The organism is Rhizobium sp. SG741, from assembly GCF_012275435.1.
Classification (GTDB): domain Bacteria; phylum Pseudomonadota; class Alphaproteobacteria; order Rhizobiales; family Rhizobiaceae; genus Rhizobium; species Rhizobium lusitanum.
Window position 1 is genome coordinate 113,769 of record NZ_JAAZQP010000002.1, and the last position, 56,669, is coordinate 170,437.

The following is a 56,669-nucleotide window of genomic DNA, read 5'->3' on the forward strand; positions in this document are numbered from 1 at the left end:
CTCGATGGGGTGACGGCCGGCGCAATCGTGTCGGTTTCAGTCATGGTGCAGGCGGCTTCGTGTCTTGTGGCTCCTCACATCGCCGTCAGGGGCAAGGACCAGCGGGCCATCAACGTCATTCTTTGTGCGGTCGCGGTCACGGCGCTGCTGGGCCTGCTCTTCGCGCCGCTCTGGACGGTATGGTTCTGGGCCGTGCTCCAGGGTATCGGGCAGGGAGGGCTGATCGCGGTGGCGCTGACCGTGATCGTGCTGCGCTCGCCCGACCCGCACGTCGCCGCGCATCTGTCCGGCATGGCGCAGTTCATAGGCTACCTGCTTGCCGCAATCGGGCCGCTCGTCGTCGGCATGATCCACGGTTGGACGGGAAGTTTCGCCTGGTGTTCGGTTCTGTTCGTCCTGCTTGGTCTCGGCGCCGCCATCAATGGCTGGTTTGCCGGCCGCGCCATCAACGTCAATGCCACGATGATAGAAACCGGCACGTAATTCGGACTACGTGCTGACCCGACTGGAACGAGGGGCGGTTTCGACGGCCGGCAGGTCTCATATGGAGCGGGTTAGTCCGCCATCGACCTTGAGGTTCTGGCCGGTGATGTAGCCTGCGCCATCGGATGCGAGGAACGCGATCGTGGCTGCAATCTCCGAACTCGTGCCGTAGCGCTTCATCGGCACGCCGTCGCGGCGCTCTTCGGTTGCCGGCAAGCTGTCGATCCAGCCCGGCAGTACATTGTTCATGCGGACATTATCGGCCGCATAGGTATCCGCGAAAATCTTGGTATAGGCGGCAAGGCCGGCACGGAAAACGGCTGATGTCGGAAACATCGCCGATGGTTCGAAGGCCCAGGCCGTGGAGATGTTGATGATCGCGCCCGACTTTTGCGCCTGCATGATCGGGGTGACCAGACGAACGGCGCGGACTACGTTCATCAGATAGACGTCAAGGCCTGTGTGCCATTGCTCGTCGGTGATCTCGATGATCTGTGCCCTGGGTCCGTGGCCGGCACTATTGACCAGCACGTCGATGCGACCCCACTTCTCCATCGTCGCGTCGGTCAGGCGTTTGAGATCGTCGTTCGACTGATTCGAACCGGTGATGCCGATGCCGCCGAGCGACGCCGCAAGGGCCTCTCCCTTGCCGGAGGATGAAAGGATCGCAACCCTGAATCCATCGGCGGCAAGGCGCTTGGCGGCTTCCGCACCCATGCCGCTGCCGCCCGCCGTGATGATTGCTACTTTTTCTATCGACATGCCGTGAGCCTCTCTCTGTTCGTTTGCGGGCAAGGAAAGATTGCCTGACTTTTATGAGTCAAATAGCATTTCAGGCGCGCTGGCACCAACCAGTTGCGTTTTTATTTGAGATGAAGATCCGTTTTGCGGGTGCTCATCCTGACCGCGGTCAAGGTTCCGCCCAACCACCAAAAGGGCGGCCGTGACGATCGTCCGTTACAATTGCTCATAGACGAACGGGCGGCTGTCGAAAGCGCTGCCGAAGCATCTTCCCATACCCGGCCGCGTCCGCAGCAAACTGATATGCGAAGCACCGATCGATATTTATCTCAGAAAAAATCCGGTTAGTTGAAATAAAAACTCATTCGTCATTACAATGGATCCGGTAATTTTCATGAGAATTGCCCATACAATTCTATGGAATCATGGACGCCATTCTCGTATGATTTTATTCTCCAAATAATATTCCTTGGCACTCCTATCAATCGAGTGCCAAGAATGTTATTTTATGGTTGCAGCCGCCCTATGCGCCGGCCGCAGAAAGATCTTTATGCTATTTCGCCCGCTGCACGACCGCGTCGTCATCCGACGCGCCGAAGGTGATATCAAATCCAAGGGCGGGATCATCATTCCCGATACCGCCAAGGAAAAGCCGCAGGAAGGTGAAGTGATCGCCGTCGGTCCCGGTTCCCGCGACGAAAATGGAAGGCTGATCCCGCTCGACGTCAAGACTGGCGATACGATCCTGTTCGGCAAATGGTCGGGAACCGAGGTCAAGATCAATGGTGAAGACCTTCTGATCATGAAGGAGGCCGACATTATGGGCATCATCGAGAACGCCGTCGACAAGGCTGCCTGATCCACCGAATTTAGCTCCTTTATCTCAAGACTGAACAGGGCAAAGACAATGTCTGCCAAGCAAATCATTTTTTCTACCGACGTCCGCGACCGATTGCTTCGTGGCGTGGAATTGCTGAACAATGCCGTTAAGGTGACGCTCGGTCCCAAGGGCCGCAACGTCGTCATCGACAGACCCTATGGCGCTCCGCGCATCACCAAGGATGGCGTATCGGTCGCCAAGGAAATCGAGCTTGAAGACAAGTTCGAGAACATGGGCGCGCAGCTGGTGCGCGAGGTGGCTTCAAAAACCAACGACCTTGCCGGCGACGGTACCACGACGGCGACCGTGCTCGCCGCGTCCATCTTTCGCGAGGGTGCCAAGCTGGTTGCCGCCGGGATGAACCCCATGGACCTCAAGCGCGGCATCGATCTCGGTGTTACCGCCGTGCTTGCGGAAATCAAGGCGCGCGCCACCAAGGTCAAGTCCTCAAGCGAGATCGCGCAGGTCGGCACGATCGCCGCCAATGGCGATGCCAGCGTTGGCGAGATGATCGCCAAGGCCATGGAAAAGGTCGGCAACGAGGGTGTCATCACTGTCGAGGAGGCCAAGACGGCTGAGAACGAACTCGATGTCGTCGAGGGCATGCAGTTCGACCGCGGCTATCTCTCGCCCTATTTCGTCACCAATGCCGAAAAGATGCGCGTGGAACTGGAGAACCCCTATATTCTCATTCACGAAAAGAAGCTCGGCAATCTGCAGGCGATGCTTCCGATCCTCGAGGGTGTGGTGCAGAGCGGCACACCGTTGCTGATCATCTCGGAAGATGTCGAAGGCGAAGCGCTGGCGACATTGGTCGTCAACAAGTTGCGGGGCGGCCTCAAGGTCGCTGCCGTCAAGGCGCCGGGTTTCGGCGACCGCCGCAAGGCCATGCTGGAAGACATCGCCGTCCTGACGGCCGGACAGATGATCTCCGAGGATCTCGGCATCAAACTGGAGAACGTCACACTCGATATGCTCGGCCGTGCCAGGCGCGTGCTGATCGAGAAGGATACCACGACGATCATCGATGGCTCTGGCGATAAAGCCGCCATCGAGGCACGTATCAAGCAGATCAAGGCGCAGATCGCGGAGACGACCTCAGACTACGACAAGGAAAAGCTGCAGGAGCGGCTGGCAAAGCTCACCGGCGGCGTTGCGGTGATCCGCGTCGGTGGCTCGACCGAGATCGAAGTCAAGGAAAAGAAGGACCGCATCGACGATGCCCTGAATGCCACCCGTGCGGCGGTCGAGGAAGGCATCGTGGCCGGCGGCGGCGTTGCGCTCTTGCGTGCGAAAGCGGTCCTCATTGGGCTCACCGGCGAAAACGCCGACGTGACGGCGGGCATCGCGATCGTGCGCAGAGCACTGGAAGCGCCGATCCGGCAGATCGCCGACAATGCCGGTGTCGAAGGTTCGATCGTCATCGGAAAACTTGACGACAGCAAGGATCCTAATGAGGGCTTCGACGCGCAGACGGAAACCTATGTCGATATGATCGAAGCCGGCATCATCGATCCGGCCAAGGTCGTGCGGACCGCGTTGCAGGACGCCGGCTCGATTGCGGCGCTTCTGATCACCGCCGAAGCCATGATCGCCGATATTCCCGCCAAAGAACTTGCCCAAAACACCGGAAATGGCGCCATGGGCAATATGGGATATTGAGAGCAGTGCCTGAAGCGCTCGGCCGGTTTGGCCGGGCGGTATTTTCGCCATTTTGAGTGGTAATATCACTCCGTTGAGCGAACAGGCATTATGTGGTTGCTCGCAATGCGGGCCTCCAAATACTCTGGGGTAGTCGTTCGAGGGCATCACATTCGAGCGGCTGCCGTTCCACTAGCTGATATCAACCTCAAGAAGGATCGCATCGATGGCCAAGGGACAAGTGAGAGGCAACCGCGAGGTTCGCAAACCGAAACAGGAAAAGCCTGCCGCAAAGGTAGAGAGTACGTTCGCAAGTCAGATCAAGGTCGCGACAAAGAACAATCCGCCGAGCGGTAAAGGCAAGAGCTGAGCTCGATCGGGAATGATGGTCAGGTGCCGGCAGCCAGGCACCACGTGAACGGCCATGCGAGGACGTGGTCGAGAAACTCAGGAGACACGACAACGATGAATGTTCTTCAGGCGATCTATCGCTTCGATTATTTGCTGCTCCCAATCGGGTCAGCTGCTGTGATAGCTCTTGCCTTGTTGGCATTCATTGCGGCTCGGGGAGTTGTCTTTTGAGTGAGGCCATCGACCACGACCCATCTGCGCCTCTTTTCGACGAAAAAGCATGGCTCAAAATCCTCGCCCGGTATCGCCAGCCACGTGCCAGACGCAGCCTTATCGAACTCGCGGTGACGGCCATCCCATTTGCGCTGTTGTGGGCCGGGACATGGGCAGCCGTTTACTTTGGCTTCTGGTTGGGCCTTATCCTCATCATTCCCGCGTCTGCGTTTCTTCTGCGTCTGTTCATGATCCAGCATGATTGTGGCCACGGTTCTTTCTTTGCGCGCCGGCGCATCGATGACTGGACCGGCCGCGCTATCGGCGTCCTGACGTTTACACCCTATGACTATTGGCGCAGGGCGCATGCGGAGCATCATGCCTCGGCGGGGAACCTCGACGAACGCGGCGTCGGCGACATAACCACGCTGACCGTTGAGGAATACAGTAGCCGGTCATGGCGCGGGCGGCTTGCCTACCGACTTTACAGGCACCCGGCGATCATGTTCGGCATAGGCCCGGCATGGCTGTTCCTGTTCAAGCAACGGTTGCCTTTCGGCATGATGCGATCCGGCCTTTTGCCCTGGGTATCCACCATGGCGACAAACCTGGCCATTGCAATCGCCTCCGCTTTGCTCATCTGGGCAATCGGCATCCTGCCCTTCCTCTTGGTGCATCTGCCGATCGTCCTGCTGGCGGGAGCCGCCGGCATATGGCTCTTCTATGTGCAGCATCAGTTCGAAGAAACCCATTGGTCGAAAGAGCCTGAATGGCGGTTTCAACACGCGGCGCTTCATGGCGCGTCGTACTATGATCTGCCGCTGATCCTGCGCTGGATCACCGGCAACATCGGCATTCATCACATTCATCATCTGTCGAGCAGGATACCCTACTACAGGCTTCCCGAAGTGCTCAAAGACCATCCGGAACTGGGTGATATAGGCCGGATCACCATGATGGAGAGCCTGCGCTGCGTAAAACTGGTTCTCTGGGATGAACAGAACCAGCGCCTCATTTCGTTTCGCGATGCGACAAAGCTGCGACGTTCCAAATAGGCGCGGGGCAGGTCCACACGAAGCTTGACGCAGTCTCAAACTGGCCAGCGTTACGCCTTGATTTCAGATTCAGTCATTCGGCAATCGATCCACACCAGCCCGGCAGGTAATCCGCCTCCCTGCCTTTGGCGAGCGCGAGCGACCTTTCCAGGGCGTGGTCGAAATCTCGGTCGACGTCCTTCCGCTTCAGGCGGCGGCGCAGGAAATCCGCCCAGAGAAATTCGCTGAAAGGGGTCGTGTCCTTGGCGTAGCCGCCATGCCGGCGCAGTTCGCCCGCCAGCGAACGATAAGGGTCATCGACCAGATCCTTGATGCTTTTCGGGATGGCTTCGTAGCCGCGTCGTTTGCCGTCTTCGTCGAACGGATGCATCCAGTCATGGCAATCCATCACGAACCAGAAGGAATCCTGATCAAGCCGTGAGAGATCGGCGACCGTCGTGACCAGAATGTCCCTCACGCCCTCCTCATGGAGCGCAAGCGACAGGTGATGATGGTCAATGACATAATATCGCCCGCGTGGCCCACGGATTGCCGGCACCATGTGGTTTCCCAGGAACTCTCCGGCCTTTTCATCTTCAGCCTCTGCTTTCGCGCGCCAAGCCTTTCGCTTGGCTTTCACCTCGCGCATGCCGACGGTGATCTGGGTAGGCCGCAGCTCCTCGATCGGAACTGGATGCAGGATCGGTTCACGCAGCATAACCATTTGGAAGTTCTCCGCGAAGGTGGCATCAGCGGAGCGTAGCATGAGCCGCGAGTTGGACAAATTGGTCCTGATAATAGCGATCAGAAGCTTGGGGGCGTGCACGCGCTGATGACGTCGCAGGGAACCGGGCCGACGCAGCGGAAGCGATGCGGCCGGCGGCTTTCGAAATAATAGGCGTCGCCCGGTCCAAGAACGCGCCGCTCGTCATCGACGGTCACCTCTAGGCGGCCTGATAGCACGATGCCGCCTTCTTCTCCGTCATGGACCAGCGGCACTTTGCCGGTGTCAGCTCCCGGCTGGTAGCACTCTTTCAGGATTTGGAGACTACGTCCGAACAGGTTTTCGCCGATCTGGCGATAGGAGATCGGGCCTTTGCCGATCTCGACCAGTTCCTCGGCGGCATAGAAAGCCTGCTTCGGCCTATCCGGCTCGAAGGCAAAGAACTCGGCAAGGCCGATCGGGATGCCATCCAGGATGCGCTTGAGGGCGCCGACCGAAGGGTTGGCCGAGTTGGACTCGATAAGCGAAATGGTCGAATTGGTCACGCCGGCGCGCTTGGCGAGCTCGCGCTGGGAAAGATTGCGTGCGAGACGCAGATGGCGAAGGCGGTTGCCGATGTCGACGGACATAGTTTCACCTTTTCAGATGTTCGAAATATCGCAAACTTTACTATCCGCTCCAATAAAATCAATGCGTTGTAGTCATAAAGAAAAGGGCTTGTTCGAAACAGGGAAATCGCTGATGTCAATGTCAGCGCAATGGAGGCGACGATGGATAAGATCACTCACCCCAATACTCCGGTTCTTGACAATTTCTGGATGCCGTTCACGGCGAACCGCCAGTTCAAGGCGGCACCTCGGCTGTTGGCCGCGGCAGACGGCATGTATTACACCGATGTCGACGGCAACAAGGTGCTTGACGGCACCGCCGGCCTCTGGTGCGTGAATGCGGGTCACGGCCGCAAGAAGATTGCCCATGCGGTGGAACGCCAGCTTGCCACCATGGACTTCGCACCGACCTTCCAGATGGGGCACCCGATCGCCTTCGACTTTGCCGCCAAACTGGCCCAGCATGCGCCGGGCGGCCCGGCCGCGAAGCTTGACCGCATCTTCTTTACCGGTTCCGGTTCAGAATCCGTCGATACTGCGCTCAAGATCGCCATCGCCTATCAACGCGCCATCGGTCAGGGGACGCGTACGCGCATTATCGGTCGCGAAAAAGGCTATCACGGCGTCGGCTTCGGCGGCATCTCGGTCGGCGGCCTAGTCAACAACCGCCGCGTCTTTCCTCAGATCCCCGCCGATCACATGCGCCACACGCTCGATACCGAGCGCAACGCCTTCAGCAAGGGTCTGCCGGCCCATGGCATCGAACTGGCCGAGGATCTGGAGCGGCTGGTCGCGCTGCATGGCGCTGAGACTATCGCCGCCGTCATCGTCGAGCCGATGTCCGGCTCGGCGGGTGTCATTCTGCCGCCGAAGGGCTATCTGGAGCGACTCCGGGCGATCGCCGACAAGCATGGCATCCTGCTGATCTTCGACGAGGTGATCACCGGCTTCGGTCGCCTGGGCACGCCCTTTGCGACCGACTATTTCGGCGTCGTTCCCGATCTTATCACGACAGCCAAGGGCATCACCAACGGCACGATACCGATGGGCGCGGTCTTTGCGAGCCGCAAGGTCCATGATGGTCTGATGATCGGTCCGGACAATCAGATCGAACTCTTCCACGGCTACACCTATTCGGGGCATCCAGTCGCCTGCGCGGCCGGTCTCGCAACCATGGAAATCTATGAGGAAGAGGGGCTGCTCACCCGCGCCAGCGAGTTGGCGGACGACTGGCAGAATGCGCTGCATTCGCTGAAGGGCCTGCCGCATGTCGTGGATATCCGCAATCTCGGCCTCGTCGGCGCAGTGGAGCTCGCATCGCGTGAAGGTGCGCCGGGCGCCCGTGCCTATGATGTCTTTGTCGACTGCTTCCAGAAGGGGCTTTTGATTCGAGTGACCGGCGACATCATCGCATTGTCTCCGCCGCTGATCATCGAACGCGGTGAGATCGGCACCATTGTCTCGATGCTCGGCGACGCGCTGAAGCGAGCCGCCTGACGTTCAATGGGCGGACCGCGGCCGGCCGCTTGATGTGGCCGGCTGCCTATTTGTGGCAGCGCAATCCGTCCATCAACAATCCGATCAGCCGGTGGGAGCGATCGCGCCAATCGGCTGCATCGGGGATGGAATAGATGCTGGAGAGTGCGTGCAGCACATCCATGGTTTCCATGTCCTTCCGGATCAGGCCCTGTTCGGCTGCCTTCTCCAGAAGGCTGCCCAAAGCGCCGCGCAGCAGGCCGGAGCTGTCCGCGAACAATGACGAATTCGACGTCATCAGGATGCGCAGGCTGTTCGACATCCCCCGCTTCGTGGCGATATAGTTCACGAACCGCTGCATCCATTCTTCCAGTGCCGCGTCCGGCGCATATTTTTGGGAAAGCTCGATGGCCGCAGCAGCAAGGCCTTCGAGTTCGCGTCGATAGACGACCTCAACCAGATGTTCCCGCGTCGGGAAATGCCGATAAAGCGTGCCGATGCCGACGCCGGCCTGCCGGGCTATATATTCCAGCGAGGCTTCCGCTCCTTTTTGCGCGAAGGCGTCGGCAGCGACTTCTATCAACCTGTCGCGGTTGCGGCGAGCATCCGCACGCAGCTTGGTCGGCGCCAACGATATTGTCCTCTGCTCGGCCAAGGCCAGGTGAAGCTCCCATCGCATCAGGGCTTGACGAAAACAAACAAGCCGCTAGTTTAATCGGAGGCGCCTCCGTTTATCTGGAGCGCCTTCCACTTCTTAATCTAGATGAGTGCCAGATGTCATGCCGAAATGCATCGGCGTCGTTTTCCATGAAAATGATGGAGTAGCTGGCCGACCGGACTCGTCTAGATTTCGAACGTCTCATTCTCGTGACGATGGCAGGAGCTTATCATGACACGATCCATTCATATTGCGCTCGATATTAACGGGCAGCGACACGAGCTCGACGTCGAGCCGCGCGTCACGCTGCTTGACGCGCTGCGTGAGCATCTGACGCTGACGGGCACCAAGAAGGGCTGCGACCAGGGCCAGTGCGGGGCCTGCACCTGCCATGTCGATGGCAGGCGTGTTCTCTCCTGTCTGACGCTTGCCGCACAGGTGGAGGGGCGCCAGATCACCACGATCGAGGGTCTGGCCGGTGAAGCCGGCGATCTGCATCCGATGCAGGCGGCATTCATCGAGCATGATGCCTTCCAGTGCGGCTACTGCACTCCGGGCCAGATCATGTCGGCAGTTGCCTGCATCCGCGAGGGTCATGCGGGTTCCGACGCCGAAATCCGCGAATACATGTCCGGCAATCTCTGTCGGTGCGGGGCCTACAACAGCATCGTCGCGGCGGTGCGCCAAGCAGCGGCGGAGGCAGCGTAATGCGGGATTTCTCCTATATTCGCGCCGCATCCGCCAGCCAGGCCGGCAGTGCCGCGCAGCAGTCGGGTGCCATGTTTCTGGCCGGCGGGACGACGTTGCTCGATCTTGCAAAATGCGGTGTGAGCGAGCCTGAAACGGTCATCGATATCACCCATCTTTCCGGCATGAGCGGCATCACCGTCGATACGGCCGGTGCCAGGATCGGCGCGCTCGCCAGAATGAGCGAAGTGGCCGACCACGGGGATATTCGGGCAGCATTCCCGGCGGTTTCGCAATCGCTTTCGCTTGCCGCCTCCGCCCAGCTCCGCAACATGGCGACGATCGGCGGCAACCTTTTGCAGCGGACCCGCTGTTCCTATTTCCGTGATCCCGGCGCCTTTCCGGCCTGCAACAAACGCAATCCCGGTTCCGGCTGCGCGGCGATCGGCGGTATCACGCGCAATCATGCCGTGCTCGGCGCGAGCGAGGCCTGCATCGCTTCCTATCCCGGCGATTTTGCGGTCGCTCTGGTTGCCTTCGATGCGGTTGTCGAGCTCGATGGCCGCAAGGTGGCCGTCGACGATTTCTTCCTTGCGCCCGGCAATACGCCGGATAGGGAGACGGTATTGCAACGCGGCGAAATGATCACCGCCATCAGCATTCCGGCCTCCGCTGCCGCCGTGAATTCGACCTACATCAAGGTCCGCGACCGCCAGTCTTATGAATTCGCCGCTGCGAGCGCTGCCGTCGGCCTCGAACTGGAGGCGGATGGCAAGACCGTCCGTGATATCCGCGTAGCACTCGGCGGCGTCGCTACCAAGCCGTGGCGCGCGCGCTCCGTGGAACAGGCGCTCATCGGCAAGGCTCTCGACGCTGATATCGTCGAAAAGGCAAGCCGGCTCGCCATGGAGGGCGCCGTCTCGCATGGCGGCAACCACTACAAGATCGAACTTGCGCCGCGCGTCGTTACCCGCGCCATTTTGAAAATGGGAGGTCTTGCATGACCATGATGGAACCTCGCAAACACGGCGATGCCTCAGATGGCACCGTCGGCGGCCGTCAGTCACGCTTCGAAGGCAGCATGAAGGTCACGGGTACTGCGACCTACGCGCTGGAATACCCGTTCGAGAACCTGGCCTATGCCGTTCTCATCCAGAGCACGATCCCGGCCGGTCGTGTCCTGAAGGTCGACATTGCGGATGCGCTTGCGATACCGGGCGTGCTCCTGGTGCTGACGCCGGAGGATGATCTGGGTCTCAAGCTCGGGGCAGACTGGGGCGGTAACAAGCCCGCGGAAGGACCATACTATCCGCTGCCGCGTGAGGTGCAGTTCAATGGCCAGTCGATTGCCGCCGTCGTGGCCGAGAGCCGTGAACAGGCAACGGAAGCAGCCAGGCTTGTGCGGGTCACCTACGAGGAAAGCAAATACGTCGCCAACCTCAACGACCCGAATGCCGGCGAGGGCAAGCTCATGGACGCGCTCTCCTCCGCCTGGGGCGATGCCGAGGCGGCGCTTGCCGCATCCCCGGTCCGGATCGAGGCCGAATATTCCACGCCGCGCGAATATCACGTCGCGATGGAGCCTCACGGCCTGACGGCGAAATGGGATGGCGATCAGCTGACCATCTGGGAGCCGAGCCAATGGTCGCACGGCATGGCGCGCATGTATTCCGAATGGTTCGACATGCCCTATGAAAATGTGCGGATCATCTCACCCTTCATCGGCGGCGGCTTCGGATCGAAGGGGCAGCCGCTTGCCTATGGCGCTGTCGCGGTCGCGGCTGCAAGAAAGCTCGGCCGGCCGGTGAAGCTCGCGGTTACGCGTCCGCAGAATTTCACCAGCTATGGCGGCCGTGCTGGGACGAAACAGAAGATCGCACTTGGCGCCACCGAAGATGGTATCCTGCAGGCGATCGTTCATCGCGGCACCAGCGAGACGTCCGTCTACGCGGACTGGCCGGAGCAGACGGGGGCGGCAACCTCGATCCTCTACAAGGTCGAGAATTTCTCCTCGCAGCATCGCATCGTGCCGGTCAACAGCGTGACGCCAGGCGCCCTGCGCGGGCCGGGCAAGAATCCGAGTGCCTACGGCATCGAATGCGCGATCGAGGAGCTCGCCTACAAGCTCGGTATGGACCCGCTTGAACTCCGGCTGAAGAACTATGCCGACCACGACTACCAGTCCGGCAAGCCGTGGTCGACTCGGCAGCTGCGCGAGGCATTGACCAAAGGAGCGGAGACCTTCGGCTGGTCGCGGCGCAGCCATGCGCCACGGTCCATGCGCGACGGCAAGACCCTGATCGGCTGGGGTATCGGCTGCGGAACCTTCCCCGTCATTCGGGCACCGAGCGAGGCGATGATCCGCATTCTTTCCAGCGGCAAGGTCGAGGTCATCAGCGGCGCCATCGACATGGGGCAGGGGACCTATACGATCCTTGCCCAGAGTGCGGCTGAAGTCTTCGGCATTCCGGTGGATCAGGTCGAAGTCCATCTCGGCGATTCACGGCTGCCGGGTTCGGCAATTGCCGGTGGCTCGATGCTGGCCGGCTCGATCATGGGGGCCGTCCATAAGGCCGCAGTTGCCGCGCGCGACGAGCTTATCGGCCTTGCGCTCAGCGATGCCAATTCGCCGTTCCGCGATACGGGGGCGAATACGCTGAACTTCGTCGAAGGTCGCATCGCCGCGCCGCGCGGCGAAGCTCCTTCACTCACGCTGGCGGAACTGATGTCCGCGCTCAAGCGCGAGGAGATCGAGGTTCGTCGCAATACCTTGCCTGAAGGCGCGAGCGCCCAGGAGCAGGTGCAGGCCTGGACGACCATGGCCAGAGTGCAGGGACCGACGATGGGCGATTATTCCATGCACAGCTGGTGCGCCCATTTTGCCGAGGTGCGGGTCGACGAGGATTTCGGCACGGTGCGGGTGTCCCGCATGGTATCGGCCTTCGATTGCGGCCGGCTCTACAATCCGCGGCTGGTCGAGAGCCAGTGGCGGGGCGGCATCATCATGGGCATCGGTCAGGCACTCCTCGAGGAGGGATTGGTCGACATGCGCAACGGGCGAACCGTCAACAACAATGTGGGCGATTACCTCGTGCCGACGAATTCGGACATACCGGATCTGCAGGTGATCTCGGTCGGTGTACCTGACCACAATGCCTCGGCGCTCGGCGGCAAGGGTGTGGGCGAAGTCGGCATTGTCGGCGTTGCGCCCGCTATCGCCAATGCGGTGTTCCATGCGACCGGCAAGCGGATCCGCGACCTGCCCATTACGCTGGAAAAACTTCTCTAGAGGCGGGTCAGTATGGAGTGGGAAGGGCGGAGCCTGGGCTCCGCCCGCTATACGGTATGATCGACGGATACCTTCAATATCTGCTCCTCAATGCCGAAATGCTTTTTCAGCCCTATCCATCCCATAGGCGTGACCTCGACGGCGCGGGACGACTTTGCGCGCCGTATCCACCCCTTGGTGCAAAGAAGATCGGTGAATCGAACGCCGAGCGGGCCGGCGAGATGGTATTGCCGCTCCGTCCAATCGAGGCATTGCCGGGCGAGACCGCGCCGGCCCGGCTTGACCGCCGCGACCTCGAGGCCAACGCATGCAAACCAATCCGCGCCGGCTTGCGTTACCTCGAATTGTTTATCGGATGCCGCAACGAGAAAGCCTCGCTCTTGCAGCCCGCAGGCGACCGCCACGCCGACGCGGCCGGCCAGATGGTCGTAGCAGCAGCGCGCAAACTGGAGTTTTTGTGCGTCATGCGTGAGCGCTCTTCGGCGAACAGGTTCCCTCGGTCCTATGGAGGCGAGGTTTTCGAGAACAAGGGCCACATGAGAGCCGGCCAGGCGATAGTAACGGTGACGCCCTTCCGTTTCGACCGTTAGCATGCCGCCCGCCAGCAGTTTGCTCAGATGCGAGCTGGCCGTCTGCGCGGTCACGCCGGCGCAATAGGCCAGCTCACCAGCCGGCCGCGCGCGTCCGTCGAGCAACGCGGTGAGCATGACGGCGCGAGCGGAATCAGCAATCAGAAAGGCTGCGGCGGCAATATTCGGCTGTTGGTTCATCATCGTGGCTCCTGAGGTCAGCCGCCATCTTAGCAGGAAAGATGTTCGCACGCTTCGACACGGGTCGAAGCATCGAGTTGGGTCGGCATCATAGGTTGCGGTGTTAGATCACGACTCTGAACACCACAACCATCTTCTCGAATTGAGGTCCGGCAATGACCAGAACTGTTATCGCTCACTTAACCGACGCTCACCTCGGCCAGAAACTGACGATGGGAGCCGAAATGGCCGGCACCAAAATGCGCTATCTCGACGAGCCTCGAGAGCATGAGGACCATCTTCGGTTAGTTCTCGACGATATCGCCTGCAAGGGCATCTCTGATGTCGTATTTGGTGGCGATATCGGGACGCAGGAATCGGTTGGGGGTTTTTTCGAGATTCTGGGCGGCTATGATTTCAAAGTGTCCATCATCCTCGGCAACCACGATACCTATCCCAACGTCGTGCAACATTGTCGCATGGACGATGGTGCCGTCGAAGGAAAGATGTGCTTTTCACACAATAGCGGACATCTGAAACGCATCTTTCTTGATTCGTCCGATAACGTGCTGGGCGACGATCAGCGCGCCTGGCTTGCCCGTGAACTCGATGGCGTAAGCAAGGCAGCGCTCTTTGTGCATCATCCGGTCCTTGCGATCGATACGCCCCTGGAGCAGTCTGGCGTCGCCTTGCGTGACCGGGATGAGGTCAAGACGCTGCTTCTTTCCCGCACCGATTGCGAGCTATCGGTATTTTGCGGTCATTACCACATGATAGACGAGGTCCGCCAAGCGAATATCAGCCAGTTCGCCACGCCGGCTGTTTCCTATCAAATCATTAAGCATTCCGACCCGCTTCGGGTGGATACCGGCGCGTTCGGCTATCGGATCGTGGAAATCGACGACGCCCGGATCAGAACGGAAGTCGTGATGCTCACGAGCGCATAGGCACCAAAACGGTGCCGTCTCAGACCGGGTCTTCGCGATGCAGGTCGTGGATCGCAACGGCGTCGTCGCCGAGGGGCGGCAGCAGCCATTCGGTATGGCGCAGTGTGCGCTTGGTGTCCTCGAGGCCCATGTCCCAATGTTCGCGCATCGAGGTGCCGGAGAATTCATAGTCCTTGGCGTGGCCCTCGTAGTTCTTGTGCTGATAGATCAGGTGGACGATGTTGACCACGCCGGCATCGGAATAGTCGATGATCAACTCTTCCTCTTCCGGGGTCAGCTGGTCCTTCGGGACGCGCTTCAGAGCGCCGAGCAGCTTCATCTTCAGCCCGTGGATACGCTTGAAATTGTCGGTGTTCTGCCGGGTGCGGCTTGAATACATGATATCCTTGTGGCGCGACAGCACGTCCGGCATGCTGCGCGGCAACACGCCGCGGGCGCTGAACAGATCGACCTGGAAAACCAGCGAGCTGCGATCCTCGTCCTGGTCGAGCAGATATTGCAGCGGAGTATTGGAGACGATGCCGCCGTTCCAATAATATTCACCTTCGATGCGGACGGCCGGCAAGGCGGGCGGCAGCGCGCCGCTCGCCATGATGTGTTCCGGTTCGATGCGCAGATTGTCGGTGTCGAAATAGACGAAGTTGCCCGTCCTGACATTGACCGCGCCGACGCTGAAGCGCTTCTTGCCGTCGTTCAGCACGTCGAAATCGATCAGCATCTCCAGCGTTTTCTTCAGTTCGGCGGAATCATAGAAGCTGGTAGCGCCCTCTGCGCCCGGCAGTTCGAGCCATGGATTGGGGAAGCGCGGCTTGAAGAAGCCGGGCTGCCCCATCGTCATGGTCATCCATGAGCTGGTGCGGTTGCGGATGTCGCGGAAGACGTCGCCTTCCGGCGTGTAGGCCCAGATCTTGCGGCCGGAAATGATCTGCCAGAACTGTTCGAGGCGCTGCAGGCGGTGGCGCGGCTCGTTGCCGGCGATGATGGCCGCGTTGACGGCGCCGATGGACACGCCGGAAAGCCATGTTGGCTCGCATCCCGCCTCCGCCAGAGCCTGATAGACGCCAGCCTGATAGGCACCGAGCGCGCCGCCGCCCTGAAATACCAGGGCGACACGATCATATTGCGTGGCAATTTCGGGGATCGTCGGCACTGCGGCTTTGGCGTTTCGTTCGAGCACGGTGCATCTCCAGCAAAGGGAAAGATAAGGCTCTGTTACCTGCGCTCGGCGAGATAGTCGTGAACGACTTCGCCGAGCCCGAGCGTCAGATCCGCGGTGAAATGGACGGCCGAGACCACTTCCAGAACCGGCAGCCGCGCCACGTCCGCCATCACATGCGGCCTGAGATCGAGGGCGGCGGGCGAAGTCCAGGCTTCCTTGATGGTGATATCGGTCAGGTAGTAGCGCACGAGCTCGCAGATGCGCGGCGTGGCGTCGACATGCGGCACGATCTTGATCAGGAAATTGGGCTCGGACAGAGCGGCAAGCAACGGTGCCTGCTCTACCGGCTTGTGCTTGTAGCCCATCGTTCCCGTCGCGCACAGCACGCTGCCGTAATGCAGCGTGCCGACGATGACCTCGCCTTCGTTGACGATCTTTGGATTGGCGAGTTTCTTCGGGAAGCCCCAGATCTCGCGGCCGCCGGTGATCGGCGCATCGTCGTCCAGATACATGGAATGGACGTAGCCGCCAGCCTGGCCCCGATATCTGACCGGGATGACCTGCCCGGTCTCCGTATAGTCGCCGAAGCCGGTGGAGTGGGGCATGCGGATGAATTCGTATTTCACCAGCGGCTCGTCGATTTCGAGCGGCTCCGGCACCACGGCCTGCAGTGCCTCGCGCGTGGTGCGATAGGTTATGATGATGTATTCGCGATTGAAAAACCGATAGGGTCCGGGAGGATAGGAAGGATTGGTCAACGGCATCGCATAGGCATGCTTGAGAATGTCTTCGACCTTCATCGCATTTTTCCACAGTTGGAGAAAACCGCCGGGCGTAGCGGCGAAAACTTGCATGGTTGCATGACAGTGAAATGTCAGTTGCCGGATAGTTGCCGCCGACTGGCCGTCGGATCTGTTATCAAAGCGACATATGACACTGGCAGTGTGCGCTCATCTCGGCATTTTCCATTTACTCAACCATGTCATAGAGATTGCGGGAGTTGCATTATGGGTTCGTTGACTTCGAAGAATGCGCTGGTCACTGGTTCGACGAGCGGCATCGGGCTTGCGATTGCGCGCGCCTTTGCCGCCGAAGGTGCGAACGTTACGATCAACGGTCTCGGCGATGCCGACGCGATCGAGAGGGAACGCGCAGCGATCGAAGCCGATTTCGGCGTGAAGTGCCGCTATTCCGGCGCCAACATGATGAACGGCGAGGAAGTGACCTCAATGGTGCGCGATGCCGAGAAAGCCTTCGGCAGCCTCGATGTTCTCGTCAACAATGCCGGCATCCAGTTTGTCGCCCCGATCGAGGAATTCCCGGATGACAAATGGGAAGCGATCATCCGCATCAATCTTCTCGCCGCCTTCTACGCGATCAAGGCCGCCATTCCCGGCATGAAGGCCCGCAAGTGGGGCCGCATCATCAACACGTCCTCGGCGCATGCGCTGGTCGCCTCGCCTTTCAAGTCGGCCTATGTCTCGGCCAAGCACGGGATCACCGGCCTGACCAAGACGATCGCTTTGGAAGCTGCGCGGGATGGCGTCACCGTCAATGCGATCGCGCCGGGTTACGTCTGGACGCCGCTGGTCGAAAAGCAGATCCCAGAGACGATGAAGGCACGCAACATGACGGAAGAGCAGGTCAAGCACGACGTGCTGCTCGCCGCCCAACCGACGAAGGAATTCGTCACCGTGGATGAAATTGCCGCTGTCGCCGTATTTCTGTGCAGCGACGCGGCCAAGCAGATCACCGGCACGACGCTTTCCGTCGATGGCGGCTGGACTGCCGAGTAATACCGCGACTTGAGTGAGCGCGAGCGCGCTGGCTCCTTCCGGTCGAATATTTCAACATCAATAGGAAAACAGAGCAGGAAGCGCGCAATGACCGAAGAGACCCAGGATCGGCTCAACCGCATCAAGGACGAGATTGTCGATAGCTTCGACGAAGAACTGGAGATGCAGCTCGAGGAAGATCGCCTGGACGAGCTGGTTGCCGAGGGGATGGGTGACGAGACCGGCCCCTCGCTCGACCGCAGGATCTATTTCCGCGAGCTCTTTCGCCTCCAGCACGAACTCGTGCGCCTGCAGGACTGGGTGCAATACAAGAAGCTCAAGGTTGTCGTGCTGTTCGAGGGCCGCGATTCCGCCGGTAAGGGCGGCGCCATCAAGCGGGTCACGCAGCGCCTCAATCCGCGCGTCTGCCGCGTGGTCGCGCTGCCGGCGCCGTCGGAGCGCGAGCGTCATCAATGGTATTTCCAGCGCTACACGGCCCATCTGCCGACCGCCGGCGAAATGGTGCTGTTCGACCGCAGCTGGTATAACCGCGCCGGCGTCGAGCGCGTCATGGGTTTCTGCACATCGGAGGAGCTCGAAGAATTTTTCCGCTCTGTTCCCGATTTCGAGCGCATGCTGGTACGCTCTGGCATCATTCTCATCAAATACTGGTTCTCGATCACCGACGAGGAGCAGGAATTCCGTTTCGGCATGCGCATTCAGGATCCGTTGAAACAATGGAAACTGTCACCGATGGACCTCCAGAGCCGCGTGCACTGGGAGGAATATACCAAGGCCAAGGAAGAGATGCTGGAACGTACTCACATTCCGGAAGCGCCGTGGTGGGTCGTGCACGCCGTCGACAAGAAGAAGGCGCGCCTCAACTGCATCGCGCATCTCCTCACCCAGATCCCCTATGAAAATGTGCCGAAGCCGGAAATCATCCTGCCCGAGCGCATGCGCAATGCCGACTATCATCGCACGCCGGTGCCGCTGGAAATGTACGTGCCGGAGATCTATTGATACGATGAAGCGATGACGGTCCCGTTTCGGCGGGTCCGCCATCGAAGCCCGCTGTGTGGTAAGCGAGACCGATCTCTGTCGATCGTCTTCCTCGAAGCATGCGCAATGACTGAAATCGTTTCCAGATTTGCCCCACAGGGGACAACTAAGAGACGAGGTTTAGCTTGACTTGCCAAGAGCCTGCCAAGTCCGCATCATCGCGCCCCATGAGTGGACAGAACCGATTTGCTCCCCCAACAAGCGGACAGCAAACCATCAAGCGCGGCGATCTGTTGCGGCAGCTTCAGCGCGCCGGACTGCGTCGGCTGACGACCATCGTGGCGCCTGCCGGTTACGGCAAGACCTCGCTTGCGGCGCAATGGTACAAGCTACTGAAGGAGGAAGGTGTCAGTCTCTGCTGGGCCTCGCTTGATGCCGAGCATATGGATCAGGCCACCTTTCTTCTTGCCCTCATCGATGCGCTGGAGCCGCTTCTGGCCGAGGACGGCGGCGACGCCGGCAATCTGCCGGCAAGCGCGCTTCTTTCCGTCCTTGCGACGCGCCTGCGCAAGCTCGAGGGCCCCGTCATCGTCTTCCTCGACGATTATCATTTCGCTCAGACGGATGCGACCGAGGCGCTGATGGCGAAGATCCTCGCCGATCCCTCGCTCAGCCACGTCAAACTGGTGCTGGTGACGCGCAGCCCGCCGCGCTTTCCCCTTTCTGCGTTGCGGCTCAGCGGCGAATTCAAGCAGTTTGGTATTGCCGAACTCGGCTTTTCCGATTCCGAGGCGCGGGAATTCTTTGCCTGCAAGGGTATCCATCTGACCGAAGAGCAGGTCGGCTCCTTCAATCGCCGGACCGAGGGCTGGGCCGTGGCGCTGCAGATGGTGAGCCTGCTGGTTTCGGAAGTGGACGAAGGGTATTCCATTCTGGCCTCGTTCGACGGCGGGAGTGCCGACATGGGCTCCTATCTCTCGGAGCAGGTGTTTGAACACTTGCCTGAGGACATCCGCCTGTTTCTGATCGAGACCGCCGCCTTGCCTGCCTTCAATCGTGGTCTGCTCGAGGCGGTGTTGGAAGGTGGAGCGCGCGCGGGCCTCATCGAACGGCTGAACCAGCACGCCCTTCCCGTCACCCTGCTTGCCGGACCCGGCAACTGGATGCGTTATCATCCGGTCTTCAACGCGTTCCTGAAGGAAACCGCCAGCCGGAGGGGTGTTGATGCCAAGCGCACGCTGAACCGGGCGGCGCGCTGGTTCGAAGCTCAGGGTGATATCGAGAGGGCGGTCCAGCACGCGCTTCTCGCGGATGACGCCAATCTCGCGGCGCGCATCGTCGAAACTGCCGGCGGCTGGCGGCGCATCTACGCCACCACACGCGGCGGCGCAACGCTCTTCCAGGCGCTGAGCGGGCGCGCTGCCGAGATCGATCTTGGTCGCTTTCCGCTTGCGACCCTCGGGCTTGCGATTTTCTGCGCCAAGGCGGCGCAGCTCGACGCCGCCAACCATTATATCGCCATAGCGGAGCGTGCTGTTGTCGCTGACGAGACGCTGGCGAAGGATCTCCGTGTCGTGCGCATTCTCATGGCGCTCTACATGGATCGTTGGGCAAGTGCGGCCGATCTTTCGGCGCTCGAGGACGACTTGCAGCGGCCGGACGGCGTGGAGCTTATCCATCGGGCGCTCGCGCTGAACATGCTCTCATACAATTTCCTGATCCGCAGCGAGCTCGACCGCGCATTGCACTATGGTCAGCTTGCCATCCGCGCCTTTCGCGACGGCGGTGCCGATTTCGGCGCGATGCATCTCTACACCCATGTCGGTCAGGCCTCCTTTCTCTCGGGAGATTGCGCGAGCGCGATTTCGGCCTATGACCAGCTGATCCGCGAAGCGCAGACCAATATCGGCCCCGGTAGCGACCTCGATGCCGTCGGCCAGGTGCTGAAGGCCGAGCTTCTTTCCATCCGCGGCGATACGGAAGCGGCAGCGGAAACGCTGGGCTGGGCGCTGCCGCATCTTGAACGTCACGACACCTGGTTTGATCTTCTTGCCGCCGGCTTCATGGCTGAACAGCGGATCCTGCGCATGCGCGGGGACCATCTTGCCGCCCACGCCGCCATGGATCGCGTTCGCGCGGTTGCACGCCGCCGTGGCTTCGATAGGCTCATCCGCTTGGTCGATGGCGAGCGGGCCCTGCTTTTGTTGGCGTCGGGCGATCTGGATCAGGCGATCCGCCATGCCGAGGCCAACGGCTTCGGCGCGCAGGCTGAGGCCTCGGATCGTGCCAATGCATTGTCAATCCATCTGCGTGGCGTGACCCCATCGCTCTTCTGGACACGCGCTTATCTGGCGCTCGGCGAACCTTCGAAGGCACGCGACGTTTTCAATCGGCTGATCACGCGCCAGGCTCAGCGCCCGCATACCCTGCGCGCCATTGAGCTCGAGCTCATCGAGATCGGGCTTCTCACAGCCGAGGGCCGTGCCGATCTGGCCGCGACCCACCTTTCCGATCTCGTGTTGACGATGCCGCTTGCTGATTACCGCACGCTCCTCCATCTCGAGCACGCGGTGCGGCTCGCCGATCTTCGTGTGCTCGCCGATCATCCGGCCGTCGCGGATATTACCCGCAAGCGGCTCGAATCCTTGCTTGTGGTCGCCGATGAGGCGCAGCACGCATCGGCCGGCGAGGATATGTCCGGCTTTACCAGCCGCGAGCGCAAGGTGATGGAACTGCTGAGCGCCGGACTTTCCAACAAGGAAATCGGCCGCGCCCTTAAGCTCTCCGACAACACGATCAAGTTCCATCTGCGCAATATCTTCGCCAAGCTCAATGTCTCGACCCGGACTGCGGCGGTGTCCGTGGCGCGTGACAAAGGTATCCTAAGTCGTTAACCCACCTGAATGGGTAGGATATGGATTGCGGCTCGCCCACCCATCAGGAAGGCTATCGAGGTGATCAATTCATCCCTAATCTATGTTTTAATAACATAGCGTTGAGGGGTGCTTCGTGACCACTGTCGATCCCGTGACCCAGGAGATCATCGAAGGCAAGCTGACTGCAACCGTCGATGAGATGGGCGTGGTGATGGCCAGAACTTCGATGAGCCCGGTAATCTACGAGGTGCTCGATTTCGCCTGCGGTCTCCTGACGCACACCGGGGAACTGGTCGCGCAGATGAACGGCATCACGCTGTTCACCGGTACTTTCGGCACGCAGGTCAAATCTCTGATCGCACTCTATGGCGAGGATCTCGAGGACGGGGACATCCTGCTCACGAACGATCCCTATTCCGGCGGCACGCATGCCTGCGATTTTGCCATCGTCAAGCCGATCTTCTTCGATGGTCGGATTTTGGCTTATGCCATCAATGTTGCCCATTATCTCGATGTCGGCGGCTCGGTTCCCGGCTCGCTTGCGCCCAATGCCGTCTCGGTCTTTCAGGAAGGGCTGAGATTGCCCGGCGTCAAGGTGGTGCGTGGCGACCGCTTCTCCGGCGAAATCCTCCGCATCATCCGTGAAAACGTCCGCCTGCCCGACATTGCCATCGGCGATCTGACGGCACAGGTGGCAACTGTTCGGGTCGCTGCGCGCCGGATGGAAGAACTTGCCCGGAAATATGGCGTCGATGTCGTCGAGGCCGCGTTCGATCATCTCCTGACGGTGAGCGAAAAGCAGGCGCGCGCCGCCATTGCCGCCTTGCCTGACGGGACCTATGAAGCCGAGGATATCATCGATGGGGATGGCGTGACCACCGATCCCATCGCAGTCAGGGTTGCGGTGACGATTGCGGGCGACCAACTGACCGCTGACTTCACCGGTTGCCCGCCGGCCGTTGCCGGTCCGATCAATTGTGCGGCGGGCGCGCTGCAATCGGCTGTGCGCACCATATTCAAGGCATTGGTGGCGCCGCAGGCCCCCTCCAACGAAGGCTGGTTTCGGCCTCTCACCGTCGTTGCGCCACGGGGGTCGGTTTTCACGGCGGAAAAGCCGTCGCCGACCGGCTGGTATTACGAAGGCTCGGTTCATGCCTCCGAACTTGTGTGGAAGGCCCTTGCCGGGCTCATGCCGGAACGGTTTTCGGCGGGGTCCTATACAAGCCTCTGCGTCGTCTATCTCGCCGGCAGGGATGCGGCGGGCCAACCCTTCATCCATATCGAGCCGCAGCATGGCGGCTGGGGCGCGAGCGAGGATGCGGATGGTGCAAATGCCTTGATCGCCCTCACCGACGGCGATACCTACAATTACTCGGTCGAGGTCATCGAGGCGCGTTTCCCGCTGCTCGTGCGCCGCTATGCCCTCAATGTCGAGGGTGGCTCAGGCGCGGGCCGCCGTCGCGGCGGCTTCGGAGTCATCCGCGACTATGAAGTGCTCGAAGACGGCGCATCTGCCTATTGCAGCTTCGGGCGGACACAAACTCCCCCCTGGGGAGTTGAAGGAGGCGCACCCGGCACTCCCAATCTCCTGCAGGTGGAGGATCGCGACGGCCTGACACGGAATTTTGGCCGCGAGCCGGATATCGCGCTCAAGCGTGGCGATCTCGTGCGCATCATTACCGGCGGCGGCGGCGGCTGGGGCGAGGCAGGCGCTCGTGAGGCCGAGAGCGTCCGGCGCGATGTCGAGAACGGCTACATCACGAAGGAGGAGGCGAAAAGCCGGTACGGATTTGAAGAGAGGGTGGCGGTATGATCAGATTGGCGACGGATGTGGGAGGTACCTTTACCGACCTCGTCGGCTACGACGAGCGCACCGGCGAGGTTTTCACCGCCAAGAGCCTGACAACCATTCCCGATCAGTCCGAAGGGGTGCTCTCGGCCATCGAGCTTGCCGAACAGAAGGACGGGCTTTCCACCCGCGACGTGATCTTCTTCGCCCATGGCGGGACGACGGTCATCAATGCGATCACTGAGCGCAAGGGCGTCAAGACGGCGCTTGTGACGACAGCCGGTTTTCGCGATGTGCTGGAAATCGGCCGTGGAAATCGGCCCGATCTCTATAATCTGCATTTCAAGAGCCCGGAGCCCTTCGTGCCGCGCAGCCTGCGCTTCGAAGTCCGTGAGCGCCTGGATGCCAAGGGCCGGGTATTGACCCCGATCGTGCTTGACGATCTCGAGCCCATCATCCGCGAATGCCGCGCCCGTAATGTGGAGGCGGTGGCGGTCGTCTTCCTGCATAGCTACGTCAATCCCGAACACGAGATCCTTTGTGCCAGGGCACTGGCCGACGCCCTGCCGGATGCGACCGTCTGCGCGAGCCATGAGGTTTCCCGTCAGTGGCGTGAGTATGAGCGCTCCAATACGACTGTGCTGAACGCCTATGTGCAGCCGATCATCAAACGCTACTTCGCGCGCCTCGAAAGCGCATTGACCGAGCGCGATCTCACCTGCCCCTATTACGCCATGCAATCCAACGGAGGCATCTCGACATTCGATCAGGCGCAGATGAGCCCGTTGACGCTCGTCGAATCCGGCCCGGCCGGCGGGGTGGCTGGAGCGGCGCGCATTGGCGCGGTGCTTGGCGAATCGGAAATACTTTCGCTCGATGTCGGCGGCACGACGGCAAAATGCTCATTGATCCATGACAGCCGCCCGACGCTCGATAGCGAATACAAGCTTGAGCATACCCGCATTGCACCCGGCTACCCCGTGCAGGTGCCGGTCGTCGATATCGTCGAAATCGGCGCAGGCGGTGGTTCCATCGCCCGTATCGACGAGCGCGGCGCGCTTTGCGTGGGGCCGGAAAGCGCAGGCTCGATGCCTGGGCCCGCCTGTTACGGTCGGGGCGGAGATAAGCCGACCCTCTCCGATGCCCTGCTCACGCTTGGCATTTTCGATCCGGCAAGCTTTGCGGATGGGCAGATGCAGCTCGACAAGGACAAGGCGGTCGCGGCAATCGCAACCGTGGCTGAGCCGCTTGGGTTATCCGTGGAGGATGCAGCGCTCGCCATCGTCGAGATCGCCCACGCTTCGATGATCAATGCGCTCAAACTCGTGACGGTCCAACGCGGACATGATCCGCGCGACGCTGCCTTTGTGATTTCCGGCGGCGCCGGACCCGCGCTTGCCTCCCGCCTCGGGCGCGATCTCGGGGTGAAAGTGACGGTGGTGCCGCCGCATCCCGGCATCTTCTCGGCCTGGGGAATGCTGGCGGCCGAACCGCGCGCCGATTTCCGCGGTACCTGGTTCTCGCCCCTTGAACCGGAGGCGATCAATGAGCTGAAGCGCCGTTTCGATGGATTGAAGCGTGAGGCGGTCACCTACTTCGCCAAGGGCGCTGCGGCCGACATACGGTACACCTGCCGCGTCGAAGCCCGCTATCGTGGCCAGGAGCACGGCGTCTTCGCCCTGTTCGAACCCGGCGATGACACTGAAAGTTTTGCCGAGCGGTATCATGCCGCTCATGAGCGCGCTTATGCCTTCCGCCTTCCGGCCTCGGCGATCGAGATCACCATGATCCATCTTGAGGCGGTGTTGCGCGGCCCGGTCATCGCCATTCCGAAATTGAAGCCTGACGGCCGCTCGCTGGACGCTGCCTTAAAGGGCCAGCGAGAGGTCTATTTCGGCGGAGCGATCGGATGGACGCCTTGCCCGGTCTACGAGCGCACAAAATTGCCGTATCTGGAGAAGATCTCAGGCCCGCTCCTCGTCGAGGAACCGACCTCGACGTCGCTGGTGGTCGCCGGGCAGGAGCTCGAGGTGAGCGAGGAGGGCCTGCTCCTCATTCGTGAACGCGATGGGGGAGGTATCTGACGTGGCGATAGCGATCGGTCTTGACCATATCGTCAGAAGCTACGGTCCGCTTCGCGCCGTCGATGACGTGACGCTCGACGTGAACGCAGGGGAGTTCTTCACCCTGCTTGGCTCGTCAGGCTGCGGCAAGAGTTCGCTGTTGAAACTGATCGGTGGCTTCGACGAGCCGACATCAGGCCGCGTCCTTTTCGATGGCAAGGACATGGCCGGCGTCCCGGCCAATCGCCGGCCGGTCAACACCGTCTTCCAGTCGCTTGGGCTGTTTCCGCATATGAACGTCGCGCAGAATATCGGCTACGGGCTGAAATTGCGGGGGCTGTCCGGTTCTGCGCTGAAGACCAAGGTCGAGGGGGCTCTGGACCTTGTTGAACTTTCCGGTTTCGCGGATCGCGACGTCAATCTCCTTTCCGGCGGTCAGCGTCAGCGCGTGGCGCTTGCCCGCGCGCTTGTCATGGAGCCCGGCATCCTGTTGCTCGACGAGCCCCTGACCGGGCTTGACGAACGCTTGCGCCAACAGATGCGGGACGAATTCGGGCGGCTCCACAAGCGCACCGGCGCGACATTCATTCTCGTCACCCACAATCAGGATGAGGCGCTCAGCCTCTCGGATCGCATGGCGGTGATGCACAGCGGCCGCATCGAACAGATCGACACGCCGGCACGCTTCTTCGAGGCTCCGGCCAATGCTTTCGTCGCACGTTTCGTCGGCATCGATACCTTGTTGAAGCCGGAGAGCATCTCGATTTCGGACAACCGGGCGGTGGTTGTCATCGCAGGTCAAAAACTGACCGCTACGTTTGCCGGGACCAAGCCCACCGATGCCCTCGTGGCGATTCGACCAGACCGAATAGAACTTCTCGCGAATGTTGAAAGCGAGCCCGATACAATTGAACTTAAAGTAGTAGAAAGCGTCTATCGCGGGCTCAGCCATGATGTTGCCCTTGCCTTCGCCGACAGCCAGCGCATGGTGGTGACGACACGTGCGGATACCACCCCCCCCATGCCGGGTGAGAGGGTGCGCGTGCGGCTGAAGCCGGGTGCAGCACTTCTGATTGACCGCTCCGGAATGCCGGCGCTGGCTGGAGGCGATGAGTAGAACCCAAATGGCTGAAATACTCGGAAAAAAGGGAAGGGAATAACACGATGAACAAAGGCAGTAATTCCGCCTCCTCCGCCTTGAGGAGCAATCTGCAACGCCGCGACATGCTGAAGCTCATGGGCGCGGGTGCGGCCGCGCTTTCCGTTGGTGGGCTCGGTGCCAACAGCGCCATGGCTGATGAGGCGTCGGTTGCATTCTGGGCCACCGCGACGCTCGATATCGGCGACAAATGGCAAGAATTTGCAAGCCAGAGTGGTGTTTTGCCCGAATTCACCGATAATGGCAACGATGTCGGTCCCGTCGTCGCCCGTCTTGCCGCCGGCAACGCCAACGATCTTTTCGATGTCGGTGGCTTTCAGGGCGGCGCCGAACGCGAGCTCGCCAAGCAGGGGCTGATCGCTCCGTGGGATCTCTCCAAGATCCCGAACTTTGCCGGCATCTGGCAGTGGGCAAAGGATATTCCGACACTGACCTACGAGGGAAAGCAATACGGCATTCCGACCGTGGTAAACGCCGACTCCATCATCTATCGCCCCGATAAGCTCGGCAAGGTCGACAGCTATGGCGTGATCTTCGATCCCAAGCTCAAGGGCCGGGTCGCCATGGAAGACGCCTGGATCAACAGCGCCATCTTCACCGCCATCTACCTCAAGGGTGCAGAAAACAAGCCGATCAAGGATCCCGGCAACCTTTCGGAATCCGAGCTCGGCCTCGTCATGGAATTCCTGATCAAGCACAAGAAGGACGGCCAGTTCCGCACCTTCTGGAACGGTTGGGAACAGGGCGTACAGCTGGTGGCCAACGAGGAAGTCGACGCGATGACCGGCTGGGAGCCGATCGTCTACGAGGGCCGCAAGCGCGGACTTCAGGTGGAATATGCCGCTCCGGTGGAAGGCTATGAAGGCTGGGGCAACAACACGGTGCTGCTCAAGGGTGCCGCGGGGCGCGGCAAGGCCGACGTTGCCCATAAGTTCGTCGATAGTCTGCTCGCCGGTCTCTACGGCTGCGAATTGGGCAAGGCGCGCGGCTACCTCGTGCCGACCGACAACAACCTTGCCTACGCCAAGGCCCATCCGGACGAATACAAGGCGGACGATGTGGCCAAGCTTGCCGACCATGTAAAGGCCAAGTTCTCCGGGAAGGTCTACTGGCAGAATTGCCGCCCCGACAACTTCCAACTCTACGAAGAATGGTGGCAGAAGCTGCGCAACGCCTGATGTGATGCGATGGACCGGGGCTGGCCTGTCTTTCCAAAGAGGACGACCGGCCCCGAGCCGACGGGGATCAACGCCGATGGATGCTCTTAGAAGCGGACCGAGGATATGAAGACACTGAGTCTATTGCTGGCAGCACCGCTCGCAGCCATCCTTGTGCTTGGCCTTGCGCCACTGATCCTGGTCGTGGTCTGGAGCTTCTGTGCCTGGGATTCCGCAACCTATTGGATCAAGCCGGAATTCAGCCTTGCCGCTTATGGCTCTATTCTGGAGGCGGGGCGCTGGAGTGTATTCCTCTCCACGCTCGGCAAGGCGTTTTTGACGGCCAGCATTTGCCTTGTGATCGCCTACCCCACTGCCTATGCGATGTATTTCCTCGCCGGGCGTAGACTGTCGATCGCGCTCGCGGCGCTTCTGACGATCCCGTTCTTCACCTCCTATCTCATTCGCTCCTTCTCCTGGCGGCTCCTGCTTGGCCGCACCGGCGTCATCAATACGCTCCTTCAGCAGGTTGGGATAACGGATGCGCCGCTCGACTGGCTGCTGTTCAGCGACTTCGCCGTGATTGTCGGGCTGATCGCGTCCTATCTGCCGTTTGCGGCCTTCCCCATCCTGCTCTCAATGCGCCGCGTCGATCCGGTTGCGATGGCGGCGGCGAGGGACCTCGGCGCCGGTTTCTGGACCATGGCGCGCACGGTGTTGCTGCCGCTGACCTATTCCGGCGTCTTTGCTGGATTTTTGTTTGTTTTTGTCATGGTCGCGGGCTCTTCGACCGAGGTGCAGATGCTCGGTGGCGCCGGTGCTTCCATCGTCTCGGTCATGATCAATGATGTGATGCGCGTCGCCAATTTCCCGCTCGCCTTCGCTATCTCGACACTCATGCTGGTCGTCGTCTTCGGGCTGGTCCTGATCGGGGACGCCATATTCGGCCTGGCGTCGCTGTTTGAGGATCGCGGCCAATGATCGTCAGGGAAGGAACGACTCCTCGCATCGTCATCTGGACGCTGACCGTGGTCGGCCTTGCGGTGATCTATGCCCCGCCGCTCTATCTGCTTGGCGTCTCGTTCAATCCGTCGCTGCAGCCGGGATTGCCGCGTCTCTCCGATGTAACCTTGAAGTGGTACGAAGCGCTCGGTTCGGAGCATGCGCTCATCGCCGCGCTCGGCCAATCGCTCATCATCGCACTTGCGACGGCGGTCATCGCGACGGCCCTGTCGCTGGCCGCAGCACTTGCTTACCGCCAGCTTCATCGCGGCCGCACCGCATGGTTTCTGACGGTGCTTTTGCCGATGTTCGTGCCGGGTGTCATACAGGGACTGGCGCTCTCGACGGTCCTCAGCCGGGCCGGCGTGAAAGCATCGGCATTGACTGTGATCGCCGGCCATCTGCTCTGGGCGATGCCGTTCGCCTTCATCGTCATTCTGACGAGCTTCGCCGCCGTCAAGCGCACCTATCTGATGGCGGCGGATGATCTCGGCGCAAGCCGTTTCCGGCAATTCTACGATATCACCCTGCCGCTTGTCCGGCCGGGTCTCATAAGCGCGTTCATCTTTTCGTTCCTGCTGTCGCTCAACGAGTTTACACGCGCCTTCTATCTCGCAGGCCGACAAAACACGCTGCCGGTTGTGCTGTTCGGCAAGATGAATGCTGGCGCCTCCCCGACGATTTACGCGATGTCGGGCGCCATTTTCCTGGTTTCAAGTGCTTGCGTGGTGGTTGTGGCACTGCGTTCGCTGTTCATGCAACGCCGTACTGGCTGATCAATATGTAGAGACAACTGACCGCCTAATTCGTCGGTCCCCAGTCCTCCATGAATAGGAGTATAAGGATGGAATACAAGTCAAAGCTGATGACGCTCATCGAAGCAGGTAAGCGGGAAGAGGCATTTGAGCTGGTCGAACGGCTGAAGGCGGCGGCCCAGCCGCTGCCAACCGCGATCAAGGTCGATCGGACGGGCGCCGTGACGTTCTACAAAGGAGATCGTCGCTTCGTGAAGAACGCCCAGGGCAAGTGGGAACTGGCACCGAAGAAGAAATAGGAAGAATGCGGTGCCGACGCATGTATGGAGGAGGCACACAGGGCCAATCAGCTATCCTCCAATATGGTCACCGGTCGGTCCCATTGGATGAGCACGACGCAGCCCGTATCGCTCCAAACCGAATGCTCGGTACCCGCAGCATTCACGATATAGCAGCCCCTGGCATAGTTGCCGGCTTCATCCGATTGTATGCCTTCGAGCACGAGAATGGTTTCAAGCCCTTCATGCCTGTGGCGGGGCACGGAAGCGCCGGCTTCGTATTTCAAAAGGGCAACGCCGGGCTGGTCTCCTTCGAAAGGCTGGATCCAATGAATGGTGACGTCCTTGCGAAAGGGACCAAAGGCCAGATCCTTCCAGCCACCCGTCGTCAGGGTTTCGCGCGTCGTCCTAGGCATGATTGATGGTCTCCAGAATGTCATCGACATGCGCTGTCCAGCCGACGATCGCGCCTTGTGCGCGGATCATCGCGATGGCGGCGGCCTTGAACTCAGGGAAATAGCTTTCGGTGGCCTCTTCGGCGAGCAGGCATTCATAGCCGCGGTCGTTCGCCTCGCGCATGGTGGTCTGGACGCAGACCTCTGTCGTCACTCCCGCAAAGACGAGCTGCCGTATGCCCCTATCCCCAAGGATATCGCCGAGTTCGGTCGCGTAGAAAGCACCCTTGCCCGGCTTTTCGATGACGGTCTCGCCGTCGATCGGTGCGAGCTCGGGCAGGATCGCGGTGCCGGGTTCGCCGACAATAAGAATGCGCCCCATCGGGCCTTCGTCACCGATCCTGAGCGTGGGATTGCCACGGTTTCGTTTGGCAGCGGGCAGATCCGAAAGGTCTGGCCTGTGGCATTCCATCGTGTGGATGACCGGCAGGCCGGCCTTGCGGAAGCCTTCGATCAGCCGCTTCACATCCGGGACGATCCTGGTGATGCGGCTGACATCATTGCCAAGACTTGCTCCGAAGCCGCCCGGCTCGGCGAAATCGCGCTGCATGTCGATGACTACAAGCGCGACAGCATCGCGTTGCAGGGGGAAGGCGAAGGGTTGGGCGGGGACCTCTCTCATCAGTGATGCCCCGCCATATGTGCGCCGATCACCGAAATATCGGCGCTTCGGGCCGCGGTCTCATAGACGAGCTTGCCCTCGGAGATCACCATGATCCGGTCGGACATTTCCATCAGCTCATCCAGATCCTCCGACAGCAGCAACACGGCAGCCCCCGCATTGCGGGCGCGCATGATACGGGCCCGGATTTCGGCGACGGCGGAAAAGTCGAGGCCGAAACAGGGGTTGGAGACGATCAGGAGATCGACCTCACCCGTCAGCTCCCGCGCCAGCACGGCGCGCTGGACATTGCCGCCGGACAGGGCCGCGATCGGCGAGGACTGCGAAGCCGCCTTGACCTTGAAATCGGCTATGAGCGCAGTTGCGCCCTTCCTGATCTTCTTCCTGTTGAGCCAGATCGCATCCGCACCGTTCTCCTTGAGATCGAAGGTCCGAAAGGCCAGATTTTCGCTGACGCTCATGCGCGGCGCGCAGGCATTCTGCAACGGCTCCTCGGGAATGAAGCGGACATTGTTGCGGCGCGTCTCCGGTCGCGTGGCACCATAGGCGGCCCCCTTGACGGTGACGGAGCCCGCTTGTGTCGGCCGCTGACCGGCAAGGATCTCGGTGAGCTCCTTCTGGCCATTGCCGGATATGCCCGCAATGCCGACGATCTCGCCGGCATGCACCGTCAGGCTGTCGATCTCTATGGTCTTCAGGCCGGAGCGGTCCGGGGCCTTGACCTGTTCGATGCGCAGCACCGGCTTCGCCGCTTCGGTCACGGGGATGCGGGTATCGAGTTCGGCGAGCTTGACGTCCCCGATCATCATCGCGGCCATCTCTGCTGTTGATAATTCCCCCACCTTGCCACCGCCGATCAACTTGCCGCGGCGCAGGATCGATACCGCGTCGGCGAACTTGGTCACCTCGTGGAATTTGTGGGAAATCATCAATACGGTAAGCTCGCCGCGCTCGGTCATGCCACGCACCAGACCGAGCATCTCGTCGGCTTCGGCCGGCGTCAGCACCGAGGTCGGCTCGTCGAGAACGAGGAAGCTGCGGCCGAGATAGAGCTGCTTGACGATCTCCAGCTTCTGCTTTTCGCCGGCGGCCAGTTGGCTGACAGGCCGGTCCAGCGGAATCTGAAAGGGCATGCGCTCCATGAACGCGGCGAGCGCCTTGCGCTCCCTGGGCCAGTTGATGACGGCGGGCACTTCCGTGCGGCTGATGACGAGGTTTTCAGCGCCCGTCAGCGACGGCACGAGCGTAAAATGCTGATAGACCATGCCGAGCCCATAGGCGGCGGCATTCTTCGGCGAGGTGATCGTCACTTCGCGACCATCGACCGACAGCGAGCCGGATGTCTGGTGGTAGAAGCCCATGATGCATTTGACCAGGGTAGATTTGCCCGCGCCGTTTTCGCCGAGCAGGGCGTGGAAGCTGCCGGCCGGAATGCTGACCGACACATGGTCGAGCGCGGTAAAGCTGCCGAAGCGCATGGCCATATCAAGCGTTTCGATGCCGACGGCTTTGCCCGCTTGAGGCAGGGACGTGTCGCGGATGACGCTCATGGCAGCTGGCTCACGAGGGACGTAGAATTGGAGACGGAGCCGAAGACGCCGCCCTGCATCTTCACCATCTTGATGGCGGCCAGATGATTGCCGTAGTCGGTCGCGCCGCAGCAGTCTTCGAGGAGCAGGCATTCGAAGCCGCGGTCGTTGGCCTCGCGCATGGTGGTATGGACGCAGACATCGGTGGTGATGCCAGTCAGGATGATGTTTTCGATGCGCTTCTGATTGAGGATGAGTTCCAGATCGGTGGCGCAGAACGAACCCTTGCCCGGCTTGTCGATGATCGTCTCGCCCTCGATCGGCTTCAGTTCATCGATGATATCCCAGCCCGGTTCGCCACGCACGAGGATGCGGCCGCAGGGGCCAGGATCGCCGATGCCGGCATTGATGCGCTGCGACCGCCACCGCTTGTTGGCCGGAAGGTCGGCCAGATCCGGGCGATGGCCCTCGCGGGTGTGAATGATGTGATAGCCCTTGGCGCGCATGGCGGCCAAAACTCTCTTGATCGGCTCGATCGGCGCGCGCACCAGCGACAGATCGTAGCCCATGTGGTCGACATAGCCGCCCGGCCCACAGAAATCCGTCTGCATGTCGATGATGATGAGGGCGGTATTGTCAGGTCGCAAGGCGCCGTTATAGGGCCACACATAGGGGTCGGCATCGATATAGGTCAGCGTCTGGTCTGCGGTGGCGGTCGCGGGATGGTTCATGGCTGATCTCCCTATTTGGTGAGCGAGAGTGCGCCGGGAGCGCCGGCAAGCGCGCGCGTGGGCGAGGAAGTGATGATCATGATGACGAGCGTGAGCACGTAGGGAGCGGCGTAGAAAAGATAATATCCCTGGGTCACGCCGACTGATTGCAGGGCCGGACCGAGTGCGCCGGCGCCACCGAACAGAAGTGCCGCGACGAAACAGCCGATCGGGTTCCAGCGGGCGAAGATCACCAGCGCCACGGCCATCAGGCCCTGGCCCGACGAGATGCGCTCGTTCCAGGAGCCCGGATAGTAGAGCGAGAGATAGGCGCCGCCGATTGCCGCCAGCGAACCGCCGACGGCCGTTGCCAGCAGCCGGACGCGGTCGGGATTGATGCCCATGGCGCGCGCCGCATCCGTGCTGTCGCCGACGACGCGCAGCACGAGGCCGATCCGGGTGTTCTTCAGCGCCCACCATAAGCCGACGGCAAGCACTGCCCCGAGGATGAAGAGGATATTGATGTTGAGCGCGGCCTCTACCGGCGGCAGGCTCGACCAGAAGCCGAAGGGGATTGCCGGCAGATGCGGCGCGACGGGCTGGATGAAGGGCTTGCCGAGAAAGAAGGCAAGGCCGAGACCGAACTGCATCATCGCGATGCCGATGGCGATGTCATTGACTTTCGGCCACTTGCATATCCAGCCGTGCACTGCGCCGAAGACCGCGCCGGTCGCCATGGCAGCCAGAACGCCGAGCCAGGCTGAACCGCTGAGGACCGCGATGGCATAGGCGGTCATGGCGCCGAAGACGAGCGTGCCTTCGAGCCCAAGATTGATGCGACCGGAGCGCTCGGTGATCGTCTCGCCGAGGCTGACGAAGATGAAGGGGGTCGACACGCGGATTGCGCCGGCGAAGATGGCAAGGGGCACGCCCCAAAGACCGATGGCAGTGTCGTCCATCATGCGCTCCTTTTCCAGAGGTCGGGATTGAAGATCTTGAAACGGCCGTAGAAGGTTTCGCAAAACAGAATGACGATGAAGAGCGTGCCCTGCAGGACCAGAACAGTCGCGTCGGGCAGGCCCATGCGGCGCTGGATGAGCCCGCCGGAGGCATCGATGCCGCCGAGCAAAATGGCGACCGGGATGATCGCCAGCGGATTGTGCCGGGCGAGGAAGGCGACGAGGATGCCGGTGTAGCCGTAGCCGGCGGCGAGCGACGCATTGGCGCTGCCCTGGACGGCGGCGACCTCGATCATGCCGGCCAGACCCGCGAAGCTGCCGGCGATCGCCGTGAAACCGGCGATGAGGCGGCCGACGGGCAAGCCCTGGATCTGCGCGGCCCGGACATTGCCGCCGGCGATGCGTGCGGCAAATCCATAGCTGGTCATCTCGATGAGGATCCAGGAGAGGATGCAGGCGACGATGCCGATGACGAGACCCCAATGCACATCCATGCCCGGAATGTTGCCGAGCATATAGTCGTGCGGCAGCGGTTTGGTGGAGGGTTTGTTGAGGCTTGCCGGATCGCGCAGGGTCCCTTCGACGAATTGGTTCATCAGGGCGATGGCGATATAGGCGAGCAGAAGCGACGAAATGGTTTCGTTGACGCCGCGATAGTGGCGCAGGAAGCCGGAAAGACCGATCCAGATGCCGCCGATCACCATGGCGGCCAGCGCCATGAGGAGGAGGGTGACGATTGGCGGCAGCAGGCCGACGATCGGCAGCGCGATCGCCGCCGCCGCCACGCCGCCGAGAACGACTGCACCCTCACCGCCGATGATGACGAGACCGAGCCTTGCCGGCAGTGCGACGCAAAGCGCCGTGAGCAGCAGGGGAGAGGCGCGGCTCAGGCTGTTCTGGATGGAAAACCAGCTGCCGAAACCGCCGGTATACATGAAGCGATAGAGGTCGGCCGGCGATTTGCCGACCGAAAGGATGAACAGGGAGAAGAGCGCCGTGCCTGCCAATATGGCGCCAAGCGTGATTGCCACCGGCTCTGCTTTTCGCGCGAGCCACTCGAGCGCCGGGCGCAGAAGAGCCTGCCTTTCGGCCGGAATGGACAGGGTGCGGTCGTCAATTTCTGCCGTCATGACGCTTCTCCCGTTGTGATCAGGCGGTCGATCCGACGACACCCTCGACCAGATAGCTCATGCTCTCGAGCTCGATCGCATCTTCGGCGTAGCTCTTGTCCGCGGTGATGACGACATTGCCCTTGTTGTCCTTGAGCGCACCCTTGAAGACCGAGAAGCTGCCGGCCATCATCTGAGCGAGCGTCGCCTCGAACTTCTTACGGGATTCATCGGAAACGCCCGGGCCGAGCGGGCTCATCTTGACGAAGCCGTCCTTCAGGCCGCCGCGCACGAAATTGCCGAGCTTTTCGCCGGCCTGCGCCTTCTTGACGAAATCCGAATAGACATTGCCCCAGGCCCATTCGGCGCCGGTCAGGTATTTCGCCGGCGCAAGCGGGCTCTGATTTGCATGATAGCCGCAGACGAAAGCGCCGCGTCCGGAGGCTGTCTCGACAACCACCTTCGGACTGTCGACGTGGCAGGTGATGACATCCGCGCCCTGGTCGATGAGCGCATTGGTGGCCTCGGCTTCCTTGACGGCCCGCGACCATTCGCCCGTGAAGATCACCTGGCAGGTGATGGCGGGATCGACCGAGCGGGCGCCGAGAAGGAACGCGTTGATGTTCTGCAGAACCTGCGGGATGGGTTTGGCGGCCACGAAGCCGATCTTCTTGCTTTTGGTTGCATAGCCGGCCGCGACGCCGTTCAGATACTGGCCCTGGAAGATGTAGCCGAAATAGGAGCCGGTATTCGCCGGATGCTTGCCGGCCTGCCAGAGGCCGCCGCAATGGCGGAACTGCACCTCTGGATATTTGGCGGCCATCGCGAGCATATGCGGATCGAAATAGCCGAAGGAGGTCGGAAACAGCAGCGCCGCTCCATCGAGATTGATCATCGATTCCATCGTTTTCTGCACGTCGACGGTCTCGGGAACGTTCTCCTCCTCGACAACAGTCACTCCGGCGAGCTTCTTGACGGCGGCCGCGCCCTCGGCATGGGACTGGTTGTAGCCATAGTCGTCCTTGGGGCCGACATAGATGAAGCCGACGGTGAGCGCGCTCTGGGCAAAGGCGCGGGAGGACAGGAGGCCCGGCACGGCGCCGACGAGAGCGCCGGCTGCGGAGGTGCGGAGAAAATTGCGGCGATTCATGGAAAGGAGGCTGGTCATGGGCATGCTCCTTGGGGCGGTAGCCGGTTCGTAAAAAGGGTTACGAAAAAGTGTATGCAATCATCATGCCAGATTTTAAAATATTGATTTTTATGACATAAATTCCTACAGCAAAAAGGCGTGCGAAAAGTGTATGCAGATTTCTGCTGCAAAATAGGCTTTCCGGAAAGTGATGCTCTTTTTTTAATCTTTAGAAAGAGAGACTAAGCCGATATCCCGCTTCTCTAGCGGCAGAAAGCGTATAAATACTATTTAAAAACATATGTTTAATTCAACAATTGACTTTGAGGACCGCTGGCATAAATCTGTATGCAAGAATTGGAAGGCAGATTCGTCCCCTTGAAGCAAGTCAAGCGCAGAGAAGTGATCAGAGCCGGAACGACCGTCGAGCAGATGGTGCGTTCCATTGCGGATATGATTGTAACGGGCGTGCTTCTGCCGGGGGAGAAGCTCGACGAAATATCGTTGGCAGGCCGTTTCGAGGTGTCGCGCACGCCGGTGCGGGAAGCCTTGCGGGAGCTTGGCGCCATGGGCCTGGTCGGACGGGAGCCGAACCGCAGCGCCGTGGTGACGAATGTCAGTGGCACCTATCTGCATTCGATGTTCGAGGCGATGGCGGAGCTTGAGGCGATCTGCGCGCGCCTGTCCGCCGAGCGGATGACGGTTGATGAGCGCCGCACACTGGAGCTCGATCACCGTGCGTCGGCGCGGCTCGTGCGTACCGGCGCCGAGGAGGACTACGCCACCTACAATACCGAGTTCCACAGCCAGCTCTATCGCGGCGCTCACAACGATCATATTTTCGAGCTGGTAACGCAGACCCGCGCCAGGCTGGCACCTTTCCGTCGTGCCCAGTTTCGTTTGCCGGGCCGCCTTGCCAAATCCTTCAGCGAGCATGACGTCATCGTGACCGCAATCATGCGTGCGGATGCTGCAGCTGCCAGCCAGGCCGCTTATTCGCATGTCGCCATCGTCAGCGACGCCAGCATCGTTTTTGCCGGAGACTGATAGTTTCTCCGTGACCGGCCGCTCTTGCGGTCACAGTCGTGCCGCTAGCTCTGCTTTCCCACACAATCGATATGGCCGGACCGCCGCCCGGTCGTCCCGCGCCTGGCGATCCGTCGCAACACCGCATCTTTGGGATTCCATGTTGACAGATCTCAACGACAGCGCGAGGAGATTCAGCATTGGGCCTACTGCAGGCAAGCGTGTATCGGGAGCGAAGCCGCCCGCGGTGTCAGCAAATCTCCCGGCCTTCGAACATGTTGTGACGAACGCGAACGAGACCTTCCTGTGGCGTGCGGACGATTATCCCTGGGAGCGAAATGTCTGGAGCCATCACCCCGAAATCGAAATTCATCTTTCTGGAATTGCTGTCCTCTTCCGCTGAGTTCGAAGTACGGCAACGAAGTCCGTACTTTCGTCAAGGCGGCAGGCAGCCCGAAGGCGGGGGATCTCGTTCGGTTTTCACTTACCGAGCCCCGGATCCACCTGCTTGAGGCAGGCACAGGGATGACGTCACGCCGGGACGAACAGGGTTCGGCTCGACCCGGTCTGCGACATGCAAAGAGACGACGCGAGCGGCCCTTCGCCGCCTATTGACCCTGCTTCAGCCGATGCCGATGGGCCGTCTGCTTGGCGCGATTGCCGCACATGGCCATGCTGCACCAACGCCTGCGGTGGCCGCGCGTATGGTCGGCGAAGAGCAGGGTGCAGGCATGCCCCTCGCAGGCCTTCACGTCTGAAAAATCCTCCGTGCAGACGAAGCGCCCGAGCGCTTCGCCGATCGGCAGAAGCAGCGCCTCCGGCGAGCGCCACTTGCGCATCGACTGAAAATCAAGGCCGCCGCCTTCGCCCGGCTGTTTTGCCGTGATCCGGCTGAAGCCTTCGTCACGCTCCAGCAAGCGGTTCAGCGGCTCCAGTTCGTCCAGCGCTGCGGCTGTCAGCGGCCGCCCCCTATGTGCGTGCACGAAGGTTCTGAACCACTCGCGCAGGCTCCTTGCCTGATCGGCGATCTTGTCGAGTTCGCCCGGCAGGGCTTGGCTGCGTATCACCTCCAGCGTCTCGCGCGGCACCAGCCCCGCCTGCTCCAGCCAGCGAAGCAGGCCTTCGCCGTCCTCGATCCAGTCGACCTGGACATCGAGGGGTGTCGCCACCGAATTCAGAAAATCCAGCCCCAGCGTGTCGCCGACGAAAATGGCGGGAGAGTGGTTGTCCATTGCGGCTCCTGTTTTGGTGGCCGGGCATGGACGCCAGGCTGCCTCTCGAAAACATGAATAGCATATAACCTGCTAAAAGGCTCTTGACAAGTTACGCACATCGAGCGTAACCCTATTGGCGCAGCTTAAGTGGTTACTCAATTTCAGGTCACAGGGAGAAGGCCGATGTCACCGCAGAAGATATCCTCGCAGAATGTCGATATTGTCCTCGTCCACGGTGCGTGGGGCGATGGTTCGGGTTGGGCAAAGGTCATTGCTCCGCTTTCGGCCAGCGGTTTTGCGGTGACTGCCGCCCCGCTGCCGCTGACCTCGTTTGCTGATGATATCGCCGCCCTGGAGCGCGCCTTGGAGCGTGTGACGGGTCCGGTCGTTCTGGTCGGCCACGCCTATGCCGGAGCGGTCATCGCCAGCGTGCGGAGCGAGAAGGTCAAGGCGCTGGTCTATGTTGCCGCGCTTGCACCGGAGGAGGGCGAGACTGTGGCCGATGTGTTTTATCGCGGCGAACCTCATCCGCAGACGCCGAAGCTGGCACCCGATAGCCACGGTTTCATCTACCTTCCCCATGAGGCCTTTGCAGCGGCCTATGCCCAGAATGCGAGGGGCGAGGAACTGGCCGTTCTCGCCGCCGCCCAGCGGCCGATATCGCCCGCCTGCATTACCGTTCCTGTGCCGCGCCCGCTCTGGAAGAGCCGTCCGGCCTGGTTCCTGATCGCCGAAGAGGATCGAATGATCAGCGCTGCCAATCAACACTTCATGGCCGAGCGCATGCAGGCCACGCAGCGCTCGTTTCCGGTCGATCATACGCCGATGACGACAGCACCAGCGGCTGTCGTCGAGGTCATCCGCGATGCTGCCGCCGCAGTGGTCGACGCGTGAACGCGGGAAAAGTAACCGGTAAAAATTGAATTAGAAGGTTAACGAAAGGACCTTGTCATGACCAACGTCAGCTATCGCACCATCAACGTCGACGGCGTCAAAGTCTTCTACCGCGAGGCGGGTTCGCCTGATGAGCCGAAGCTCCTGCTGCTGCACGGCTTCCCGAGTTCCGGCCACATGTTCCGCGATCTCATCCCCCTGCTCGCCGATCGCTATCACATCATCGCGCCGGACCTTCCAGGTTTCGGCCAGTCCGACCTGCCGGGACGTGGCCACAGCTTCGACAGCATCGCCGAAACGATCGATCGCTTTACCGAGATCGTCGGTTTCGATCGCTATGCCGTCTATGTCTTCGACTACGGCGCGCCGACCGGTTTCCGCTTGGCGGTAAAGCATCCGGAGCGGATTACGGCGATCATTTCGCAGAACGGCAATGCCTATGAAGAGGGCCTGAGCGAAGGCTGGAACCCGATCCAGGCCTATTGGCGGGATGCGTCGGAAGAAAATCGCAATGCGCTGAAGCCTTTCCTCGAACCGGAATCGATAGCGTGGCAGTACACGCATGGTGCCCCGGATATCGCCAAGGTCTCTCCTGACGGCTATTCACTCGACAGTTTCTATATGACGCGGCCGGGTGCGGTGGATGTGCAGTTCGATCTCTTCGGCGACTACAAGAGCAATGTGGCACTCTATCCCGCCTTTCAGACCTATTTCCGCACCCACAAGCCACGTTTCCTGGCGGTCTGGGGCCAGAACGATCCGTTCTTCCTGCCGCCTGGAGCGGAAGCCTTCCGCCGGGATATTCCGGACGCCACCGTCAAATTCTTCGACACCGGCCACTTCGCGCTCGAAACCCATGCGGTTGAGATTGCCGCCGCTATCCGCGATTTCCTCGGCTGAGATCTGAACGATCACCCGCCGGCGCGCTGCCGGCGGGTGATCGCGTGCGTCCAGCCTTCGTTTATAGGGAACGATGATATGTCTCATTCAGTCGCTATCATCACGGACGCCAGCCAGGGCATTGGCCAGGCAAGCGCCGTCCGTCTCGCGAGAGACTTTCCGCGCTGGTGCTTGTCGCGCAGACGGCCAAGGCCGTCATGACCGGCCGGCGCCGGTCCTATCTCGAGCATTGAGCGCCTTTGCACGCTATTACCCTTGAGGAGGCAACCACCAGGTTTCCGCAGGAGGCGGGCATCGCTCGTTATGGCGAACCAGAGGAGATTGCCGAACTGATGGCCTTTCTGGTCTCGCCGGCTGCGCGTTGGATGACCAGCTTGACCTTGCGCATGGATGGCGGCGAGGTGAAGTCCATCTGAAGACCGATCGCCGCCTGGCGTCAGCGCGCTTTGTAGCTGACCGAAATCTTTGCACTTGCCAAAGCGGTCTGGGCCAGTTGTGTGGCGTCAAGACCGAGCGAGCCGATTTGCAAGGGTTTGTCGAAGGCGAGATCGAGGGTAAAGAAGCCCGTCGGATGCGGTAGATCCTGCACGAAGCGAAGTAGGGCCTTTTTTGATTCCGCGTCGATCTGGTTGTCTGGAAGAATCTGTAGGGCTGCCACGGCGTTGCCGCGCAATTGGTTGATGCCCTGCTCGGGATCGTCCGCGCCCGTCAGCTGCTGTTGAAATGCAGCAAGTGACGGGACGGCCATTCCCTCGAACAGACCCTGATTATCGAGCCGGAAGCGCAGATGCGTCAGGCCGACAGAACCGCCTTGGGTCAATGCCTGGACATTCGTGTCTTTGGGCAGGGTGATCTCAGCCGATAGCGACGCTTTGCCGAGGCGTAGATTGGTGAGTTCCAACTCCTGAATGTCCAGATAGCCGTCCTTGGGGTCGAAGCGAAATGCGCCCGAAATATCCATCGGCCATTGCTGGGCCGTGGCGATGTAGTTGGCAAGCGCATTGTCCAACAGCGGTGTAAAGCGCACGCCTTCGACGGAGAATCGTCCCCAGGTGGGAACATGGTTGGGCTTGTTGGCGATGGTCTTGAGGAAGGCGACAAGGTCGTCGCCCTTCAATTCCGCGCGATCGAAAGTCCATCCCATTCTGTTGCCGGACTTGAAAAGTCCGTTTGTCACCGCACAGCCATCGTGCAGTTCGGAGACGGCAAAGCCATCCCTATGTTGGACGACTGCGCTGCTGTCGACAAGCTCGGCACATGGGGTTCCGGCCGCCGCTGCGGAAAGAGGGGCGAAAGAGAAGAGGAGAGGCAACAGCAGGAAGGAGCGCATCTTTACGGTTCTCTGATTGAGGAGATTAGCAAATACAAAGTCGCGCCATGTTCTCGGCCGTGCTGCTTATGTCAAGCGATGTAGCCTCCTCCTCATGGTATTCCTCCGGCCGGCAGCCGTGTCCTGAGGTTCCAGGACACGGGGTCTTTGCCTTGCCTATGCGGCGGCGCGGTCGGCCATAGACCTGCGGCGCAACGCCGCCTTCAAAATCGCCGGCGGATTGTAGTTCGCCTCAAGCGGCCCGATATCGGTGCCGGGTGGGACGATCGCGTCGATCTGATCAAGGATCTCGTCGGTCAATCGGACCTCGGAGGCCGCGAGCAGATCGTCGAAGTGCTCCATCTTGCGAGGACCGATTATTGCGGATGTGACGCCGGGATGTGCCATCACGAAACCCAAGGCCATATGCGCCAGCGGCAGCCCTGCTTCCTGCGCCAGCGGAATAAGCTGCTCGACCGCGTCCAGCCTGCGTTCGTCGGACATCTGCTTCGGAAAACGTCTGGCGCGTCCGCTATCGGGCTGCGGTTCGCCCTTGCGGTAGCGGCCGGTGAGCATGCCCATCGCCAGCGGGCTCCAGATCATCGCACCCATTCCGTAGCGCTCACAGGCAGGCAGTACCTCGCGTTCGATGCCGCGGTTCAGGATGGAATAGGGCGGCTGTTCGGTGCGGAAGCGCGCCAGCCCGCGCCGTTCCGCGATCCACTGCGCTTCGATGATCTCCGAGACCGGGAATGTCGAAGAGCCAATGGCGCGCACCTTCCCCGCCCGCATCAGGTCGGTGAGGGCGGAAAGGGTTTCCTCGATGTCGGTATCCGGCGCCGGCCGATGGATCTGGAAGAGGTCGATGTGGTCGGTCTGCAACCGGCGCAAGGAGTCCTCCACGGCGCGCATGAGCCAGCGCCGCGAATTGCCCTGTTGGTTAGGATCGTCACCCATCGGGAGATGCGCCTTCGTGGCCAGCACGACATTATCGCGCCTGCCCTTGAGCGCCTTGCCCACGATCTCTTCCGATTCACCTCGGCTATACGCATCGGCGGTGTCGATGAAGTTGATGCCTGCATCCAGGGCCTTGTGGATGATCCGGATGCCTTCGTCGTGATCGGGATTGCCGGCGGCGCCGAACATCATCGCGCCGAGGCAATAAGGGCTGACTTTGATGCCGGTTTTTCCCAGCGTGCGATATTGCATGGTCTATTCCTTCTTCTGTTCAGTGATCCGGGGCGGTGCCCACCTGCTGCGTCAAATTTCCCGCGCGCGCATCACCAAGGGAGCGGGCCGTCCGCGCTCGTAAACGTGCCCGTCGGGCCGTTCACGTCGAGGGCGACGCGCACGGGGTTGCGGGCACCCTGTTCGACCGTCTCGATGCCCTCGAAGTTGTTGAGGGCCGTTGCTGTGAAGCCCGGACCTGCGGCATTGACCTTGATGTTTGTCGATTCGAGTTCAATCGCGAAGGAAAGCGTGATCGCATTGAGGGCAGTCTTCGATGCGGCGTAGACGACGCCGAATCCCGAGCGATAGGGAAAGTTCGGGTCAGCGTTCAACGTCAGCGAGCCGACGCCGCTCGTTACATTGACGATGCGCCCTGCAGGTGCTTCACGCAGCAAAGGAAGCATCGCCTGTGTGACGGCAATGACCCCGAACACATTCGTCTCGAAAACAGCGCGCACCTCGTCGAGTGATGCAACACTGGCGCGGCTCGACTGCAGTATCTCGGCGAGCGATCTGCCCGGCCTTCCCGCATGCGAGATGGCCGCGTTGTTGACAAGCAGGTCGAGACGGCCAAGCTCGATCCGGATGCGCTCCGCTGCTGCGGCGATGGAGGCCTGATCGGTGACATCGAGCTGGAGGGCACGGGCATCCGCTCCGATGCTTTTGGCTGCCTCTCCACCACGCTCGAAGTTTCGCGATCCGACGAGCACAGTGTAGCCGTTAGCCGCGAGTTCCCTGGCGATTTGAAGACCGATCCCTTGGTTGGCCCCGGTGACGAGGGCGACGGGTTTGTCCTGCACAATCATTCTCCTTTGGCGCAGCGATCTGTGGCAAGCGCCACTGTCCTGTGTTAGAAAGATAAACGGAACGCTATTCCGGTTTATACGGAACAATGTTCCGTTTAGCAAATGGAAAAATGCATGAGCGATAAAATCGACGAGCGGGATGATGTCGGGGAGCCGGCGGGCTCGACAGATCGGCGCGTACGCGCTGACGCCCAGCGCAATCTCGACGGGCTGCTGCGGGCGGCCATGGCGGTGTTCGCAGCTTCCGGGGTGGACGCTCCCGTGCGTGAAATCGCAAAGACTGCCGGCGTCGGCGTCGGCACGGTCTATCGCCACTTTCCGCAGCGCTCCGACCTCATCAAGGCGGTCTTCCGTCGCGAGATCGATGCCTGTGCGGACGCGGCATCCGTTTTGGCCGGGGAGTACGATCCCGGCGAAGCGCTGGCGCGGTGGATGCAGCGTTTTGTCGACTTCATCTCGGCCAAGCGTGGATTGGCCGCTGCACTTCATTCCGGCGATCCGGCCTACGAAGCCTTGCCGGCCTATTTCGACAAGCGGCTGCGTCCAGCGCTGGAATCATTGCTGGATGCCGCCGCTGCGGCGGGCGAGATACGGGCCGGGGTCGAGCCGAACGACCTGCTGCATGCGGTCGCAAGGCTCTGCACGCCAGCCCATAATGTCGGGCCTGATCACGCGCGGCGGATGGTAGCGCTGCTCATCGATGGCCTGCGTTACGGAGCGGGCGCGAACAATCCTAGGTAACGTGCCGCATGTTTACTGTGCGTCATGTGTTGAGCAAGCGCCGCAGCGGTTCCTATGCTCTTCCGGGCAACGGCTTTGATGTCGAAAACATCAGAAGCGAGAAAAATATACGAAGTTCAAAAAACTGTTTCAATAATAAAACCAGTTGCGTTATTGTATCAGATATGCGACATCATAGTCAGTTGCGAAATGCAATCAGATGGAGGACGTCATGAGCAAGGTGCGAGTTGCAGCATTTTCCCTCTCCGTTGACGGTTTTGGTGCGGGACCCGAGCAGAGCCTCAATGATCCGCTGGGCAAGCGTGGAATGGAGCTTCACAGCTGGTTTTTCCGCACGCGCACGTTCCAGCAGATGTTCGGGAAGGAGGAGGGCTCGACCGATGTGGACGATGACTATGCCGCGCGGGGGATGGCCAATTTCGGCGCCTTCATTCTTGGCCGAAACATGTTTGGCCCGATCCGCGGCGAATGGCCGGATGATAGCTGGAAAGGATGGTGGGGAAATAATCCTCCATACCATACCCCAACCTACATACTGACGCATTATCCTCGCCCATCAATCGAGATGGAGGGCGGCACGACATTCCATTTCGTCACGGGCGGCATTGAGGCGGCGCTTGCGCAAGCAAAGGCTGCTGCCGGTGGCAGGGATGTGAAGATCGGCGGCGGCGTGAGCACAGTGCGCCAATATCTGAGTGCCGGTCTGATTGACGAGGTCCATTTTGCAATCTCGCCGGTCGTGCTTGGCAAGGGTGAGGCTATGTTCGAGGGAATTGACCTGCCCGCCCTTGGCTTCCGCGTCAGCGAGCATGTCGCAACCGCTCATGCGACCCATGTCGTTCTGACCAAATAGGCAGTCCAGGTTGACGCGGAAATCCGGATGCCAACCTGTCCAGTTCATTCGGAAGGAGTGAGCCCGATATTGAAGCGCCATGGTGTTATCCGGCGCTTCTCGATCGGTCACTCCATGCACTTAGGCCCTATCACTTTGACCGGTAGCGCTCGGCCTGAACAGCGCTTGAAAGATGCGGTAGCATAACCTGTCGTGTCGCTTCCCAGGCATCGTATTCTGCCGCGTCCATCAGTGAGGGTATCGTTGCAAACTCGGCCCGGTCGAGGCCCACGAGGGCCGCATCGACGAGATCCTCGGTTGACATGACCCACTCGCTCGGCAAGTTGCTGGACGGCAAGCCGGCAACATCCCAGAATTCAGTCGCCGTAGCGCCGGGCATCACGACCTGCACATGAACGCCGGTGTCTTTGAGTTCCTTGCGCAGCGAATGGCTGAAAGACAATACGAATGCCTTCGTCCCTCCGTAAACACCGTTCAGCAACTCCGGCGCAATGGCGACGATGGAGGAGATGTTGATGATGGTGCCTTTGCCACGCGCGACGAACCCTGGCACGGCGGCATAGGTCAATCGTGTGAGTGCCGTAACGTTGATGTCGATCATGCCTTGCATGTCGTCGACAGATGCCGAGACGAGCGGTGCGGCGCTGCCGAAGCCGGCATTGTTGACGAGATGGGTGATCGTATCGTCCGTTTTCAGGGTCGCTTCGACTTGGTCGCGCTGGGCGCCATCGGTCAGGTCGGCGACGATCGTGCGAACCTTCACTCCGTACCGGCCGGCAAGCCTGTTGGCGACGGCGTCGAGCTTTTGCCTATTGCGTGCGACGAGGATGAGATCGTGGCCGCGTGCTGCGAATCTGTCAGCATAGACGGCGCCGATGCCAGACGATGCGCCGGTGATGAGAACGGTTCCATGAGAGGTGGTCATTGTACTGTCCTTGTCCTGCTTCGAAGGGTTTTTGTTTTCAAGAATGACAGAATGGTAACGCTGGACGCCAATGTCTCAAATGTCATATAACCGGCAAAAACGGACAAACGTCTGGAGATGCGCATGAGACAGATCGGCTTCATCATGGAAGACGGGTTTCAAGTGATGGGGATGGCGGCGCTGACGGCGTTTGAATTTGCCAATGCCGATCTCGGCCATGAAGCCTATCGATTGAGCGTCATGTCGGAGAGGGGAGGCACGATCCGCTCTTCGCTCGGTATAGGTATCGAGACACAGGCGCTGGGCGACTTCCCCGATACGCTCATGGTGATCGGGGAAATGGTGCCTCGTCCCATCACTCCCGCCCTTCGGAATTACATTGCGGCTGCGGGCCTGGAGTCGCGTCGTGTCGCCGGCGTATGCACTGGCGCATTCCTTCTGGCGGAGGCCGGGCTTCTCGACGGCAGGACTGCCACCACGCACTGGATACATGCCCGCACTCTCCAGGAGCGCTTCCCCTCGATCAAGGTGGATGAAGACCGGATCTTCGTTGTCGATGGCAATATCTGGACCTCGGCCGGCATGAGCTCCGCCATCGATCTGACGCTGGCACTGATCGAAGACGACCATGGGGTAGAACTCGCCCGCGCGATCGCCCGTAAAATGGTTGTTTATCATCGGCGCCCCGGCGGGCAGTCGCAGTTCTCGGCCCTGCTGGAACTGGAGCCGCGTTCGGATAGGGTTCGTCGCGCCCTGGTCCATGCCAAGGAGCATCTCCGCAATCCCCTGACGGTCGAGGAACTGGCCGAGGCGGCAAGCCTTAGCGCGCGTCAATTCAGCCGCATCTTTCGCGAGGAAACCGGCCAGTCGCCCGCCAAGGCCGTCGAACGGCTGAGGCTGGAGGCGGCCAAGATCATGCTCGAAGAAGGCCGTCATTCCATGGATGTCGTGGCGCGCGATACTGGTTTTGCCGATCGCGACCGCATGCGTCGCGCATTCCTTCGCTTCTTTGGCCAACCGCCGCAGAGCTTGCGGCGCAGCCTCAGGCTGATCGAAGGCGAGGAGGAGGTATTACTTCCCGGGTCGATGAAAGATGAACTCATGCCTGTGGATTGAGCGGGCGCTTGCGTGGAAGCCTCCATTATCGGGGCAGGCTGCTGCAGGCGAGCAGAATGCCTGGTTCGTGCGTTTCGACGCGGAGGAAACACCTCCCGGCTGATTGCAGTCGAGGGGTTATGTCGTTGAAGTTGCAATTCGTTCTGAAACACAGCCGCGGTTGCCGTGCATTCCGTGGCCCATGCGAATCCACTGCTGAAGCTAATGTCATAAGGAAGTGAACGCGAAGCTTGACCACCGCGCCAGACGGGAAACATAGATAGCAAACAGGTCGGTTTTGGCTGGAAATCAATATTGTGGAAATCGAGTCGCATTTTGCCTCTTTCGTGCGTGTCCTGGGCCAAGTGGCTGTCATCGTCTACGCCTTTTCCTGGGTCATCCGGACGGTCGAACGCGGCGTTTTGAAATCCGTCGCTGTCGGGTTGCTGTTCGGCGTGGGCGGCATCCTGTCGATGAGCGATCCCATTCGTTGGATGCCTGGCGTCTTTCAGGACGGCCGCTCGGTTCTGCTCGTCCTTACGCCGATCTATGGCGGTCCGGTCGGAACTGTGGTGGCGGTGATCATGATGGCCTTGTTTCGTTTCGCAGCCGGCGGTATCGGGGCTGTCGGCGGCGTGGTGGGTATCATGGCCGTTGCGACCACCGGATATGTCTTGACGCTGCTGCCGCGCCAATGGATCGGGACTGGCTGGAAACGATCTGCCTTGTTTGGCCTGGCGACCGGCGCATCGCTTATTGTTCTCGCTTTCCTGCCTTCGCCGCTCGCGCATCAGCTCCTCGTTTCGGCGACGCTTCCGGCGATGGCGACCAATTTCCTCGGCGTCCTCCTGCTGTCGGATCTGCTTGAGCGGGAGTGGTATCGTATCGGCATTCAACGCGTGCTTGAGAACGAAGCCAGCGTCGATCCGCTGACAAGGCTGCCAAATCGCCGCGTGCTGCAGCGTGAAGGCGATCGCTGCAGTAAGGAAGCGGGAACCCGGCGTATCCCTTTTTCGATCATCATGCTCGATATCGATCACTTCAAGAAGATCAACGACAGCTACGGGCACTCCTTTGGCGATACGGTCCTTGCGCGGGTGGCGGACATAATACGGCAGACCGTGCGCAAGACCGATATCGCTGCCCGCTACGGCGGCGAGGAGATCGTCGTCCTCTTACCAAATACAGACACAAGGGCTGCTGCCATCGTTGCCGAAAAGATCCGCAAGGATATCGAAGCGACGGTGCTGACGTTCGATAACAATGCCATCAATGTTACCGTAAGCATCGGCGTTGCGTGTTCGGATGAACCCGCCACCGACTTCAAACATGTGCTGGAGGCTGCCGACAAGGCGCTCTATCGTGCGAAGGCCGGCGGGAGAAATCGTGTGGAGAAGGCGAATGCCGCCTGAAGACGATCGGTAGGAGACGACCGGACGCGGGTCGTTGCGGCCACGAGGCCGCATGAGATGATGTGCTCGCCCAGGCTCACGACCTCCTCGTGATCTATCTTCCCAATTGGTGTTGATCTGCTGTTCGTCAGAACAGCGCGCAGATCACGCTGTCCACGGGCACGATCATCAAACTGCCCGAAAACATCGAGGTTGAGACCTTCAAGGTCGGCGAGCGGGTTTCGGTGAAATACACCATACAGAAATCCGCCTCTCCCAGGCCGCGCGAAATATATTCGGCGGTCTTTTGATCGTCTTCCACGACGAGAATTTTCATGCTTCGGCAGCGCTCCCAGAGCCTGGCTGAACAAGGTGTCTGCGGCCTGAACGGCAGCTGCCATGGATGGTACATTGACGACGTGCGGATTTCTGGTTAGCTGTGATGTCATGAAGATCGCAATGGTTCTTGTCGTGGTAAGAGGGCGCATGGGCAGGATGGTGTAGCCATCCGGCGAAAGCACCCATGCGCGGTAAGCAGGCTCCTGACGGGGCCTTTTTTTATGCCCGCAATTCGGGCCGCGCCTCGTCAGATTTCACGCTCCCCCCACTGACAAGACGGACATAGCCATGACGCGCAATCATTCCATTGAGACTTCGCGCACGCAATCGACCGGAGAAACGGACAAAATTCCGGCTGCCGCTCCGCCGCGATTGACAACTCTCATATTGCTTTCGGCGCTTGCGGTACTGCCGGTAAACATGATCCTGCCGTCGCTGCCGAATATCGCTGCTGAGTTCCGGGCGGATCGCGCCCTCGTCAATCTTTCGGTCGCAGGATACGCGATCGTAACCGCCCTGATCGCGCTCATAGCAGGCGCGGCGTCGGATCGGTATGGGCGCAGACCGGTCGTATTGATCGCGGTCTCCATCTTCATAATCGCCTCTGCCGGCTGCGCTCTTGCCGGCAATATCGGCGTATTCCTTTTGTGTCGGGCGATGCAGGCATCCATCGATGCCTGCTTCTCCATTGCCCTCGTCATCATCCGGGAAACCTCGAGCGATCGCAAAGCCGCAAGCAGGTTCGGCTACCTTGCCATGGGCTGGGCAGTCGCGCCGATGCTTGGCCCGATGTTGGGTGGGTTGCTGGACGAACTGTTCGGATGGCGAGCGAATTTCTTTATTCTGGCTATCCTCGGCGCGGCTATTTTCGCATTGTCGATGCGAGATGTCAGGGAAACGGCCGTACGTTCCACAAGACCGCAGGGTAACTACCTTGCTGCCTATGGGACGCTGGCAAGCTCGGCGCGGTTCTGGGCCCATGCCGCGTGCATGGCCTGCTCCATGGGGACGTTCTATATCTTTCTCGGAGGTGCGCCGCTGGTTGTCGCCAAGTCGCTTGGGGCGTCCGGCGCGGAACTTGGCTTTTACATGGGCATGACGCCGGCCGGCTTTATCCTCGGCAGCTATTTGACCGGCCGCTACGCCGCTCGCTATGCGCTGAGCACGACGGTTATCGTCGCACGTCTCTTGACCTGCCTGGGATTGCTGATCGGCTTCGCCTTATCGATGTTGGGCACGACGCATATTCTTGCGTTCTTCGGCCCGTGCATGTTCATCGGCATAGGCAACGGCCTGACCATGCCCGCGGCCAACGCCAGCGTACTGTCCATACGTGCCGACCTTTCCGGCACGGCCATGGGGCTAGCCACCGCGATGAGGATTGCCGGTGGAGCGCTCATAGCCTCTGCTGCCGGCTTGTTGCTCGATCGCTCGGGCGCGACCTATGTGCTTCTCGGAACAATGCTGGCATCCGCGTCGCTCGCATTGTTGGCGGCACTTGGCGCAGCCGTGATCGAGAGACGCATAACCAAGCTCGTGTCAGCGTGATGGCGATCTCACATCGCGACTGTCATAAACCTGGCCGATCTGGCGTTGGCTGCATGTCGTCATCCGTTCGCTCACGTCGGGCTTGTCGCATCATGGCGTAAAGTCCGACGATAGCGGCGGCAAAGCCTGAAGCGGCGCCGATGCCGAGCGCCCAGCGAGGGCCGCAATGATCGGCCACCCAGCCGACGATCGGGGCGCCGATCGGCGTACCCCCGAGTGCAATGCTGACGCGCAGCGCCATTACTCTTCCGCGCATGGCCGGCGCTGTTGAAAGCTGCATGAGGCTGTTCGTGGTATTGGTGAAGGTGAGCGCCGCAATGCCGGTGACGATGAGAGCGGCGGCAAATGGCCAATAGCCGGGAGCAAACGCCGCCAGCGTGCAGCCGATCCCGAAAACGCCGGCGCCGACAGGAAGGCCCTGGAAGCGTACCTTTTCACGGCCGGCGTTCAGGAGGGCGCCGGTAATCGTTCCAATCGCCATCATCGATGACAGGAGGCCGTATCCCGCAGCGTCGGCGTGGAAGATGCCGACCGCCATCGCGGATATGAAGATCGGGAAATTCAGGCCGAAGGTTCCGATCAGAAACAGCATGAGCAACATCGCCCTGAGGTCCGCCCGGCTCCGGACGTAGCGGAGCCCTTCGACGAAGTTTCCCCTGGCGCGGATCACCCTGGCATTCGAGCGCAATTGGTCGACGCGCAGGAAGGCGAGCGAGACGAGCACCGCCACGAAGGACACGCCGTTGATGAGGAAGGCCCAGCCGGTGCCGATCGCTGCGATGACAACGCCGGAGACAGCCGGACCGACCATGCGCGCGACGTTGAAGGAGGTCGAATTGAGCGCAACCGCATTTGACAGGTTCTCGTCGCCGACGAGTTCGGCGACGAAGGTCTGGCGAACGGGAGCATCGAGGGCAGCCGCGCTGCCGAATAGGAAGGCGAAGATGTAGACGTGCCACAGCTGCACGATGCCGAGGACGGTTAGGGCGCCGAGCGCCAGGGAGAGGCCGCCCATCGTGGCCTGGGTGGCGATGAGGAGTTTGCGCTGGTTGAAACGGTCCGCCGCATATCCCGTCCAGGGCAACAGCAGCAGCTGCGGCGCGAATTGCAGCGCCATGACGGTGCCGACGGCCGAGGCATCATGATGGGTGAGCTCTGCAAAGACCAGCCAGTCCTGGGCCGTGCGCTGAACCCAGGTGCCGATATTGGAGACCAGCGAGCCCGCTGCCCAGACGCGATAGTTGAAATGCCGCATCGACCGGAAGGTGGCGGCGAGCGGGCTCTTCTTCATGGACGGCTGGGCGTATTGCCGCCGTTGAAGCGACCGAAATGCCACGCCATCATCACTGCGAGCAGGAAGGCGCCCACGCTGGCAACGGCGGCATCTCCCACATCATCGAGTGCGAAACCGCCGACATGTACGAGGAGCAGATAAGCAATGAAGAGATTGAAGAAGCCCCAGACCACGTTCGTCGTCGAGGACGAGTGTCCTTCACCCCGCGGCCTGGCGAAGGGGGTTTGGAACGGCTTGCCCATGACGCCGCTGACGACATGCGGCACAGCGTTCATCAGGAAAGCGCCGCCGAAAAAATAGGATATGAGATGAGAGATCGACATATTATTCGCTCCGGCTTGCAAGCAGTTGCATGACGTCGTGGGCAGTCCCGGTCTCGCCGAGCCGCGGGAAGATCTGGTTGATGCTGTATTCGTGCGCCTCGGTGCGCGCGTCCGTCATTGCATCGATGGCAAGCGTCACATTGAAGCCCTGTTCGTAGGCCTGTCGAGCTGTCGACTCGACGCCCGTGCCGGTCGCGACGCCGGTGATGACGACCTGTGTGACGCCTCGCGACTTCAACTGCCTATCCAGATCGGTGCTGGCAAAAGCGCCCCAAGTTCGCTTTGTCACGACGATGTCATCGGGCTGTCGATCGATCTGCGGAATGAAATCGGTGAAGTCCTCGGAAAGGACGCTCGCATGTTGTCGTTGTCGTTCCGTGCGGCCGGGCGCCACGCCGGCAACATTGACGAGCACGATGGGAAGCCGATGCTTGCGGAATGCACCGATCAACTCGACCGTCCTGTCCACGACCGGGCCGATGGCGTGGATGAAGCGTGAGCCGATGATGCCCTTCTGGAGATCGACAACGATAAGTGCGGTCTTTGCGTCAAGCGCGGTCAGCGCCATGGGATTTCCTTTTTCGGATTGTTCGCAGATTTCGGGGGAGGAACCGTTGATGTCGATTGTCAATCGTCGACCAGCCGCCGCAGCAGCTCGAGGGATGTCCGGAGTTGCTCTTGCTCCTCCAGGGAAAGTCGCGCTTCGATCTTGCGATGCAGCCAATCCTGCCGCGCGGCACGGCCCTCCCGAATCAATCGAAGGCAGGTGTCGGTGAGCGACAGGATGGTTTGCCGCCCATCCGCCGGGTCCGGCACGCCATCGACAAGCCCGGCCGCCTCCAGCGCACTGACGACCGCCCCCATCGACTGCGGCCGCATGACTTCGGCGCGCGCGAGGTTTGATGTCGTCGCCGGACCGTCCTTATCGAGGCGCAGAAGCACAGATATCTGCGTCGGCGTCAGGTCTCCGACATTAGCCTGTTCACGCAGCCGGCGTTTGAGCTTGCTCATGATGCCGCGGAGATCTTGTGCGAGGGCGGCGGCATCCGCCATGTGAGGTTTATCCGATTGATCACTCATACGCACTTCATACCATATATGAAGGCAAACTGTAAAGATTATCTTCTAAGATAGGCTTATCATATGTACGCGAACTAGCGAAGCTCGCATTCTAACCAGCGGTCCTCGCCAATAATTTTGATTGACGCTTCAAGTCCTCTTGTAGCGTGCTCGGAATTCGCGCGGCGTGCAGCCTTCCCTTTCATGAAACAGCCGCGAAAAGTAAAAGGCGTCGCCGATCCCGACCCCAGCGGCAATGATCTCGATCTTGTCGTCGGTGGTTGCCAGCAACTCCTTGGCGTGATCCATGCGCACCCGAAGCTGGAAGCCCTTTGGCGACAGTCCGGTTTCTGCCGTGACCTTTCGGCGCAGCGTGGCGGCCGACATTCCATGTTCGGCGGCGAATGCGGCCATGTCGAGTGGCTGCATGGCTCTTTTGCGAAGCGCTTCGACGATCGCGGCGATATCAGATCCGTCACGGCGTGACGGTGTCGCATGGCTTGCCTGCCGGGCCGCCGACACGACGATCTGGTGAAGAATTGCGGCGGCAGAGGCTCTGGCGAGGTTCGTATCGTCGAGCAGATCGGCGTGGAGACCGGTGAAGAGACGCTGCACCCGGTCGAGATTGCGCAGGGCCACGATTGGGGATTGTTCGCTAATGAGCCGCAGTCGCACGAAGTCGCGCACGAGTGAACCTTCGAAAAGCGCCCACCGTTCGCTCCAGCCTGACGCATCCGGCCCATATGAATGCTGTCGGCCCGGAAAAAGCCAGAAAAGCGCCGGCCCCTCCACGCTCTGCCGGCCACAGGCAACGGTCTCGAGAAAGCCCTGGCCTTGCTCCACCAGAACCACCGCATAACTTGGCAGCTTCCGGTCCCTGACCGCGTGCCTCACCTGCTGTTTTCCACTACCGGTGACTGCAAGGCCGCCGGCTGCCGCGAGAGGAGATCGATAGACTGCTTCGGCTGTTCTCATCTGAGCGAAAAGTCCAGTATGGCTTTCCTCTATGTAGGAGAGTGTCCTTATCCGCTACATTCTGGACACTATCAACGCAAGCTTCGGACGAGTGAAATGTCGGTTTCCGCACAGGCGACGCAATCCAGCGAGGAGAGGCCCGCCCTTACTGCTAACGGAAAGATCCTGTCGACGGCACCGGATCGGTTCGGATATCTGACGCCGACCGATCCGGCGATCGGTGTCGGGACCATCCGCCGTCTTTACGAGGAGAACGGCTACGTATGGCTGAAGGGCTTTTTGCCGCGCAACGACGTCATCGAATTCCGCGGCTGGGTTTTCGGCCATCTGGCCAGCGTTGGACTGATCGAGCAGGGAACGGATCCGCGAGAAGGGATCGCAGCCGCGGCTGTGACGGACAACAGGGCAGTGGACCGATATCTCATGTCTCTGGTCCGGTCGGTTGCATATGAAGGCTTCTGCGCACAGCCACGCATGGCGCGTTTCATGGACGAATTTCTGTCGGGTATCTCCTATTTGCACAAGCGCAAGATCATGCGCCATGTCCGACCCGGCACGACAACCGTGACGCCGGCGCATTACGATCTCGTCTATCTCCGCGGCGGCACGAGCCGGGTTGTGACCACATGGATTCCCCTTGGCGATATTCCGGTCGAAATGGGCGGCCTGGTCTATCTCGAAGGATCGCACGCGATCGGCCTCAGGATGGAACGTGAATTCAGCGAGCAGAACGCGGATCTGAGCCCTGAGGAACGCATAAGCGCCTACAATCGAAACATGACGGAAGGCGGATGGGTTTCAAAGGACTTGCCCGACATGGCGGAGCGTTTCAATACGCGTTGGTTGGCCGCGGACTACCAGGCGGGAGACATTATGCTCCACTCGCCCTTTATGATCCACGCGTCGACGACCAATCAGGACAGGAGTCAGCGGCTGCGCCTGTCCACCGATATCAGGTACCAGAACGTCAATGACGAAATCGACGCACGATGGAACAACCATTGGAGCCTGGACGATATGCTCTAGCGTTGAGCGCGGATGACCTGACCTCCTGATCTGCTTGGCGCGGAGAAACGCATGCCATAGAATTGGAGAGGCATTGGCGGCGTCGGGTTCGGCCTGTCGATTGCCCGGGCCGTTGCCCGGCAGCATGGTGGCGACATCCTCCTTCAGCCAAACAATCCCGGCCTCAGGGCAATCATCTCATTGCCGCAGGAGGGGCCATGTGAAGGCGTCCTCCAGGGTGAGCAGACGAATGAGGCGAGCGCGGTCTGCCAAGCTTGCGGAGCAGCAATATGAGGCGGAAAGTTCATCGGACCTTTCCGCCCAACCTTGTTTGAGGGCTCGGCGGCAGATCTATCGCATTTGGAGCACGATGGGACTGCTGCTTGCCGGATCGGTGTGCGTGCGCAGGGCTTTCACGTCGTTGGCCACGACCGGTCCGCCTTGATTTCCCCAGGAGGAGCGCACGAAAGTCAGGACATCGGCGATCTGTTGATCCGAAAGCTGCTGTCTGAACGGAGGCATGCGATAGGCGTCCGGAATGCCGTTCGCCACGACGCGGCCGGAGCCGTTCAGGGTGACATTGATCTGGGACGCGCTTTCCTTCGCAAGCGACGAGGTCGATCCGGCCAGAGGTGGAATCCACGGCGCCTTTCCGCGGCCGTCGACACCATGACAGAAACTGCATTTCGCCACGAATGTCTGTGCGTCGGGGTTGTCTTGATGGGCAGGAAGGGAAGCGCTATCCGCGGCGGCCTTGACATATTGCCAGGGCGTCCCGTCGCGGGCAGGATCCCCAGGCAATGATTTCAGATAATGGCTGATCGCCCTCAGGTCGTCGTCGGTCATGAACTGCGTCGAATTGTTGAAGGCATCCGCCATCGAGCCGAAGACGACGCCGTGCTCGTTCCTGCCGTTCTTGAGAAATGCGTAGATGTCCTCCTCGGTCCACCGGCCGAGACCGGTATTGGGATCGCCCCGCAGGCTCGGGGCATACCAGCCGTCGAGAAGAGCGCCGGAAAGGTAGAGCGGGCTGCTTTCATCGAGCGCTTTTTCCGCCATGGTTATCGCACGCGGTGTATGACAGCTTCCACAATGCCCCGGCCCTTGGACGAGATAGGCACCCCGGTTCCAGCTGTTATCGCCGGCGGTCTTGGGTTGATAGGTTCCGCCCTCTGTGAAAACCGCGTTCCACACAGCCAACGGCCAACGCATGTTCAGCGGCCATTTTATGTCCGAAAGCCTGCTTGCCTGATGAACCGGCTCGACCCGGTTCATGAAGTAGGCATAGAGCGCCCGAATATCGTCGTCGCTCATCTTCACGTAAGACGGGTAGGGCATCGCCGGATAGAGACGCTGTCCATCGCGCGCCACGCCCTGGCGAACGGCGCGGTCGAAATCTGCGAGCGTATAATTGCCGATGCCGGTTTCCTTGTCCGGCGTTATATTCGTGGTGAAGATGGAGCCTAGCGGTGTCCCCATCTCGAGGCCTCCGGCAAAGGGGGCGCTTTTCGGAGTGCTGTGACAGGCAACGCAGTCACCCAGACGCGCGACATATTCGCCCTGTTGAAGCAGCTGCTCCGTTGGAGCCTGCGCCTCGGCGATATTGTCGAAGGGGGAGGCCGGTTTCCGGGTGACGAACCAGGTGAGGCCGCCAGCGACAAGCACGACGATCAAAAGAAGAACCAGAAGAAATTTCCGCAAGGGTGCCTCACGTCTTTGCTAGAGGGTTTCGT

Annotated in this window: 54 protein-coding genes and 2 pseudogenes (1 of these 56 only partly in view); 30 read left to right on the forward strand and 26 right to left on the reverse strand. The window is 60.6% G+C overall.

Annotation, left to right across the window (positions count from 1 at the left end):
- A protein-coding gene (locus FHT29_RS05940) for an MFS transporter (protein ID WP_047640373.1) crosses the window boundary here: on the forward strand, positions 1–483 show its 3' portion. Its footprint begins 792 nt before the window's first position; 483 of the gene's 1,275 nt are visible here — the last part of the coding sequence; its start codon lies beyond the left edge, outside the window; it ends in the stop codon at positions 481–483.
- A gap of 57 nt (positions 484–540) precedes the next feature.
- Here FHT29_RS05940 and FHT29_RS05945 read toward each other — a convergent pair whose 3' ends face one another.
- On the reverse strand, positions 541–1,245 hold the full coding sequence (locus FHT29_RS05945; protein ID WP_168599343.1) for an SDR family oxidoreductase: 705 nt from the start codon (positions 1,243–1,245) through the stop codon (positions 541–543).
- Positions 1,246–1,774: 529 nt separating this feature from the next.
- Between FHT29_RS05945 and FHT29_RS05950 the strand changes: the two genes are divergently transcribed.
- The 3 genes from FHT29_RS05950 (at position 1,775) to FHT29_RS05960 (ending at position 5,364) form a co-directional block, all read left to right on the forward strand.
- Positions 1,775–2,083: a co-chaperone GroES gene (locus FHT29_RS05950; protein WP_047558842.1), complete on the forward strand. Its 309-nt coding sequence runs from the start codon at positions 1,775–1,777 to the stop codon at positions 2,081–2,083.
- 48 nt (positions 2,084–2,131) lie between these two features.
- Entirely contained in the window at positions 2,132–3,766 is a 1,635-nt protein-coding gene (gene groL, locus FHT29_RS05955) for a chaperonin GroEL (RefSeq protein WP_037193007.1), read from the forward strand.
- Positions 3,767–4,323: 557 nt separating this feature from the next.
- Positions 4,324–5,364, forward strand: coding sequence for a fatty acid desaturase (locus FHT29_RS05960; protein WP_168599344.1), 1,041 nt, complete (start codon positions 4,324–4,326; stop codon positions 5,362–5,364).
- Between the two features lie 73 nt (positions 5,365–5,437).
- Here the strand turns inward: FHT29_RS05960 and FHT29_RS05965 are convergent, their stop codons facing one another.
- Both FHT29_RS05965 and FHT29_RS05970 read right to left on the reverse strand, forming a co-directional pair.
- On the reverse strand, positions 5,438–6,067 hold the full coding sequence (locus FHT29_RS05965) for a ParB-like protein (protein ID WP_168599345.1): 630 nt from the start codon (positions 6,065–6,067) through the stop codon (positions 5,438–5,440).
- Positions 6,068–6,147: 80 nt separating this feature from the next.
- Positions 6,148–6,696, reverse strand: a complete 549-nt coding sequence (locus tag FHT29_RS05970; RefSeq protein WP_037192999.1) for a cupin domain-containing protein — start codon at positions 6,694–6,696, stop codon at positions 6,148–6,150.
- A 141-nt stretch (positions 6,697–6,837) separates the two neighbouring features.
- Between FHT29_RS05970 and FHT29_RS05975 the strand changes: the two genes are divergently transcribed.
- Positions 6,838–8,172, forward strand: coding sequence for an aspartate aminotransferase family protein (locus FHT29_RS05975; protein WP_168599346.1), 1,335 nt, complete (start codon positions 6,838–6,840; stop codon positions 8,170–8,172).
- Between the two features lie 46 nt (positions 8,173–8,218).
- Here FHT29_RS05975 and FHT29_RS05980 read toward each other — a convergent pair whose 3' ends face one another.
- The gene (locus FHT29_RS05980; RefSeq protein ID WP_168599347.1) at positions 8,219–8,830 is read right to left on the reverse strand and encodes a TetR/AcrR family transcriptional regulator; all 612 of its coding nucleotides are present in this window, start codon (positions 8,828–8,830) and stop codon (positions 8,219–8,221) included.
- A gap of 210 nt (positions 8,831–9,040) precedes the next feature.
- On the opposite strand from FHT29_RS05980, the gene FHT29_RS05985 reads away from it, so the two are divergent.
- From FHT29_RS05985 to FHT29_RS05995, 3 genes are read left to right on the forward strand one after another with little or no spacing between them, the layout of a single operon-like run.
- Positions 9,041–9,517 carry a (2Fe-2S)-binding protein gene (locus tag FHT29_RS05985; protein ID WP_037192997.1) on the forward strand — a complete coding sequence of 159 codons (477 nt, stop codon included), beginning with the start codon at positions 9,041–9,043 and terminating at the stop codon, positions 9,515–9,517.
- Entirely contained in the window at positions 9,517–10,500 is a 984-nt protein-coding gene (locus tag FHT29_RS05990) for a xanthine dehydrogenase family protein subunit M (RefSeq protein WP_168599348.1), read from the forward strand. The genes FHT29_RS05985 and FHT29_RS05990 overlap by 1 nt, the downstream gene beginning before the upstream one ends.
- Positions 10,497–12,785: a xanthine dehydrogenase family protein molybdopterin-binding subunit gene (locus FHT29_RS05995; RefSeq protein ID WP_168599349.1), complete on the forward strand. Its 2,289-nt coding sequence runs from the start codon at positions 10,497–10,499 to the stop codon at positions 12,783–12,785. Before FHT29_RS05990 ends, FHT29_RS05995 begins: the two co-directional genes overlap by 4 nt.
- Before the next feature lie 47 nt (positions 12,786–12,832).
- Here the strand turns inward: FHT29_RS05995 and FHT29_RS06000 are convergent, their stop codons facing one another.
- Positions 12,833–13,555 (reverse strand): winged helix-turn-helix domain-containing protein, encoded by a 723-nt coding sequence (locus FHT29_RS06000; protein ID WP_174157110.1) that lies wholly within the window; start codon positions 13,553–13,555, stop codon positions 12,833–12,835.
- Between the two features lie 155 nt (positions 13,556–13,710).
- Here FHT29_RS06000 and FHT29_RS06005 point away from each other — a divergent pair, with 155 nt between their 5' ends.
- On the forward strand, positions 13,711–14,481 hold the full coding sequence (locus tag FHT29_RS06005; RefSeq protein ID WP_168599351.1) for a metallophosphoesterase: 771 nt from the start codon (positions 13,711–13,713) through the stop codon (positions 14,479–14,481).
- 19 nt (positions 14,482–14,500) lie between these two features.
- On the opposite strand, the gene FHT29_RS06010 is transcribed toward FHT29_RS06005, so the two are convergent.
- Both FHT29_RS06010 and FHT29_RS06015 read right to left on the reverse strand, forming a co-directional pair.
- Positions 14,501–15,658 carry a patatin-like phospholipase family protein gene (locus tag FHT29_RS06010; RefSeq protein WP_168599352.1) on the reverse strand — a complete coding sequence of 386 codons (1,158 nt, stop codon included), beginning with the start codon at positions 15,656–15,658 and terminating at the stop codon, positions 14,501–14,503.
- A 35-nt stretch (positions 15,659–15,693) separates the two neighbouring features.
- The gene (locus FHT29_RS06015) at positions 15,694–16,440 is read right to left on the reverse strand and encodes an acetoacetate decarboxylase (protein WP_168599353.1); all 747 of its coding nucleotides are present in this window, start codon (positions 16,438–16,440) and stop codon (positions 15,694–15,696) included.
- Between the two features lie 207 nt (positions 16,441–16,647).
- On the opposite strand from FHT29_RS06015, the gene FHT29_RS06020 reads away from it, so the two are divergent.
- From FHT29_RS06020 to FHT29_RS06065, 10 genes are all read left to right on the forward strand, one after another.
- Positions 16,648–17,436: a 3-hydroxybutyrate dehydrogenase gene (locus tag FHT29_RS06020; protein ID WP_168599354.1), complete on the forward strand. Its 789-nt coding sequence runs from the start codon at positions 16,648–16,650 to the stop codon at positions 17,434–17,436.
- Between the two features lie 87 nt (positions 17,437–17,523).
- A complete protein-coding gene (gene ppk2, locus FHT29_RS06025) occupies positions 17,524–18,438 on the forward strand; it encodes a polyphosphate kinase 2 (protein ID WP_037192980.1) in 915 nt (304 codons plus the stop codon).
- 206 nt (positions 18,439–18,644) lie between these two features.
- On the forward strand, positions 18,645–21,311 hold the full coding sequence (locus FHT29_RS06030) for a LuxR C-terminal-related transcriptional regulator (RefSeq protein ID WP_168599355.1): 2,667 nt from the start codon (positions 18,645–18,647) through the stop codon (positions 21,309–21,311).
- Between the two features lie 115 nt (positions 21,312–21,426).
- Entirely contained in the window at positions 21,427–23,106 is a 1,680-nt protein-coding gene (locus FHT29_RS06035; RefSeq protein WP_168599356.1) for a hydantoinase B/oxoprolinase family protein, read from the forward strand.
- Positions 23,103–25,166, forward strand: a complete 2,064-nt coding sequence (locus tag FHT29_RS06040) for a hydantoinase/oxoprolinase family protein (RefSeq protein ID WP_168596262.1) — start codon at positions 23,103–23,105, stop codon at positions 25,164–25,166. Before FHT29_RS06035 ends, FHT29_RS06040 begins: the two co-directional genes overlap by 4 nt.
- Position 25,167: 1 nt before the next feature.
- Positions 25,168–26,262: an ABC transporter ATP-binding protein gene (locus FHT29_RS06045; protein WP_168599357.1), complete on the forward strand. Its 1,095-nt coding sequence runs from the start codon at positions 25,168–25,170 to the stop codon at positions 26,260–26,262.
- Between the two features lie 47 nt (positions 26,263–26,309).
- Positions 26,310–27,482 (forward strand): extracellular solute-binding protein, encoded by a 1,173-nt coding sequence (locus FHT29_RS06050; protein WP_168599358.1) that lies wholly within the window; start codon positions 26,310–26,312, stop codon positions 27,480–27,482.
- A gap of 105 nt (positions 27,483–27,587) precedes the next feature.
- Complete coding sequence (locus FHT29_RS06055) at positions 27,588–28,442, forward strand: ABC transporter permease (RefSeq protein WP_168599359.1); 855 nt, start codon at positions 27,588–27,590, stop codon at positions 28,440–28,442.
- Positions 28,439–29,239 (forward strand): ABC transporter permease, encoded by an 801-nt coding sequence (locus FHT29_RS06060; protein ID WP_047558719.1) that lies wholly within the window; start codon positions 28,439–28,441, stop codon positions 29,237–29,239. The genes FHT29_RS06055 and FHT29_RS06060 overlap by 4 nt, the downstream gene beginning before the upstream one ends.
- 68 nt (positions 29,240–29,307) lie before the next feature.
- Positions 29,308–29,517, forward strand: a complete 210-nt coding sequence (locus FHT29_RS06065; protein ID WP_037192961.1) for a hypothetical protein — start codon at positions 29,308–29,310, stop codon at positions 29,515–29,517.
- Positions 29,518–29,564: 47 nt separating this feature from the next.
- Here the strand turns inward: FHT29_RS06065 and FHT29_RS06070 are convergent, their stop codons facing one another.
- The 7 genes from FHT29_RS06070 to FHT29_RS06100 are packed head-to-tail and all read right to left on the reverse strand — an operon-like array spanning position 29,565 to position 36,048.
- Positions 29,565–29,912, reverse strand: a complete 348-nt coding sequence (locus FHT29_RS06070; RefSeq protein WP_168599360.1) for a cupin domain-containing protein — start codon at positions 29,910–29,912, stop codon at positions 29,565–29,567.
- On the reverse strand, positions 29,905–30,573 hold the full coding sequence (locus FHT29_RS06075) for an isochorismatase family cysteine hydrolase (RefSeq protein ID WP_168599361.1): 669 nt from the start codon (positions 30,571–30,573) through the stop codon (positions 29,905–29,907). Before FHT29_RS06075 ends, FHT29_RS06070 begins: the two co-directional genes overlap by 8 nt.
- On the reverse strand, positions 30,573–32,123 hold the full coding sequence (locus FHT29_RS06080) for an ABC transporter ATP-binding protein (protein ID WP_168599362.1): 1,551 nt from the start codon (positions 32,121–32,123) through the stop codon (positions 30,573–30,575). Before FHT29_RS06080 ends, FHT29_RS06075 begins: the two co-directional genes overlap by 1 nt.
- Entirely contained in the window at positions 32,120–32,833 is a 714-nt protein-coding gene (locus FHT29_RS06085) for an isochorismatase family cysteine hydrolase (protein ID WP_052212438.1), read from the reverse strand. Before FHT29_RS06085 ends, FHT29_RS06080 begins: the two co-directional genes overlap by 4 nt.
- Before the next feature lie 11 nt (positions 32,834–32,844).
- Positions 32,845–33,771, reverse strand: a complete 927-nt coding sequence (locus FHT29_RS06090) for an ABC transporter permease (protein ID WP_037193349.1) — start codon at positions 33,769–33,771, stop codon at positions 32,845–32,847.
- Positions 33,771–34,901: an ABC transporter permease gene (locus FHT29_RS06095; RefSeq protein ID WP_037192953.1), complete on the reverse strand. Its 1,131-nt coding sequence runs from the start codon at positions 34,899–34,901 to the stop codon at positions 33,771–33,773. The genes FHT29_RS06090 and FHT29_RS06095 overlap by 1 nt, the downstream gene beginning before the upstream one ends.
- Before the next feature lie 19 nt (positions 34,902–34,920).
- Positions 34,921–36,048: a BMP family ABC transporter substrate-binding protein gene (locus FHT29_RS06100; RefSeq protein ID WP_168599363.1), complete on the reverse strand. Its 1,128-nt coding sequence runs from the start codon at positions 36,046–36,048 to the stop codon at positions 34,921–34,923.
- Positions 36,049–36,387: 339 nt separating this feature from the next.
- On the opposite strand from FHT29_RS06100, the gene FHT29_RS06105 reads away from it, so the two are divergent.
- Positions 36,388–37,056 (forward strand): GntR family transcriptional regulator, encoded by a 669-nt coding sequence (locus FHT29_RS06105; RefSeq protein WP_037193346.1) that lies wholly within the window; start codon positions 36,388–36,390, stop codon positions 37,054–37,056.
- A 226-nt stretch (positions 37,057–37,282) separates the two neighbouring features.
- Positions 37,283–37,411: pseudogene (locus FHT29_RS34395) on the forward strand (AraC family transcriptional regulator); the annotation flags it as partial.
- A 232-nt stretch (positions 37,412–37,643) separates the two neighbouring features.
- Here FHT29_RS34395 and FHT29_RS06110 read toward each other — a convergent pair.
- A complete protein-coding gene (locus tag FHT29_RS06110; protein ID WP_037192947.1) occupies positions 37,644–38,267 on the reverse strand; it encodes an ABATE domain-containing protein in 624 nt (207 codons plus the stop codon).
- A 180-nt stretch (positions 38,268–38,447) separates the two neighbouring features.
- Between FHT29_RS06110 and FHT29_RS06115 the strand changes: the two genes are divergently transcribed.
- The 3 genes and pseudogenes from FHT29_RS06115 to FHT29_RS06125 all read left to right on the forward strand — a co-directional run.
- Positions 38,448–39,143 carry an alpha/beta hydrolase gene (locus FHT29_RS06115; protein WP_168599558.1) on the forward strand — a complete coding sequence of 232 codons (696 nt, stop codon included), beginning with the start codon at positions 38,448–38,450 and terminating at the stop codon, positions 39,141–39,143.
- 57 nt (positions 39,144–39,200) lie between these two features.
- Positions 39,201–40,043 (forward strand): alpha/beta hydrolase, encoded by an 843-nt coding sequence (locus FHT29_RS06120; RefSeq protein WP_168599364.1) that lies wholly within the window; start codon positions 39,201–39,203, stop codon positions 40,041–40,043.
- A gap of 194 nt (positions 40,044–40,237) precedes the next feature.
- A pseudogene (locus tag FHT29_RS06125) lies at positions 40,238–40,459 on the forward strand (SDR family oxidoreductase); the annotation flags it as partial.
- A gap of 20 nt (positions 40,460–40,479) precedes the next feature.
- Here the strand turns inward: FHT29_RS06125 and FHT29_RS06130 are convergent.
- From FHT29_RS06130 to FHT29_RS06140, 3 genes are all read right to left on the reverse strand, one after another.
- Positions 40,480–41,160: a hypothetical protein gene (locus FHT29_RS06130; protein ID WP_168599365.1), complete on the reverse strand. Its 681-nt coding sequence runs from the start codon at positions 41,158–41,160 to the stop codon at positions 40,480–40,482.
- Positions 41,161–41,529: 369 nt separating this feature from the next.
- Entirely contained in the window at positions 41,530–42,561 is a 1,032-nt protein-coding gene (locus tag FHT29_RS06135; protein ID WP_168599366.1) for an aldo/keto reductase, read from the reverse strand.
- A gap of 71 nt (positions 42,562–42,632) precedes the next feature.
- Positions 42,633–43,382: an SDR family NAD(P)-dependent oxidoreductase gene (locus tag FHT29_RS06140; RefSeq protein ID WP_168599367.1), complete on the reverse strand. Its 750-nt coding sequence runs from the start codon at positions 43,380–43,382 to the stop codon at positions 42,633–42,635.
- A gap of 120 nt (positions 43,383–43,502) precedes the next feature.
- Between FHT29_RS06140 and FHT29_RS06145 the strand changes: the two genes are divergently transcribed.
- Positions 43,503–44,129 carry a TetR/AcrR family transcriptional regulator gene (locus FHT29_RS06145; RefSeq protein ID WP_047558866.1) on the forward strand — a complete coding sequence of 209 codons (627 nt, stop codon included), beginning with the start codon at positions 43,503–43,505 and terminating at the stop codon, positions 44,127–44,129.
- Positions 44,130–44,340: 211 nt separating this feature from the next.
- Positions 44,341–44,982 carry a dihydrofolate reductase family protein gene (locus FHT29_RS06150; RefSeq protein WP_037193338.1) on the forward strand — a complete coding sequence of 214 codons (642 nt, stop codon included), beginning with the start codon at positions 44,341–44,343 and terminating at the stop codon, positions 44,980–44,982.
- Between the two features lie 130 nt (positions 44,983–45,112).
- Here the strand turns inward: FHT29_RS06150 and FHT29_RS06155 are convergent, their stop codons facing one another.
- Positions 45,113–45,907: an SDR family oxidoreductase gene (locus FHT29_RS06155; protein ID WP_168599368.1), complete on the reverse strand. Its 795-nt coding sequence runs from the start codon at positions 45,905–45,907 to the stop codon at positions 45,113–45,115.
- A gap of 123 nt (positions 45,908–46,030) precedes the next feature.
- Between FHT29_RS06155 and FHT29_RS06160 the strand changes: the two genes are divergently transcribed.
- Positions 46,031–47,023, forward strand: coding sequence for a GlxA family transcriptional regulator (locus tag FHT29_RS06160; RefSeq protein ID WP_047558744.1), 993 nt, complete (start codon positions 46,031–46,033; stop codon positions 47,021–47,023).
- A 296-nt stretch (positions 47,024–47,319) separates the two neighbouring features.
- Entirely contained in the window at positions 47,320–48,414 is a 1,095-nt protein-coding gene (locus FHT29_RS06165) for a diguanylate cyclase (RefSeq protein ID WP_037192930.1), read from the forward strand.
- A 127-nt stretch (positions 48,415–48,541) separates the two neighbouring features.
- Here FHT29_RS06165 and FHT29_RS34400 read toward each other — a convergent pair whose 3' ends face one another.
- A complete protein-coding gene (locus FHT29_RS34400) occupies positions 48,542–48,730 on the reverse strand; it encodes a hypothetical protein (RefSeq protein WP_246703000.1) in 189 nt (62 codons plus the stop codon).
- A 290-nt stretch (positions 48,731–49,020) separates the two neighbouring features.
- On the opposite strand from FHT29_RS34400, the gene FHT29_RS06175 reads away from it, so the two are divergent.
- Complete coding sequence (locus FHT29_RS06175; protein ID WP_168599369.1) at positions 49,021–50,280, forward strand: MFS transporter; 1,260 nt, start codon at positions 49,021–49,023, stop codon at positions 50,278–50,280.
- A 22-nt stretch (positions 50,281–50,302) separates the two neighbouring features.
- On the opposite strand, the gene FHT29_RS06180 is transcribed toward FHT29_RS06175, so the two are convergent.
- From FHT29_RS06180 to FHT29_RS06200, 5 genes are all read right to left on the reverse strand, one after another.
- The gene (locus FHT29_RS06180) at positions 50,303–51,571 is read right to left on the reverse strand and encodes an MFS transporter (protein WP_168599370.1); all 1,269 of its coding nucleotides are present in this window, start codon (positions 51,569–51,571) and stop codon (positions 50,303–50,305) included.
- Positions 51,568–51,897, reverse strand: a complete 330-nt coding sequence (locus tag FHT29_RS06185) for a hypothetical protein (protein WP_168599371.1) — start codon at positions 51,895–51,897, stop codon at positions 51,568–51,570. The genes FHT29_RS06180 and FHT29_RS06185 overlap by 4 nt, the downstream gene beginning before the upstream one ends.
- A gap of 1 nt (position 51,898) precedes the next feature.
- Positions 51,899–52,465: an isochorismatase family protein gene (locus FHT29_RS06190; protein WP_168599372.1), complete on the reverse strand. Its 567-nt coding sequence runs from the start codon at positions 52,463–52,465 to the stop codon at positions 51,899–51,901.
- Positions 52,466–52,524: 59 nt separating this feature from the next.
- Positions 52,525–52,950 (reverse strand): MarR family transcriptional regulator, encoded by a 426-nt coding sequence (locus FHT29_RS06195; RefSeq protein ID WP_245297466.1) that lies wholly within the window; start codon positions 52,948–52,950, stop codon positions 52,525–52,527.
- A 156-nt stretch (positions 52,951–53,106) separates the two neighbouring features.
- Entirely contained in the window at positions 53,107–53,931 is an 825-nt protein-coding gene (locus FHT29_RS06200) for an AraC family transcriptional regulator (RefSeq protein ID WP_168599373.1), read from the reverse strand.
- Positions 53,932–54,027: 96 nt separating this feature from the next.
- Here FHT29_RS06200 and FHT29_RS06205 point away from each other — a divergent pair, with 96 nt between their 5' ends.
- A complete protein-coding gene (locus FHT29_RS06205) occupies positions 54,028–54,957 on the forward strand; it encodes a phytanoyl-CoA dioxygenase family protein (protein ID WP_168599374.1) in 930 nt (309 codons plus the stop codon).
- A gap of 330 nt (positions 54,958–55,287) precedes the next feature.
- Here the strand turns inward: FHT29_RS06205 and FHT29_RS06215 are convergent, their stop codons facing one another.
- Positions 55,288–56,637, reverse strand: coding sequence for a cytochrome c (locus tag FHT29_RS06215; RefSeq protein WP_168599375.1), 1,350 nt, complete (start codon positions 56,635–56,637; stop codon positions 55,288–55,290).
- Positions 56,638–56,669: the final 32 nt, after the last annotated feature.

Bases quoted from the DNA above. Each gene is read 5' to 3' on its own strand.
- FHT29_RS05945 (WP_168599343.1), bottom strand. From the start codon at position 1,245: ATGTCGATAGAAAAAGTAGCAATCATCACGGCGGGCGGCAGCGGCATG.
- FHT29_RS05950 (WP_047558842.1), top strand. From the start codon at position 1,775: ATGCTATTTCGCCCGCTGCACGACCGCGTCGTCATCCGACGCGCCGAA.
- groL (WP_037193007.1), top strand. From the start codon at position 2,132: ATGTCTGCCAAGCAAATCATTTTTTCTACCGACGTCCGCGACCGATTG.
- FHT29_RS05965 (WP_168599345.1), bottom strand. From the start codon at position 6,067: ATGGTTATGCTGCGTGAACCGATCCTGCATCCAGTTCCGATCGAGGAG.
- FHT29_RS05970 (WP_037192999.1), bottom strand. From the start codon at position 6,696: ATGTCCGTCGACATCGGCAACCGCCTTCGCCATCTGCGTCTCGCACGC.
- FHT29_RS05975 (WP_168599346.1), top strand. From the start codon at position 6,838: ATGGATAAGATCACTCACCCCAATACTCCGGTTCTTGACAATTTCTGG.
- FHT29_RS05980 (WP_168599347.1), bottom strand. From the start codon at position 8,830: ATGCGATGGGAGCTTCACCTGGCCTTGGCCGAGCAGAGGACAATATCG.
- FHT29_RS05985 (WP_037192997.1), top strand. From the start codon at position 9,041: ATGACACGATCCATTCATATTGCGCTCGATATTAACGGGCAGCGACAC.
- FHT29_RS05990 (WP_168599348.1), top strand. From the start codon at position 9,517: ATGCGGGATTTCTCCTATATTCGCGCCGCATCCGCCAGCCAGGCCGGC.
- FHT29_RS05995 (WP_168599349.1), top strand. From the start codon at position 10,497: ATGACCATGATGGAACCTCGCAAACACGGCGATGCCTCAGATGGCACC.
- FHT29_RS06000 (WP_174157110.1), bottom strand. From the start codon at position 13,555: ATGAACCAACAGCCGAATATTGCCGCCGCAGCCTTTCTGATTGCTGAT.
- FHT29_RS06005 (WP_168599351.1), top strand. From the start codon at position 13,711: ATGACCAGAACTGTTATCGCTCACTTAACCGACGCTCACCTCGGCCAG.
- FHT29_RS06015 (WP_168599353.1), bottom strand. From the start codon at position 16,440: ATGAAGGTCGAAGACATTCTCAAGCATGCCTATGCGATGCCGTTGACC.
- FHT29_RS06020 (WP_168599354.1), top strand. From the start codon at position 16,648: ATGGGTTCGTTGACTTCGAAGAATGCGCTGGTCACTGGTTCGACGAGC.
- ppk2 (WP_037192980.1), top strand. From the start codon at position 17,524: ATGACCGAAGAGACCCAGGATCGGCTCAACCGCATCAAGGACGAGATT.
- FHT29_RS06030 (WP_168599355.1), top strand. From the start codon at position 18,645: ATGAGTGGACAGAACCGATTTGCTCCCCCAACAAGCGGACAGCAAACC.
- FHT29_RS06040 (WP_168596262.1), top strand. From the start codon at position 23,103: ATGATCAGATTGGCGACGGATGTGGGAGGTACCTTTACCGACCTCGTC.
- FHT29_RS06050 (WP_168599358.1), top strand. From the start codon at position 26,310: ATGAACAAAGGCAGTAATTCCGCCTCCTCCGCCTTGAGGAGCAATCTG.
- FHT29_RS06055 (WP_168599359.1), top strand. From the start codon at position 27,588: ATGAAGACACTGAGTCTATTGCTGGCAGCACCGCTCGCAGCCATCCTT.
- FHT29_RS06060 (WP_047558719.1), top strand. From the start codon at position 28,439: ATGATCGTCAGGGAAGGAACGACTCCTCGCATCGTCATCTGGACGCTG.
- FHT29_RS06065 (WP_037192961.1), top strand. From the start codon at position 29,308: ATGGAATACAAGTCAAAGCTGATGACGCTCATCGAAGCAGGTAAGCGG.
- FHT29_RS06070 (WP_168599360.1), bottom strand. From the start codon at position 29,912: ATGCCTAGGACGACGCGCGAAACCCTGACGACGGGTGGCTGGAAGGAT.
- FHT29_RS06075 (WP_168599361.1), bottom strand. From the start codon at position 30,573: ATGAGAGAGGTCCCCGCCCAACCCTTCGCCTTCCCCCTGCAACGCGAT.
- FHT29_RS06080 (WP_168599362.1), bottom strand. From the start codon at position 32,123: ATGAGCGTCATCCGCGACACGTCCCTGCCTCAAGCGGGCAAAGCCGTC.
- FHT29_RS06085 (WP_052212438.1), bottom strand. From the start codon at position 32,833: ATGAACCATCCCGCGACCGCCACCGCAGACCAGACGCTGACCTATATC.
- FHT29_RS06090 (WP_037193349.1), bottom strand. From the start codon at position 33,771: ATGGACGACACTGCCATCGGTCTTTGGGGCGTGCCCCTTGCCATCTTC.
- FHT29_RS06095 (WP_037192953.1), bottom strand. From the start codon at position 34,901: ATGACGGCAGAAATTGACGACCGCACCCTGTCCATTCCGGCCGAAAGG.
- FHT29_RS06100 (WP_168599363.1), bottom strand. From the start codon at position 36,048: ATGACCAGCCTCCTTTCCATGAATCGCCGCAATTTTCTCCGCACCTCC.
- FHT29_RS06110 (WP_037192947.1), bottom strand. From the start codon at position 38,267: ATGGACAACCACTCTCCCGCCATTTTCGTCGGCGACACGCTGGGGCTG.
- FHT29_RS06120 (WP_168599364.1), top strand. From the start codon at position 39,201: ATGACCAACGTCAGCTATCGCACCATCAACGTCGACGGCGTCAAAGTC.
- FHT29_RS06135 (WP_168599366.1), bottom strand. From the start codon at position 42,561: ATGCAATATCGCACGCTGGGAAAAACCGGCATCAAAGTCAGCCCTTAT.
- FHT29_RS06145 (WP_047558866.1), top strand. From the start codon at position 43,503: ATGAGCGATAAAATCGACGAGCGGGATGATGTCGGGGAGCCGGCGGGC.
- FHT29_RS06150 (WP_037193338.1), top strand. From the start codon at position 44,341: ATGAGCAAGGTGCGAGTTGCAGCATTTTCCCTCTCCGTTGACGGTTTT.
- FHT29_RS06155 (WP_168599368.1), bottom strand. From the start codon at position 45,907: ATGACCACCTCTCATGGAACCGTTCTCATCACCGGCGCATCGTCTGGC.
- FHT29_RS06160 (WP_047558744.1), top strand. From the start codon at position 46,031: ATGAGACAGATCGGCTTCATCATGGAAGACGGGTTTCAAGTGATGGGG.
- FHT29_RS34400 (WP_246703000.1), bottom strand. From the start codon at position 48,730: ATGAAAATTCTCGTCGTGGAAGACGATCAAAAGACCGCCGAATATATT.
- FHT29_RS06175 (WP_168599369.1), top strand. From the start codon at position 49,021: ATGACGCGCAATCATTCCATTGAGACTTCGCGCACGCAATCGACCGGA.
- FHT29_RS06180 (WP_168599370.1), bottom strand. From the start codon at position 51,571: ATGAAGAAGAGCCCGCTCGCCGCCACCTTCCGGTCGATGCGGCATTTC.
- FHT29_RS06185 (WP_168599371.1), bottom strand. From the start codon at position 51,897: ATGTCGATCTCTCATCTCATATCCTATTTTTTCGGCGGCGCTTTCCTG.
- FHT29_RS06190 (WP_168599372.1), bottom strand. From the start codon at position 52,465: ATGGCGCTGACCGCGCTTGACGCAAAGACCGCACTTATCGTTGTCGAT.
- FHT29_RS06195 (WP_245297466.1), bottom strand. From the start codon at position 52,950: ATGGCGGATGCCGCCGCCCTCGCACAAGATCTCCGCGGCATCATGAGC.
- FHT29_RS06200 (WP_168599373.1), bottom strand. From the start codon at position 53,931: ATGAGAACAGCCGAAGCAGTCTATCGATCTCCTCTCGCGGCAGCCGGC.
- FHT29_RS06205 (WP_168599374.1), top strand. From the start codon at position 54,028: ATGTCGGTTTCCGCACAGGCGACGCAATCCAGCGAGGAGAGGCCCGCC.